Genomic DNA, 57671 nt, shown 5'->3' on the forward strand with positions numbered 1-57671 from the left:
TATTCCAAAAATGCTTAAATCTTGTATTTTGGCGGTTTTCAGTTCAGAAAATGAAGGAGTACCTAATGGGGTTTTAGAACCCATGGCTTCTACATTTTCTGTAGTAGCCACAGATATTATGGGTTGCCGAGAAGCGTTGGGAGATGATTACCCTTTTTTGGTTCAACCAAAAGATCCCATAGATTTTGCAGATAAAATCTGTCAATTGATCAGAAGTGAGGAGTTAATGAGGTCTTTAGGCAAAGCAAATCAAGAACGAATTATAAAGAACTTTTCAATAGAAAAGATGGGGGAATCCTATATTAAGTTGCTAGATGTCTAGTCCCAAGTTCAGTGTAATTATCCCTTGTTTTAATCAAGGGCATTTTTTAAAACAAACTATTAAATCTCTTTTAGATCAGAGTTTTTGGGATTGGGAGGCTATCATAGTTGATGATGGAAGTACAGATAATTCAGGCAAATTAGCAGAAGAAATAGTAGCGGGCGAAAGTCGGGCCCAAGTGATCCATCAGTTAAATAATGGACTATCAGCAGCTAGAAATACAGGGATCGGACATGCTAAGGGTGAATTTCTTGTTTTTTTAGATTCAGATGATTGGCTATATCCAGAATATTTTAAGACAGTCAATTCTTATCTCTCTGAAGATTTAGATATTTTAATCACAGGATATGCACATTGGAAAGATGGCCTTTGCCTACAATCAGTTAGCAAACCTAAGATTAGATTAAGTCTTGAGGATTTTATGTCTGGGAACTATGGCCCTGTTATGACATTTTCTGTTCGTAAGAATATTTTTGATGAAATTGGGTGTTTTGACGAGACTTTGAAAAGTGGAGAAGATTGGGATTTGTGGATTCGCGCAATGAAAGCAGGAAGAAGAGCTAAGGCAATATCAGAAATTTTGGCAGCGTATAGATTCCAAGAACAAAGTATGAGTAGAGATGCTTTGCGTATGTATAGAGAACTAGAGATAGTTTTAAACCGAGTGCCAGAAAACGATCTTAGAATTAATTCGAAGATTCAAGTTCTTCCTCAAAGATTTGATTTTTCGCAAGGGATATTAAATATATTGTTTCCAACTATTGGTGTATTAATCGTTCAGGGGAAAGTAAGTGAAGCAATCCATTTGTATGAAAAAGAACAAAGGAGGCTAGAACTAGTGCCTACAAAGGAGGATTTTGTGAAAATTAATTCTTATTTAACTTTTAGATATTGGAGTACTACTGATGAAATTCAAAGGGTCTTTTTAGAAATTAAACCTAGGGTTATCTCATTTTTAGAAGCGAACATAAAAGATGATAATTATCGAAAAATAGTTGTGAAACGTATGTTTTTTACAACCGAGCAAAAATACAATCATTTGAAATTTGGTGTTTTCTTTGGCTGCATAATTAATGCCTTTTATAAATGAATAAGGGGATATCTGTTATTATTTGTACATACAATGGGGACTCAAGGATTAACAAGGCTTTACAGTCAATTATATCACAAAATACTACTTATAACTTTGAGTTGATAGTAGTGAACAATAATTCCAATGACAGAACTGAAGATGAGGTGATGACAACTCTTGCCGAAAGTACTATTGACTGGACATTAGTTAAAGAATCCACTCCTGGTCTAAGTTTTGCTCGATGGAGAGGTATTGAAGAGGCCAAGTTTGAATTGATTTTATTCTGTGATGATGATAATATTCTTGACAAGAACTATTTGGAGATAGGTGGATCAATTCTATTTGCTGATCAAAGTATAGGTATTCTCGGAGGTAATGGAAATCCTGTTTTTCAAAACGATAAACCGGATTGGTTTGATGATTTTTCCAATAGTTATGCTGTTGGGAGTTTGGGGAAAAAATCAGGAAAACAAGTGAAAGGCTCTTATCATTATGGTGCATCTTGTTTCTTTCGCCGTAATGCCCTCCTGGAGCTGAGAAAACGTGGATTTAATTCTATTCTTTCGGATAGGACTGGGACTATATTAAGCTCAGGAGGAGATGTTGAATTGTGCTATGCGGTTCAATTATTGGGTTATAATTTAGCTTTTGACACAAGGTTGTTTTTTGATCATTTTATTGAGTCCCATCGACTTGAATGGGATTATTACCTTCGACTAAAGCGTGGAATAGCCAGCTCATTCCCACTACTTGAGGCTTATAAAGTAGATGGATTTGAAAATATAGATTCATTTAAGGATTTTCTAAATACCACTTTTATAACTCTCTTAAAGGGTTTTTTGAAGACAAATTTTATTTCTAAAAAATCTCGAAAGAATGAAGTTTCCAGAGTTGTGATCAAACAAAAAATTATTTCATACATAAAAAATTATAAGCAGACGATAATTGCCTTCACCAATAATAAACTGCTATTTGAAAACTAGTTTCTCTATTATCATTCCATGCTTTAATGCTGAAGTTACTATAGGCAGAGCAGTTACATCTATTCTGAACCAAAGCTATTCTGACTGGGAATTGATAATCATTGATGATGGTAGTTCGGATGGTACCGTAGATTTGTTGCTTCAGACTTTTAATGATTCTAGAATTAGGATTCATTCCCAAGCTAACTTAGGTGTAACCTCAGCCAGAAATAGCGGAGCGGAAGTTGCTCAAAATTCATGGATACTTTTCTTAGATGCGGATGATGAGCTAGCAATAAATAGTTTGGAATATTTCGCAAACAAAATTGAGACTTCACCAACAACTGAAGTTTGGAGAGCAGGTTTCAAACGTTTATCTTCTAATGAATTGGTATTGCCCGAAATTAATAAATTCACATCTTTCCTAGCGGGGTCTTATTCTATCAAAAAATCATTTTTTGATAGAATTGGAGGATTTGACTGTAAGCTTAAATTTTCTGAAAATACAGAGATGTTGCATCGCATTAAAATTGATGGTGCTAAAATCGGTATTCTAAAAGTTGTTACTTTAATCTATCATGATCAAGATGGGGAAGGGAGCAAAAATCTTCTCAATGTGAATGAGTCTCTTAACGTAATACTGGAGAAGCACAAGAACAGTCTAGATCCCCATGTAGTATTTCTTTATAATCAAATAATGGGCGTTAACGAACTTCGGTTTAAAAATTATAAATACGCTCGTCAAAGATTTTGGAATGCGATTTTAATAAAACCATTCAATTTGAAGGCTCACCTTCGCTTTTTAATCTCATTTTCACCCACTCTTTCTAAAAAGTTTTATCCTAAAGAATTCCAGATATGATCCGTTTCGGAGGTTTTATTATTACCTATAATCGTCCGGAAATTTTACTCCAAACTATTGACCAGATTTTTGCACAAACTTATCCACCAGAGTTGCTTTGGATAATAGATAACTCGGAGGGACTTATTACTGATCATTTGATTGCTTCTCTTTTGGATTCTAGAATAAAATTTTATCGAATGGGATACAATTCAGGGCCTGCAGGAGCTGCCGCCAAAGGTTTGGAACTTTGTGGTAAAGAAGGTTTGGATTGGATTTATTGGGGAGATGATAATGATCCTCCTTTTCGAAATGATTGTTTTGAACGCCTCTTGGCTATTAGAGAAGTAAATCCTTTTGTAGGAGTTTTAGGGACCGTCGGTCAGTTTTTTGATAGAAAAAAGGGTGTGATTAAACGTATTCAAACCAGACTTCTTGAAAAGAAGGATACTTTGAAAGTAGACTATGTAGCTGGTGGAATGTGCATGTTGGTAAGTGGACATGTTGCAAGAGAACGAATAGCTCCAAATCCTTCCTTATTTTTTGGATTTGAAGAATTAGACTTTTGCCTTAAAGTCAGTCGCAAAGGATATGTAGTATTAGTAGATTGTAAACTTTTTTTGGAAGCACGAGCAAAAGCAAATAGACTTAATTTTGAAAGACCTCTTTATGCTAAAAAGAAAAATTTGGTTCGAGAGTATTATAGTTTAAGGAATTTATTAATGATTTCTGATACCCTTACATTGAATAGCATGAGGAAGCAGTTGTATTTTAAATGGGTAGGAAAGGCGGTTTATGGATTTAAATATGGTCCAGTTTATGGCTGGAAAAATCTCAAGTTGATTTTTTTGGCTTTTTGGCACTATTGGAAAGGAATTTCTGGAAAGACCATTGATTTAAATTGAAAGTTTTTTTTACCCAAGATACCTTGATAAATGCGGGAACTGAGAAAAGTCTTCTTTTTACTATTCCCTACTTTTCCAAAGAAATTTCGTGTACGGTTATTTATTTATACTCACGTCATGATTTGAAAGAAGCATATGAAAAGGCCGGTATACCCGTAATCTTTTTAAATCTAGAAGGTAAATATGGTTTTTTGTCGGGCTACAAAAAACTTTCTAAGCTGCTTCGAGAGGAAACGCCAGATTTAGTAGTTTCTTCCTTATTTCGTGCGAATATTCTGTCTCGGTTTGTCTGTAAGAGTCTTAGTATTCCATTAATTGGCACCTTAGTTAGTGATAGTTACAGTGAAATAGTTCTTAAGAAAAAGTCATTTTTTCAATTACAAAAATTCAAATTTTTTTGGGGTTTAGATCGCTTTACCGCTGGAATCCCCAATTTATATATTGCCAATTCATCATTTATAGCGAAGTCCCATATCAAAACTTTAGGTGTTCCTATAGAGAAAACTAAAGTTGTTTATAGAGGTAGAAACATTCCTAGTCAAGTATGGAAAAAAAGTGCGGCTGACACTTTTGAGTTTTTATCCTTTGGGAGGTTATTACAGATCAAAGGATTTGAGGAATTGATTCAGGCATTTGCTAAGGTCCATTCTAAATACCCTAATTCCCGATTAGTGATTTATGGTGAGGGTCTTCATCGCCCAATTTTGGAGAGATTAATTAAGGAATTGAACCTTACTCATTCGGTTAGTTTACCTGGAGTGATTCCCAATGTGACAGAAATGTTGTATCAAGCAGATTGCTTTGTATTTCCCTCGTGGTACGAGGGGTTTTCTGGGGCATTGGTAGAGGCTATGATGGCAGGAATTCCAATTATAGCGTCAGATATCCCCATGAATCTGGAAGCGGTGAATCCTGAGGAGAATGCACTTACTTTTCCTGTAAGGGATGTGAAAGCATTGATACAGAAAATGGAATATGCTATCACGCATCAGAATGAAATGGCTGAGTTAGGTAAAAATGCTCGTAGGGAAGCTTGTAGAAGATTCGATATTCAAGTAATAGCAAAACAGTATGAAGCAGTATTAAGAGAAGCTTATCTGAAGTATGCCGCACACTAGGCTAAAACTGGGGATCTTGATCGATCATTATACCATTCCGGCTTGGGCTTGGGAAATGCTTTCCTTAATCCTGAAAGAGGATTTAGCTGAGATTGACTTAATCTTAATCAACCAGTCTCCAAAAGCTTCTGGGACAAAATCTTCCTTTTTGTATCGTGTTTATTCAAAGCTGGACCGAGCTTTTTTTAAAGTTAATCGGAATGCTTTTGATCGTAAGGATATTAGAGAACTTCCCGGCCTGAATGCGGAATTAATTCGGCTAAAACCAATTCAAAAAAAGTACTCCGATTGGTTTGAATCAAGTGAACTGACAAGAATTATAGAAAGGAAACCTGATATTTTGATCCGCTTAGGCTTTCGGATTTTAAAAGGGGATATTTTAAAAATCCCTGCACTAGGGGTTTGGTCTTTCCATCATGGAGACAACCTTGTAAATAGGGGAGGTCCCCCCTGTTTCTGGGAAGTTTTAAAAGGCTGGGAAACGACTGGTTCTGTTTTGCAAATTCTCTCAGAAAAGCTGGATGATGGAAAGGTGATTTATCGATCTTGGAGTAGAACAGATCCCTTATCTGTGCACCGAAATGCCAATAAAGTATATTGGAAGAGTTTATACTTTATTCCTAGGAATTTAGAAAGAATCAATCAGGTAGGCATAGCCCAGTGGAAAGTGGAATGCGAAAAGTGGGAGGCTAATTCCACGAATGATGTTACTCTGAAACCACCGGGAAATTTGGAGATGGTTGGGCTTGGACTTTCCCACCTAGCGAAAACGCTAAAGCGAAAAATTAAAGAAAATCTGAATAAAGAAGTCTGGCAGATTTGGCTTGGCTCAAATGCCGGAAATTCTATCGCAGATTTGAAAAGTTTAAAATTGCTTCCAAATCCCAAGGGAAGTTATCTGGCAGATCCATTTTTGGTAGAGGAACAAGGAGCTACTTACCTTTTTGTTGAGCAGTTTGATTATGCTAAAAGAAAAGGTTTTATCTCATTTGCTCGATTAACCAAAAGAAAAGCTTTTGAGTTTGAGTTAGCATTGGAGGAAGATTTTCATCTATCCTATCCTTTTTTGTTTAAAGAGGACGGAAAATGGTATATGTTGGTAGAGAGCAGTTCTTCCAAATCACTAAGGCTGTATGTGGCTAATGAGTTTCCAAGTAAATGGAAACTTGCTAAAACTTGGTTTGAGGGCAAGGAAATGTATGATCCGACAATCGTTAAGAAAGACGGACTTTTTTGGTTATTCGTCAATGAAAAGCCCCATTCCGGGGCTTCTTCTTTTGATGAATTATGTCTTTATTATTCGGAGGACTTATTAACTGGAGATTGGATCTCTCACCCATTAAATCCTATAGTTTCAGATGTTAGGTCTAGCCGTCCAGCCGGGAATCTTTTTATCGAAAATGGGACTTGGTTTAGGCCAGCTCAGGATTCTGCTAAACACTACGGACATCACATTCGAATTCAGAAAATAGTGTTTTGGGATAAGGAAAACTATAGCGAGCAAACCTTTAAAATTATTTCTGCTGATTGGAGTCCCGGCTTGATGGGGACACATACGATTAATTTCTCAAAAAACTGGTTGGTTTTGGATTCATTCAAGAGATAAATGAAAATCATTCAACTAGTTACTTCCCGTAAATTCAGGGGAGCAGAGATTTCCGCAAAATTGCTGTCAGAAAGGCTTATCTCTTATGGTCATGAGGTTTGGTTTGTGGGGCTATATCTAAATGAAAATATGGATGTTCTTTCTGTAAATGGAGGAGTGAACCTGGACTTGTCCAAGAGAAAGAAGGGAGGAATTGATTTTAATCTCCTTTTTGAGTTCAAACAGATCGTCAACAAGGTGCGGCCTGATATCATTCAAGCCAACGGATCGGATACCTTTAAATATGCTTCTTTAGGGCTATTTGGAAATAATAAACCGAAGCTTGTTTACCGGAATATTTCTATCATGAGCCATTGGATAAGGGCTAGAGTGTTGGTCAAATCATTTTATATGATATTGGCCAAAAGGGTGGATTGTTTTGTCTCTGTTGGCCAGCTAGCCAGTGATGATTTACAGGTCTTACTCCAATTACCTCCTGATAAATTTTTTGTTGTAAAACGGGGAATAGTCGCTGAATCTGTTGATAAAATAAAGTCAAGGGCAGATTTGGTAGAAAAGTATTCGATTCAATCCAATGATTTTATTCTTATCCAGCTTGGAAGTTTAAGCAAGGAAAAAAGGATAGATTTTTCTTTAGAGCTTGTTCGTAAGCTAAAAGAAGGAAATAAGGCCATAAAGCTACTTGTGGTAGGTGATGGTCCAGAAAGGAAAAGGCTCAAAAAGAAAGTAGAAAATTTAAAAATCGATCAAGAGGTTATTTTTACGAAAAGCATAAACAACCCTCAAAATTATTTGGCTGGTGCTGATTTATTGTTGATGACTTCAGAAATAGAAGGTGTTCCAGGTGTAGTGATTGAAGCGGGATTCCAAAAAACCCCATCCCTTGGAGTAAATGTAGGAGGCGTCAGGGAGGTAATTATCCAAGAAAAAACAGGGGTTTTAATGGATTCTCATTCGATCAGCTCTTTTGAAGAGTCTATTTCGGATTTAATGATCAATAAAGAAAAGCTTTTGGAACTAGGAGAAAATGCACAAAGCTTTGCAAAGCAGAATCATGATATTGACACGAATTCACGAAAATTTGAAACCCTGTATTTCAAACTTCTCAATTCGACAGACTGATTACCGCATCAACAGATTTACTTACTTGCTGATATACCAATCTTCTAATCTACCAATCCCTAATTCCTCCCGATAGCCATCGGGATCCCTAATTCCCAATCCCCTTGCCCCCCAAAATAAAAATACTCCACCTAATCAAATCACTTGGAAGAGGTGGCGCAGAAAAGCTGATTCCTGAGACGGCAAAAGTGCACGATCAAGATCGCTTTGAATTCTTTTGCCTGTATTTCTACCATCAGGAGAATAATATTGTAGATGAGTTGGAGGAAGCTGGTATTCAGGTTCAGTTGATTCCTGCGGGGAATTTGGCCTTGTTTTTTCAAGTAAAAAAGGTTCAGGCCTTTGTAGCCGAACACCAAATTGATATAATCCATGCTCACCTTCCTTGGGCCGGGATCCTTTCTCGATTGGTTGGTAAAAAACTCAATACCCCAATTGTCTATACAGAGCATAATACCTGGGACCGATACAATTCCATTTCTTATTGGGGTAATCGATTGACCTTTAAAAAGCAGGATGTGGCCATTGCAGTTTCCAATGAAGTGGCGCTTTCCATGCAGTTGAATTCCATGTTTGATCCCTACGCCAGAGGAGGAAGGCTGAAGGTGAAAGTGATACAGAATGGGGTGAATACGGGGGTGTTTAGGAGGCTCCCGTCACTGCGAGGAGGCCAAAAAGCCGACGTGGCAGTCTCCATTGGAAAGGCAGGTACCGTTTCTCCAGAAGGCGAATCAACTTATGAGGGAAACAGATTGCTTCACTCCGTTCGCAATGACGCAATCGAACTAAGGAGGTCTCTTGAAATTCCTGAGACTGCAAAGATAATCGGCAAAGTTGCTGTTTTTCGCTCGCAGAAGCGTTTATGGATTTGGGTGGATATTGCATTGAAAATCCTCGAGAAATGCCCAAACACCCATTTTTTATTGGTAGGCGACGGGGAATGGAGAGATCGAATTTTAGAGCAAATAAATAAGTCCGGAAAGCAGGCTCATTTTCATTTGGTGGGTGTACAAAAGCAGGTGATTCCCTATCTGTCGATTATGGATATCTATCTGAGCACTTCAGAATTTGAGGGTTTGCCCATTGCTATGCTGGAGGCTATGTCCTGTGAGGTACCCGTTGTAGCCACCCGGGCAGGAGGAATAGGAGAGATGGTGCAGCATGGGGTACAAGGCTATTTGACACCCATCGAGGGATATGCTGATTTAGTGGATTATTCTGTGGAATTACTCCAAAACCCAGAATTACATGCGCAATTTTCCAAAGCCGCTCGAGAAAGAGTAGTTCAGGAATTTAGTATGAAAAGAATGGTAAAGGAGTTGGAGGAGGTTTATGAGGTGGCGTTGAGGGGGATGCGCGCTTAAGCGCGTCATTATGCCTTCCTTTCGTCATTGCGAGGACGAAGAAATTCCCTATTGAATACCGTCATTGCGAGCGCAGCGAAGGAATCTGTTTCGGTTGGTGGTAACCATAAAAAGATTGCCACGGTCGTTCCTCCCTCGCAATGACATTTACGATTGCGTTGGTCGTTCCTACCTTGCAATGACGTTTAAGATTGCATCGATGGTGCATCCCTCTCCATGATGTAAGGCGCAGTAATCCTTTTCTCTTTGAACTAATGGAAAAAGAAAGCTTTGTTTACATTATTACCAATAAGAATAACACGGTCCTTTACGTTGGGGTGACCTCAAACTTGAATAGAAGAATTTATCAACACAAAGTAAAGGGTGACCCCAAATCGTTTTCTTCTAAATACAATTTAGATAAATTGGTTTATTTCGAGTCTTATAATTCCATTTTGGAGGCAATCGAAAGAGAAAAACAATTGAAAGCTGGAAGTAGAGCAAAAAAAGAAATTTTGATCAAGTCTGTAAACCCTGAATGGCTTGATCTATTTGACTCTCTTAGCTAAAGTCATTCCGAGCGCAGCGAATCAATCTGTGGTTGGTGGTAACAATAAAAAGATTGCCACGGTCGTACCTCCCTCGCAATGACATTTACGATTGCTTCTGTCATTGCGAGCGGAGCGAAGCAATCTGTTTCGGTTAGTAGTAATGACAAAAAGATTGCCGCGTTCGTACCTCCCTCGCAATGACGTTTAAGATTGCCGCGGTGGTACCTCCCTCGTAATGACAGTTACGATTGCTTCTATCATTGCGAGCGTACCGAAGCAATCTGTTTTGGTAGGTAGTAATGACAAAAAGATTGCCACGGTCGTACCTCCCTCGCAATGACGGTAAATTGGTAAGGGTGCTGACATCACTGTTTATCCCTATCGAAATAAAAAAACACAAATTCACTACCTTCCCTTAATTTTACATTATCCCATTTTAAATTTTAAACTAACACCTTGCTCGGCGCAGTCATCCTTATATTGATCCTTTTTGGCATTAGCCAGCCGGTCCTGAGTAATCTACAGCGAGAGCATAAGTGGGTGAAGGCTGGATTGCTGAATCAGCTATTTTGGTACCATATGTTCTTTGGCTTGGTATATTGGACCTATGCCCAATTTAACCGATCTGATTCAGTTAATTATTTTAATAATACCAAGTTTGGTTGGAGGAACTGGTTTGATGCTTTTGCGGAAGGGACGGACTTTGTAGAGTGGTTAGCCTTTCCTTGGGTGAGATGGTTTGGCTTTAATTATGATATGATGATGTTCCTTACGACCTGGCTGGGTTTCTGGGGCTTTGTCTATTTCTATTGTTTTTTTAAGGAAAATCTTCGCTTCAACCCCAAGTTTGAGGGTTGGGATGCGATTACACTCTTTATGTTTTTGCCCAATATGCATTTCTGGACTGCATCCTTGGGGAAAGGTGCCATTATTTTTGCAGGGATAGGATTTTTGGTGTATGGGCTTTCCTGGCCTGCCAAGCGACCCTTTCATATAGCCTTTGGTGCATTTTTGACCTATATGATTCGCCCCCATATTCTATTTGCAACCTTGATTGGTATGGGAGTAGGCTTTGTGTTGGGAAAGGAAAAAGTACCAGTTTATCAAAAATACCTAGTTGTGCTTTTTGCCATAGGGATGAGTATTTATGTTTATGAGGATTTGATTACCTATTTGGGCTATGACCCGAATAATCTTTTAGAAAGCTTTGAGGAAGAGTCTGCCTTGAATCGGCAAAGGCTACAGTCTGCAGGGTCAGCTGTGGATATGGGGTCCTATAGCTTGCCAATGAAGCTTTTTACCTTTTGGTTTAGGCCCTTATTTATAGACTCTCCGAATGCCATAGGGCTGGTGGTATCCATGGAAAATGCCCTGTATATCTATATGTTTAGCAAGATTCTGAAGAAGGATTTTATCACATATATCAAGCAGGCCCCGGCCATGGTAAAAATGTCTGGGGTGGTGTTTATTTCCATATCCATCTCCATGACCTTCGTGATGTCAAATTTGGGGATCATTATCCGGCAGAAGTCTCAGATTATGTACTTTATGCTCTTCGTGATCGTAGCCTTTATGGACTGGCAAAAAACCAATAGAATCAAAAAACGAGGGGAGATCTTTAATCGAATAGTGGAGGAGGAGAGGAGGAAGCGAGAGCTGGCGATGCAGGAGTAAGTAGGGGTGAAGCTTGTCTCGCCTTCGGCTGTTGTCCGTTGGGATTACCGTCATTGCGAGGACGACGAAGGAGTCCGTGGCAATCTGTTTACGTCTACTCCTATTTTCAAAAGATTGCCACGCTGCGCTCGCTCCCGATGGCTATCGGGAGACGCACAAATCAACAGAAAACCGACAACCGATAACTGACAACACTGCATACCTTATGAGATTGCCACGCTGCGCTCGCAATGACGCATAAATCAACGGATAAGCCACAACCGACAACCGATAACTCACAAATAAAAATGAATCCCGGTATCTTCACTATAAGCCTCGACTTCGAACTCCTCTGGGGGATATTTGATAAGGTAGGGGCTACGTATAAGCCAGAATACTTTTCGAATACTAGGGCTTTGATCCCGAAAATGCTGGAGCGATTTGCAAAAGCTGAGGTGGAAGTGACTTGGGCGACAGTTGGGATGCTTTTTGCAGAAAATGAGGAGGAATGGGAAAGCTATTCACCGGAATATCAGCCTTCCTATCGAGACCCTAGATTTTCTGCTTATCACTGGGTGAAGGAAAATGGCATTCGGCCTGAGGTACACTTTGCGCCTGAATTGATCAAGCTTATTTTGGAGATTCCTGGTCAGGAATTGGGCTCGCACTCATTTGCACATTACTACACTTTGATGCGGGGGCAAAGTGCTGAGCAGTTTCGTCAGGATCTTCGTGCCACACAGCGGATCGCAACCCATAAATTTGGAGTAACTTTAGACTCCTTGGTTTTCCCAAGAAACCATTTAAATGAGCTTTATCTTACGCTTTGTAAGGAAGAGGGATATGAGCAGGTGAGAGGAAATCCCAAAAACTGGTACTGGCAGGAGACGCAACACGAGAGTTTTAGTAAAAAGCTTTTTCGTTCGGCAGATTGCTTTTTTCCCGTAGGGGAAAGGACTTCATTTCCACTTGATGAGGTTAAGCAATATCCTGATGAGCCCATTATTTTACCTGCCTCTCGAATACTTCGGCCTTTTGCTAAGAGTAATGCCTTGATGAATTATACCCGCCTGAATCGGGTGAAAGCCGAAATGTCTCTGGCTGCAGAAAAAGGAGAAGGGTATCATCTCTGGTGGCATCCCCATAATTTTGGGATTGATCCCGAAGCCTCTTTGCGTGAGCTAGATGATATTTTGCTGCATTTTACCAGGCTAAAAGAAACGCTAGGCTTTCAATCCATGAGTATGCGATCCCTGGGAAGGTATTTGAAAGAGGAAAAGCTTATTTCTGTTGGTTGACCTAAAACAACTCCAAATCCCCTAGTGACCATTGCCAAGGAAGGCTTTTAGGGTCTAGGTGGGGCTGCAGCTTTCGAAAGGTAACTAATGGTCCCATAGCCAAGATGGGGACTGTTCCAAGGTTCAGAGCATTTTGATGAGGATATTTTAGACCTGAGGAAGAAGTAAATCTCGCCCCACTGGATTTTTGTGCTTCACGAAGTTGTTCATGGAGCATTTTTTTTTGGTTCTCGCCAAAGCTAGGGAAAGTAAAAAGATCACAGGTTCTAAGTTCGCGACCGAGGCGGCTTTCTTTGATTCTATAAAAAATAAGGAAGGAATTGTGATCTGTAAGAAAGTAATAGGGAAAAAGGGGACAGTCCAAGTATCTCCATTTGAGATATCCGGGTTTTAGGATAGCACCTGTTTCATTTTGGGAGGCTGGACTTTCAAGTTGGGCTACCAAGGGAGCGATGGAAGACCAGGGAGCGGGATCGAGTGGATGTTGATTGTTGCCTGTACCTACATGAAACTGAAGTTTGAGGGGCAGCTTTCCCCATTTTTCCCAACCCATTTTCAGATAGCCAGGCGTACTTTTTTTGTTTGGGGTATTATAGATAAAATCTATGCCTGAAGCGCCAACCTCGTCCAGCAGAGTGCTGGTGAGCTTTTTAAAAATTCCTTTCCCCTGATGGTCTGGATGAGTGGCTGTATCCACAGCTCGGCAAGCAAAGTAAATCTTTCCATCCGCTTCAAACTCCCACTTTAAGAAAGCCCTCAAGCCCACTAATGTTGATCCCTCCTCAGCCAACAAAACCGGAGATGTCCCAAAAGGATTGTCTTGATGCTTCCATTTCCATAGACTTTCTGTTTTAGGAATCAGGGAATCGCCTAGGGAAGCACTCAGCAAATCGATAATTGCCGGAATATCTGAATCTTGAGCTGGTCTAATAATCATGCTAAGGGCGAAGATAGTGAATTAGAAGGCAAGGACATTTGGAGGAGTGCAAGCTTGGAAGGTGTGGAAGTTTAAAGTTTAATAGGTTAAAGTTTAAAGTGGAGTTGGCGGTAGGTTTTTGAATTTAAAATTGAAGAATGTAAAATTTAAAATTAAACCGCATCAGCATCTTTTGCTGCGCAAATCTGCTAGTTGTTGAAGTTTAAAGTGGACTTGACGATTTATTCTAATGAGCCTTACCCCAGCGGGGTAAAATATTGGTAGAATCGCATGATAAGGTAGGTGTATGTTTTGGCCGAAAAGAGGGTGATGGAGAAAGTAGCCTCCCGCCAAAACAAGAAAAGGTTAATTCCTTAATTTTCTTTAAGCTTGAATTGCCTGTCTAAAAATTAGTATTAACAATAGTAATCGAAGTTTCTTACTCCAACCGACAATCGACAATCTCGAAGCGAGACAACAGTATTCAGTAGCAGTCGCAGTCATCAGTTCGCAGTACCCCAACAGAGAACCGACAACCGATAACACACAACCGACAACAGCGAAGCGAGACAACAGTAATCAGTAGCAGTCGCAGTCATCAGTTCACAGAACCCCAACAGACAACCCACAACCGACAACCGACAACCCCCAACCGACAAGACCTAAGAAGAAACTATTTTTTCTATATTTGAATCCTCACGAGTTTGTCTATATGAAATACATCCCGCTTCTGATTTTAATACTTGCGATTACTTCAAGTTGCATCAGTAATAAAAGGATCACCTATCTCCAAAATCTACCCGAAAACGAACCCATTGACTTAGAGGAGTTTATTCCCTATGCAGAGGTAGACTATGAGTATATTTTGCAGCCTTTTGATATTGTAGAGATCAACTTTGCTTCCTCTGATGAAGAATTTACTCAGGCCTTCTCCTTTCAGGAAAATTCCGGTGGTCAAGCCATGGGCGGCATGGGTGGAGGCGGTGGAGGTGGAGGTGGATCCGATCCGCTGTATTTCCGAGGATATTCAATAGATCAAAACGGGGAGGTAGAAATCCCTAAACTCGGTAAACTGAAAATTGCCGGTCTTACAGAAGAAGCAGCCAAAAATCTGGTTCAGGAGAAAATCAATGAGTTCTTTAAGGAAGATGTATATGTTCGTCTGCGAATGGCTGGGATTCGATACACTACTTTAGGTGAGTTTAATAGTGTTGGAATACAGATTATCTTTAAAAATAGAGCGACGATTTTTGATGCATTGGCCAATTCCGGGGAGACAACCATTTTGGGAAAGAAAAATAAAATGTTTTTGATTCGGCAGTATGATAATGGTGTGAAAATTCACCAGATTAACCTAAATGATCGCGCTTTACTCGCCAGTCCCTTTTATTTTATCCAACCCAACGATATTCTTTATCTGGAACCCATGAAAATCCGTCAAATTGGAACCGCAGATAACTTAACTGCTACCATGGCATTGTTTGCAGGTTTGTTGGCATCGACCTTGCTTATCATTAACTTGGTGTCCGGAGGGAATTAGTACTATGGAGAAGTTAGATCTCAGTCAATTAGACAATGAGGAGAAAGCCTTAGAAATACGCTATGTAGTGGCTAAGTACATTCGTTATTGGCCTTGGTATGTTCTCTTTATTTTCGTTTTTTTTGTAGCGACCTTTTTGTTTCATCGCTATACGGTCGATGAATATGAGGTGAGTGGATCTATGGTAATCAAAACCAATACTTCTCCAGAAGCCAAGATTTTTGACCGATCTAATATTTTCTCCACGGGTCTCAATCTCCAAAATGACATCTTACGGCTAAAGTCAAAGAATTTGGCTCAGGAAGCCTTGGAGAAGGTGCACTTTGATGTGGAGTATTATGCAAAGACCAATATCAAGGATATTGAGCTTTATGATAGATCACCCATTCGAATCGAGGTGGATTGGGATCATTTTCAAATCACCGATACTCCCTTTGAGGTTCAGATCCTTTCCGATGAAAACTTTAAACTAGTGCCGGAATCGGATGATATTTTTGGTTTAAGCTCAGCCAATGCTGCTGGAGATGAGTCTATTTTTGATAAGACCTATATGTTTGGAGAGGAAATCAGTACAGCCCGATCCAAATTCACAGTACATTTGGTTAATCCCGGAAGGCTAGGGGAGTCGGTGCTTGTGAAGTTTATCAATCCGCTTGAACTTGCCAGTGAATACGCAAATAAGGTTTACATCAATCTTGCCAATGAATACGGTTCGGTACTGAACTTAAGTCTCACCACAAAGGTCGTGGAGAAAGGGAGCGATTACATTAATGCCTTGATGCTCTCTTACATAGAGTATGATTTAAGGGAAAAGAATCAGATTCAAGAAAATACCCTGGCTTTTATCGAGGAGCAGTTGGGCTTTTTGGAAGATTCTTTAAAGAACAAAGAACAAGAGCTCCAAGAGTTTAAAGTTGAAAACAAATTGCTGGACGTCAGCGCTGAGTTTTCGAATATTCTTGGAAAAATGAATACACTTGATGAAAGTCGAGTGGAATTGGAATATCAGCTCAATTATTTCCTTCAGATCAAGCAATACATGGAAAGCAAGAGTAAGGATTTTTCCAATGTGATTGCGCCTTCTGTGATTGGAGTTCCAGATCCCTTGCTAAATGGATTGATTTCTACCCTTGTGAATCTTTCCCAGGAAAGAAGAGAACTGTTGGCCTCTGTAAATGAGAAGCATCCTGAAGTAATCAAGATTGACGTTCAAATGGAGGAAGTGCAGGGAGCTTTGGAAGAAAATATTCTGAATTTGATAGACAATACGCAGCAACGGATGAATTCCTTGGATAAGGATATCGCTCTGTACGATGCACAGTTTTCAACTTTACCAGAATCAGAGTCTCAGTATTCAGGAATCTTCCGTGAGTTTAAGCTCCGTGAGTCACTCTATACCTATTTATTGGAGAAACGTGCCGAAGCAGGAATTGCAATGGCCTCGAATGTTTCGGATAATTCCATTCTCGATCCTGCGAAAAAGGGAACTCTGGTTTTTCCTAAAAAGCAGCAAAACTATGGTTTAGCTATCGTTTTGGGATTTTTGATTCCATTTGGGTTTATCGTGGTGAGAGATCTTTTTGATGATACCATCAAGGACCAACGAGATCTGAAAAAGCACTTTATGATTCCTCAGTTAGGTGTTATTGGATTTAGTGAAAAAGGAACGAATAAAGTGGTATTGGATCATCCAAAGTCAGCCGTGGCAGAGTCTTTTAGATCTTTGCGATCGGCCATTACTTATTTGGCGAGTGGAAAGCAATCCAAGAAAATTCTGGTTACTTCTTCAGTTTCGGGTGAGGGGAAAACTTTTACTTCTCTAAACTTAGCCTCAGCAATGGCCTTGGGTTCTAAGCGAACTGTAGTGGTTGGTGGAGACTTGAGAAGACCAAAGCTTGCGTCCTATTTTGGGGAGGAAGAAAAGGTTGGTCTTTCTACTTATTTGATCGGAAAAGTGGACGCCAAGGAGATTATTCGTCCTACTATGCAGGATAATCTGTGGTATGTTCCTTCGGGGGTAATCCCACCCAATCCAGCCGAATTACTTCAGACCCCGAGGATGAAAACTTTCTTGGCATTTTTAGAAGATAATTTCGATATCGTAGTTTTTGATACTCCGCCAATGGGATTGGTTTCTGAGACTATTGATCTGATGCGTTTATTTGACATCAATCTGTACGTAGTTCGTCAGAGCTACACGGTGAAAGATCATCTGGTAATGATTAATGACTTGTTTAATAATAAGCAGGTGGTGAATGTCTATGGGGTTTTCAATGGGATTGTCAATTCGGGCTATCATTACGAGGGCTATAATTATGGCTACGGAAACACCTATCTTTATTCACAGAATAATAAGTACATGTACAATTATTATGGGGATGATTTGGATGCAAAACGCAAAAAGATCAAGAAGAGAGATTGGAATATTTTGGCTAAGATTAAAAAGGCATTCAAGGCCTAATACTATATGAAAGTCATTTCTCTTATCCCTGCCCGTTTGGGTTCCACGCGCCTTGCGCAAAAGTTGATTCAGGATTTGGGTGGCAAAAGTGTGATTCAGCGGACCTATCAGAGTACTGTGGCAACAGGGCTTTTTGATGAGGTCTGGGTGGTGACGGATTCAGACTTGATTGAAAGCCAAATCAAGGAGCTTGGAGGCAAGGTGTATCGCAGTAAAAAAGAGCATCAAAGCGGTTCGGATAGAATTGCCGAGGCCGCTGAGGAGATCAAAGCCGATATAATTGTCAATGTACAAGGAGATGAACCACTTCAGGATCGTAAAACTTTAGCTGATCTTATCAAAGTTTTTGGATCAAGTGAGGTTCAAATGGCTAGCTTGAAATGCAGGATTTCTGAAGAAGAAGCAAACAATCCAAACGTGGTCAAAGTTCTCACGAATTCGGAAGGGGATGCGCTGTACTTTTCCCGATCCAAAATTCCCTTTGACCGAGATGGAAAGCTCCAAGTTCAATATTGGAAGCACATAGGGGTTTATGCTTTTCGGAGGGATACCTTGCTTAGATTTGCCCATAGTCCAAAGTCGGATCTTGAACAGATTGAAAGCTTGGAGCAACTGCGGGCATTTGATTTAGGAATTAAAATCAAAATGGTGGAAACTGAATTTCAACCGATTGCTATTGATACAGAGCAGGATTTGGAAAAAGCCAGAAATAGCTTTTCGTAAATAAATGACAGAATTATTATGCATTTGGCAATAAAATTGATCCGTCTCGCTTAAAATTTATAGATTTGCCGAGTTTATATCAAAGAATTAAAGAGTGTTTATGAAGAAATTTTTACAAGTGGGTTTTCTGCCCGTGGTTTTTTTGTTCCTTTTTAGTTGTGTTTCGAATGAAAAAATCATTTATCTCCAAAACCTCGAGAATGAAGAAGCGATCCCTGAGGGTCAGCTGATCAGTTACGATATCCCGGAATACAGACTTCAGTATAATGATATCATTGATGTGAATGTACAGACCATCGATGAGTTGATTCAAGGTGGTTTCAACAATAAAAATATACCTGGAAATAACCAGCAGATGCAAGTGGCTGGGCAGTCAGGTGGTGATATTTACTACATGACGGGATATACCGTGGATGCACTTGGCAATATTCGTTTACCGATCGTAGGTGAAGTGAATGTAAAGGACAAAACGATTGATGAAGCCCGGATTGAAATTGAGGAAAAGCTTAAAGCTTACGTCAAAACAGAATTGTACGTCAAGGTAAAGCTAGGAGGGATTCGATATTCTGCTTTAGGTGAATTCCGAAGACCTGGAAAATTCGTGGTGCTACAGGATCGAATGACAATTTTCGAAGCTATAGCCAATGCCGGTGACCTTAGCCCAGTTGCCAAAAGAGATGAGGTACTTTTGATTCGTCAGTATCCCGAGGGAACCCGACTTCATAAAATTGACTTGCTGGATAGACACATGATTGAGTCGCCTTTTTACTTTATTCAGCCCAACGATCAGATCTACGCAGAACCAATGAAAGTGAGGGAGATAGGAGCAGGTGAAAACGCCGCTGAATCCATTTCATTGGTGATTTCGGCTATTACCGCCTTAGCGTTGATTCTAAATTTGATTAATCTGTAAGTATTCGTATGTACTCCAATAATTCTGCAAACCCAAATCAACCACAAAATCCTTTTTTGTCCCAAAAAGAGGATGAAATAGATCTTAAGGTTCTCCTTTTTAACTATTTGCAATATTGGCAGTGGATTGCGATTGCCATGTTTTTGGGTGTATTAGTTGCTTTTTTATTTAATCGTTATAGCACTCCTATTTATAAGGTGGAGTCAAGTGTGCTGGTGGAGGATGATGAGCCTTCCTTGGGAATGGACCTTTTTGAGTCAGGAGGATTTCCTGGAATAGGTGGGAAAAGCAATATTGAGAATGAGATAGGTATTTTGAAGTCATATACCCTTGCGGAGGAATCCGTAGCAGAATTAAACCTGAATGTTGAATATTTCAGGGAGGAATTTCTTCGTAAACCTCGTCTTTACAATAATCTGCCCATTCTGGTTACAGTGGACTGGAGTACTAGACAGGTGGTTGGAGGATTATATCGCTTGGAGGTATTGGATGATTCGTCTTTTGAACTGACCATTGAAGAAGATGGGTTTTCTGTTTTTAACCCAAAAGATCCTTACTACAAATCCCAAATTGAAGATTTCCAGCTTCCTAGATCGATATTTTCATTTGGTGAAGAAATCAAAGGAGATCAATTTGCATTTACAGTGAATCAAATCTCTTCACTTCCAGGGGATGTTTTGTTTTTTAGATTGGTCGATACTCCTTCTCTAGCTCTAAAATATCGAGATGAACTTGCTGTCGCCCCCACGAATAAGCAATCAGCCATTCTTTCGCTTAGCTTGGAAACAGCCAATAGACGACTGGGTGAAGATTACATCAATAAGTTGATGGAAATGTATTTGAATAGAGAGCTCAAAGAGAAAAACAGAGCTTCGGAAAGTACTGTTCGCTTTATCGATGAGCAACTTTCGGGTATCTCTGATTCATTACGTTTCTCCGAAAACCGACTTCAAGAGTATAGAACGCAAAATAAAATCTTCAATCTCTCTGAAGAGGGTTCGGTGGTTTTTGAGCGACTAAACGAACTAGAAAAGGAGAGAAGTACCACTGAGTTGAGCTTAAAGTATTATCAAACTCTTCGAGATTACTTGAATAGTAATCAAACAGGCGATTTGGTGGCTCCTTCGATTATTGGTGTGACTGATCCACTTCTCAATTCTTTGGTGGAAACACTTTCTGAGCTTCAGGCTGAGCAAGTACGATTGAGTACAAACTTTACCGATCAAACTCCGGCTGTTCGGGAGAATTTAACCAGAATTGATAATACTAAGCGTGCGCTCCAGGAGAATGTGAATTCTGCGATTGGCAATACTCAGAATACGCTAAGCGATCTTAATAATCAAATTAGAGCTGCTGAGGCAAATATCAACTCTCTTCCAGAAACTGAGCGAAATCTGATCGGGATTCAGCGTAAGTTTACCATCAACGAAAATATTTACATCTACCTTCTTCAAAAGAAGGCAGAAGCCGAAATTACCAAGGCGGCTAATATGCCAAAAAATAGTATTCTTGATTCTGCAAAATCAGGGCAATTGCCAATAGCACCCAAAAAGTCCTTGAATCTCCTAATTGGTATGATTTTGGGCTTTATTGTTCCTATTGGATTTATCACGGTTAAGGATTTCTTGAATACGAAAATCGAGGATCCTAAGGAATTGGAAAATCAGTTAAAAGTACCATTGATTGGTATGATAGGAAGAAATAACTCTGAAGACGCCATACCAGTACTAAATAATCCCAGATCCACAGTTACGGAATCCTTCCGATCGCTTCGAGCGGATATGTCTTATCTAAGCCCAAATCGAAATAACCTAGCTATTTTATTTACATCTTCTATTTCTGGAGAGGGAAAGACATTTGTTTCCATTAATGTGGCCTCAGTTTATGCCTTGATGGGCAAAAAGGTGATTTTACTTGGACTTGATTTGCGAAAGCCGAAGATTGCTGATGATTTCAACCTACCCAATGAAAAGGGAATGAGTACCTGCTTGAGTAGTGATTTACATTGGCGAGAAGCCGTAAAACCTACAGGCTATAAGAATTTTGATGTGTTACTGTCTGGTCCCATCCCTCCTAATCCAGCAGAGCTTTTGCTTCAAGAGAAATTCGGGAAAATTATCAATGAAATTAAGGAGGCTTACGATGTAGTTATTTTTGATTGTCCTCCTGTTGGTCTTGTGTCTGAAACGAAGGAACTTTTTTCCTTCTCAGATATTAATTTCTTTGTTTTCAGGCAGGCTTATTCAATGAAGGGCAATACCCAGATTTTGAACAATTTGGTTGAAAAGGGCGGGGTTTCTAAAATGTACGCCATTCTTAATGATGTTCACGTGGACAAAGGGTATGGATACGGGTATGGCTATGGATACGGCTATGGATATAGCAACAATAGCTATGGCTATCATGAGGAAGTGCAGTTGCCGTGGTGGAAGCGGGCATTGAGACGCAAATAAGCACTGAAAGGACTTTTATAGTCAATCAAATGCATTATTTTGTGTATAAAAATTCATAGATCATTTTGGATATTTAATGAGTACAAAAACTACTCAGTTAACTATCTTTGAATAATAATTAGTGACGTAAGTAAAGCGTCCTCTCTATTTTCCTGGGCCGAAAATGGCCAATTTTGCAGGCTAGGTCTTGTTTTTGAGTTGCTAACCCGAATTTTATTTTGGGTGAAAATTTCAAAAATGGGACTGAAAGGGCGAAGCTTTATCAAGGGAGCAGCAAGTACCTCGAGGCCATTCTAGATTAAAGTTTAATTGTTTAAAGGTTAGGCCTTTCGTAGTCAATGCTGATCGCTTAAGGTTTAACTGTTTAAAGTTTAACTCTTCTACATTTAAACCCTTAATCAATTAATAAATTAACCCTTGAAAATTGACCTTTTTTAAATTAAATCATTAGCCATTCTAATGAGCACAATTAATGTAATCCTTTCTGGTGGTGTAGGATCCAGACTTTGGCCTTTGTCTAGAAAGAGTCGTCCTAAGCAATATCTTCCGTTATTTCAAGGGAAAACACTTTTTCAAAGTACGGTCTCTAGAAATAGCGGATTCTGTGATTCAATTTTGGTAGTAGGAAACAAGGATAATTTTGAGTTATCGAGAATAGACCTCGAAAAAGAAGGCATACAAGATTTTATTGAAATTGTTGAGGCCTGCCCTAGGAACACTGCGGCTGCCATTGCATTTGCTGCTTTTGCCTCAGCACCTGAAGACATACTGTTTATTACCCCTTCAGATCACTTGATTGATGCTTCAGATCTGTATTCTAACGCTATATCAAGGGCACTGGAACTGGCGAAAAAAGGATCTATTGTCACTTTTGGCTTAAAGCCAAAAAGCCCCGAAACTGGTTTTGGATATATTGAAGCGAAAGAAGAAGAGGTACTTTCTTTTAGAGAAAAGCCAAACGTAGAGACCGCTCGTGCCTTTTTGAATGCGGGAAATTTTTATTGGAACTCAGGAATGTTCTGCTTTATGGCGGGGGTTTACCTAGGTGAGTTGCAGAAGTTTGAACCAGAAGTATTTACCAAATCAAAGGAGGCATTTCTTGCTTCAAGTGATGGTCAATTAGATTTTAATTTATCAATGGCTATTCCTTCCATTTCTGTTGATTATGCAGTTATGGAGAGGACCGATAAAATCAAAGTTGTTCCTTCTAATTTTCAATGGTCGGATATGGGATCATTTGAATCTGTCTATGAGTATTTGGTTAATGCTGGTCATGAAGCTGACGAAAATGGGAATTTGGTAATAGGCATGAACAAGCACACAGAGTTTATAGGATTAGAAAATACGATCTGGATTCATACTCCTGATGCCAATTTGATTTTGAAAAAAGAAAAGTCCCAGGAAGTAAAAGAAGTTTTTGAGCGCTTGGAGAAGAGTAATCCTGAGTTAGTTTAAAGGTTGAATAGCTTAAGGGTTAATCGATTTGTGGTGCATTACATTTATTCTTTCGAAAAACTTGATGTCTATAAGCTTGCGAGAAAATTTAGAGTTGAGATTAAAGCGTTGACTTTAAATTTTCAAAAGGATGAAAGATTTGAGTAAACCGCTCAAATAAGAAGGTCGAGCTCCAGTATAGCTACAAATCTAGCGGAGGGTTCAGGAAGGGCTAGTTTAAAAGATCAGGCCTATTTTACTAACATTTCATTTGGGTCTGCTTTGGAAACTATTGATCATTTGAGTTATTCTTTTGATATGAAATATATTGATGAAGTTCAATATAAATTGTTAAGAATCAAGCTTGATGAAATAATCAATAAACTAAATGCTCTTTATAAGTATCAAATAAATTCAACTCAAGATTTGAAGTCTAGGGTAAAAAAATGATGCTTGATTTTTATTAACCGCTTAATCATTAAACAGTTAAGCCTTTATTTGAAAAGAACGTTTTGAGAACTAAAAAAATTTATATCGCCGGACATCGTGGAATGGTGGGGTCAGCTATATGGAGGGCTTTGGAGAAAGAAGGGTACAACAATTTGATTGGGAAAACCTCATCTGAATTAGATCTTAGAGATCAGAATGCCGTCATAGAGTTTTTTGAAAAGGAGAAACCTGATGTAGTTATTGATGCAGCGGCTCGGGTAGGAGGGATTTTAGCTAACTCTAATTACCCCTACCAATTCTTAATGGAGAATATGCAGATTCAAAATAATCTCATTGATTCCTCATTAAAATTTGAAGTTCAGAAATTTATCTTCCTTGGGTCATCCTGTATTTATCCAAGACTAGCCCCTCAACCTTTGAAGGAAGACTATCTTCTTTCAGGAGCCTTGGAACCCACGAATGAATGGTATGCGATAGCGAAAATAGCGGGCGTGAAAGCATGTGAAGCGATCAGAAAGCAATTTGGAAGAGATTATATTTCCTTGATGCCGACCAACTTATATGGGCCCTTTGATAATTTTGATTTAAAAACATCGCATGTTTTGCCTGCTATGATTCGAAAATTTCATGAGGCAAAAATTGCTGGTAATCTACCAGTAAAATTATGGGGCTCTGGTACACCACTTCGAGAGTTTCTACATGTGGATGATTTGGCGGATGCAGTTGTCTTTGCTTTGGATAATACTTTTGAAGACAATCTATATAATGTGGGTACTGGAAAGGATCTTCCAATTAAGGAATTGGCCAGTTTAGTGCAAAATGTTGTCGGCCACACAGGAAAAATGGTGTGGGACACTTCCAAACCTGATGGGACTCCGAGAAAGCTTATGGATGTAAGCAAAATGGAGAAAGTCGGTTGGAGTGCCAAGATTAGCTTGGAAGAGGGGATCCAATCAACCTATCAGTGGTTTTTGGAGAATCAGCAGAACTTTAAAGAGGTTAAAATTTAGTGGCCAATCAATTGAAACTTTGAAAGCAGCAATACTTCTTACGTGCTTCAATCGATCAGAAAAGACCAAGGCATGTCTAGAAAACCTGTTTGCCCAAAAATTGCCAAATGATCTGGATCTTTCGGTATTTGTTTGTGATGATGGATCAACAGATGGTACTTCAGATATGATAAATAATGATTTTCCTTATGTATCTGTTGTGAAGGGAAATGGTTCCTTATACTGGGGGGGAGGAATGAATTTAGCATGGTCTGAGGCCAAAAAGAGTCAGGATTTTGATTTTTACATTTGGCTAAATGATGATACTTTCCTTAATGAGAATGCTTTCTTAGATTTTTTTGAAGACTACACTAGTATAAATAAGACGGTGATTTTGTCGGCTTCTTGCTCCAAGCCTAATACCGAGGAATTTTCCTACGGAGGTCTTTCTGATGTAGGGCCAATCCTTCCAAATGGCAAACCACAGAAAGTGAAATATATCAATGGAAATTTAGTCTTGATCCCAAGAGAGATTCATCAGGCAGTGGGGAAGATTTCAAAGAGTTATACACATTACTTGGGAGACTATGATTATGGTTTAAGGGCAAAGGCCGCTGGTTTTGATTGTTATACCACTTCAGAGTATATCGCAGAATGTGATGTAAATGAAATTCCATACTGGGGGGATCCTAATTTGCCCCTAGCAAAGAGATGGGAAATGGCGCATAGCGTGAAAGGACTAGCAATCAGAGAGTACTTAGCCTTTAAAAAATACCATCACGGTTCTGTTGTAGCATTTAAAACCTGGGTAGATACCTATTTGAAAATCATGTTTCCATCGGTATATACCAAACTCAGAGGAGGCCAAATCTCCAAGAGTGAATCGAAAAATTAAGAGCGCCAAGTGAAGCTATATTCTGACAGTTTTTTGCTAGTTTATTCTTCTCTTTCCTTCACTCTTATATTGTTCCAAAAGTGAAGATTGCTTTTGATAATCAGATATTTACCAAGCAGTCCTACGGTGGGATTTCTAGAATTTTTGCAAACACGGCCGTTGAACTTGAACAGTTAGGAGTGGGAGTGAGAATTATTGGTGGATTTCATATCAATAACTATTTGAAGGAGCTTCCTAAATCAATTACTTCAGGAAAATATATTGAGAGTTATCCAAAAAGGTCACTACGGGTATTTAACCAACTAAACAAAGCATGGTCTTCACTCGAAGCCAACAAGTTTAAGCCGGATATCATACATGAAACCTATTTTTCTTTTGATAGCCCAATTAAAAAAAAGAAGCCTGTAGTAGTAAGTGTGTATGATATGATCCAGGAGATTTTCCCCCAGCTCTTTCCTGAATACGAATTAACCACTCCAGAAAAAAAAGCCTCTTTGGAAAGAGCAGATCATATTATTAGTATTTCGGAACATACCAAAAATGACTTGGTCAATCTTTTTGGAATCCAACCTGATAAAATATCAGTGGTGCATTTAGCTGCAGATACGCTTTCTCAGGCTACCGCAAATGATTACAAAGAGCCTGAAAGACCTTTCTTTCTTTATGTGGGTGGTCGAAGAGGCTATAAGAATTTTAAATCCCTTTTAAGGGCCTTTGCAAGTTCAGAATTGCTTGTAAAAGATTTTGACATCATCGCATTCGGAGGAATGCCTTTTGAAAAAGAAGAAGTAGAACTTTTCCATGAGCTAGGGCTCAATGAAAATAAAGTTAGACATGAATCAGGGGCGGATTCCTATTTGGCTTTTTTGTACTCCAAGGCATTTGCATTCATCTATCCCTCACTTTATGAGGGCTTCGGAATACCTCCACTGGAGGCTATGGTCAACCATTGCCCGGTAATTAGTAGCAATACCAGTTCTATGCCTGAGGTGATTGGGGATGCAGCATTATTTTTTGATCCGAGAGAGAAAGAGGAGATGAAAAATCAAATGGAAAGGCTTGTTTTGGACTCAAAACTACGTCAAGACCTAATCAAAAAGGGTCTTTCTCGAAGTGAAAATTTTTCCTGGAAAAAAACAGCAATGGAAACGAATAAGGTTTACCAAAAAGTGCTCGCCTCCTGATGAATCAAAAAACAGCGCTTATCTGTGGGGTTTCCGGACAGGATGGTGCCTATTTGGCTCAATTTCTCTTAGATAAATCTTACCAAGTCTACGGAACATCTAGGGATGCACAAGGCTCATCCTTTCGGAATTTGAAGACACTGGGAATTAGAGATCAAGTACATTTGCTTTCCATGGATCCTGAAGATTTTCGATCAGTATTGGTGGCTATTAGAAAATCAAGACCTGATGAATTGTATTTTTTGGCTGGGCAATCATCTGTGGGCTTATCATTTGAGCAGCCTGCAGAAACGATTAAAAGCTTTACTATTGGCATTCTGAATGTATTGGAAGCGAGTAGAATGGTCGATTTCCCTATTAAAGTTTACCATGCGGGCTCTTCTGAGGCTTTTGGAGATACGAATGGAGTCGCAGCCACGGAGGAAACACCATTTAAGCCGAGAAGCCCATATGGCTTAGCCAAGGCATCTTCCACCTGGTTGGTGGATAACTATAGAGAGGCATATAAAATATTTGCTTGTACAGGAATTTTGTTCAACCATGAATCTCCTTTACGACCAGAGCGATTCGTTACTCAAAAGATCATCCAAACAGCAAAAAGAATTGCGAAGGGAAGTGATGAGAAGTTGGTTTTAGGGCGTATGGATATTTCCAGAGATTGGGGCTGGGCACCTGAGTACGTGAAAGCCATGTGGCTGATGCTTCAGCAGGATAAAGCAGAAGATTATATCATTGCTACAGGGCATACTCATAGCCTAAACGATTTTGTAGAGTTGACTTTTGATTCTTTAGGCCTCCAGGCAAGAGATCATGTGAAGCAAAGTAAGGAGTTAATGCGCCCCACAGATTTATTAATAAGCAAAGCTGATCCATCGAAGTCTCGGAAAAAACTGGGGTGGGCGGCTAATTATGCTTTGAAAGAAGTAGTTCAAGAGATGCTAAAGGATGCCGCGAAAGATTAGAGAGATTGAGCAGGTGTTTTGAATTGTAAAATTTGCAATAGTCATCATTCGGTTACCTTCCAAGCAAAGATTCTTGGGAAGTATGACATAACTTACTTCCATTGTCAGAATTGTGATTTTGTGCAGACAGAAGACCCCTACTGGTTGAAGGAAGCGTATGAGAAGTCGATAAATAATTCGGATACTGGGTACATGTTCAGAAATAATCTGTTTGCCAAGAAATTAACCATTCTACTGTATTTGCAATTTGGAGACTCTGGTAAGTTTTTGGATTATGCTGGTGGTTATGGAGTCTTCGTCAGGTTAATGAGAGACATCGGTTTTGATTTTTATTGGGCAGACAAATACACCGATAATTTATTTGCCCAGGGCTTTGAATATGATTCTTCCCAAAAATATGATGCCGTTACCTCATTTGAAGTTTTTGAACACTTTGAAGACCCTGTTCAGGAGATCAGGAATTTATTCGATTTATCCGATACGATTATTTTTTCAACAGAGCTGCACCCAAATCCTTTACCTAAACCTGAGGACTGGTGGTACTATGGGGTAGAACATGGTCAGCATATTGCTTTGTATTCAAAAAAAACCTTGCAACATATAGCACAAATGGTCAAGTGCAGGTTCTATAGCGTAGCGGGATTACACATTTTAAGTAAAACCCCTATTTCACTCAAACATTTGAAGTCAACCAAATATTCTAGGTTCGGTTATCATAAGTGGATAGGGAAAAAATTACACTCAAAAACTTGGTCAGATCATCAATTTATGGTGTCCAAAGCCAATGATGGTATAACCAAGGATATTTTGGAGGCTGTGTCCAAACATAAAAATTAAACTTAAATCAAATTAGAATGCGGATTTAGTATTCTAAGGTTAAAATTATAGAATGAAAAAAGCATTAATCACTGGTGTAACAGGCCAGGACGGTTCATATTTGGCAGAACTTTTATTAGAAAAAGGATATGAAGTACATGGCATTAAGCGCCGAGCCTCCTCCTTCAACACCCAGCGAATCGATCACCTATATCAAGATCAGCATGAAAATCATGTAAGTTTTTTCTTACACTATGGTGATTTGACGGATTCCACCAATATTATTCGAATTATTCAGGAAGTTCAACCGGATGAGATCTATAACCTAGGAGCAATGAGCCATGTAAAGGTTTCCTTTGATTCTCCAGAGTATGTTGCTAATGTAGATGGTATCGGTACCCTAAGAGTCCTTGAAGCTGTCCGTATTTTGGGGCTAGAGAAAAAAACTAGAATTTATCAGGCTTCCACTTCCGAACTATATGGCGGAATGCCTGAGAATAAGAATGAAAAGGGTTTTTATGATGAAAATTCACCTTTCTACCCTAGATCTCCCTACGGTGCTGCAAAAATTTATGGATTCTGGATTACCAAAAACTATAGAGAAGCATACAATATGTTTGCGTGTAATGGGATTCTCTTCAATCATGAGTCGCCTAGAAGGGGAGAGACCTTTGTAACACGAAAGATCACCATGGCAGCTGCAGCAATTGCTTTAGGTAGGCAGGATTGTCTGTACTTAGGAAACTTAGATGCAATACGGGATTGGGGACATGCAAAAGACTATGTGAAAGCCATGTGGCTGATTTTGCAGCAAGAGAAACCAGAAGATTACGTGATTGCAACAGGTAAAACATCAAGAGTAAGAGATTTCGTAGAAATGGCCTTTGGGCATGTAGGCTTCAAAATCCGATGGGAAGGTGAAGGAGTCAATGAAGTTGGAATCTTAGATTCTATCGACGAGGAGAAATACCTCGCGGCGACAGGGAGGAAGTTGAATGTTAAAGGTTCAACGTTAAGTGTTCAAGAAGTAGATATAAATACTGAATCAGATAGCCACAGTGTAACCCTTAACCAATTAACCATTAACCTGAACGACGTAGTCGTTCGTGTGGACCCCGAATATTTTCGCCCCACCGAAGTCGATCTTCTTATAGGTGACCCAACAAAATCCAAAACTCAATTAGGCTGGGAGCCCGAATACGATTTAGAAGGATTAGTTGAAGATATGATGAAAGGGGATTTAACCGTTATGAGCAAAATTATTTAGACAATCATTGATTCGCGTTATTAAAAGTAGCTTAGCCAAACTAGATATTCATACTTTAGAGGTATTAAAAAAATCATCATCTTCGCTATTGGTGAAGATCTTAGGAATGGTGGCAGCTTTCGTGGTGAGTATTATCTTAGGGCGTACCATTGGACCAGATGGTTTGGGGATTATAACCTTGGCCAATCAAATTGTATCAATAGTCTTAATATTTGGTATGTTAGGAATGGATAATGTGATTTTGAAAGAAATTTCTATTTCATACGAAAACAAAGATTGGCAACACATAACCAATACCATTTATACAGCCCTTCGAATAAATATCCCCCTTGCCTTAAGTATTACTGTAATATTTATTTATTTGGCCCCTTGGCTAACTATAAATATATTTAATGAACCAGCATTAAATGCTCCTTTAATCATTGCCTTGTTGGTCGTTTTACCCCAAATAGTTTCGCGTATTTTTGCTTCGGGAATAAATGGATTTAGGAAAATTTGGCAAAGCAATTTGGTAAATGATACCTTGAGTGTTGGTGTAGTGGCAATTGGACTTATAATTTTGTTATTTTTTAAAATCCAAATAACAATAATAAACGTAGCCATTCTATATGCATTGGGAAGAGTGGTTGTAATGATTGCCGTGACTACTTATTGGAATCATTTGTTTAAATTTTCAGCTAAACGAAACTCTGTAAGTCGTAAGATGCTAAAAGTGGCTTTACCACTATTGGCAGTATCTGCAACCAATATGATTTCCAGTAATGCGGATACAGTAATGCTTGGTTGGTTGAGTAATACTCGTGAAGTAGGGTTTTATAGTGTGGCCGCAAGATTGGCATTGTTAACGAGTTTTTTTCACATTGTAACAACCTCTAGCCTTACTCCCAAAATCGCATCACTTTATGGGCAGAATAAGACAGTAGAATTACAAAAAATGGTGCAACAGGTTACCAAAGGATTAGGTTTAATAGGTTTTGCGGGAGTGATTGTGTTTGTTTTTGCGGGTAAGTTTATTCTAAGTTTGTGGGGAAATGAATTTACAATAGCATATTTTCCATTGATCATAATAGCTATTGGCCAGTTTTTCAACATTGCCACTGGTGCGACCGGTATAATCCTTATTATGTCAGGTAATGAAAAGCTTGTTGGTTATGTTTCAATATTTGCTGTGATTCTAAATTTATTATTAAACTATATTTTTATACCTAAATATGGTGCTGTTGGTGCAGCTTTTACTACAGCGATTACAATTTCATTTTCTAATTTAATTAAACTTTTATTAGTGAAATGGAGACTAAAAATTTGGACAATCCCTTTTATTAATAATTAATTGAGCGTTTTATGAGAAAAAAAATATTTGTAGTAGGAACTGGAAGATCAGGAACTCATTGGTTAGGTTATATACTTAAATCTTCCAATGAGCTAAAAGTAGATATTGAAAAATGGCCAATTTTTCCTTTGGTGACACAAGCTGCGGTTAATTATAAGAAGCGTTATTTTTATCTTCCATTAATAATTCTATATTACAATTTGAAAAGTTTTTTTTCTCAAAAGATTCTTGTTGATAAGAGTCACCCGAATTTATGGATAGCAAATTATTTGATTAAGTATGTTCCGAACAGTTTTTTAGTGGGAATTTTACGAAGTCCACATGCGACTGTCTCAAGTATGCTTAGACATCAAGGTGTTATGAATTGGATTTATAATTGGAAAAAATACCCAGTACCGAATGAGTTTTTGGGAATTACGAACGATAACTATCAATTTTATGATAATCTTTCATTGGAGGAAAAATGTACAATGAGATGGGTTGCCCATAAAATCAAAATGCAGCAAATAGCCAATATTTATCCAGATAGATTTTTTATGATTGACTATGAAATGTTATTTGATAATCATGAAGTTATTTTGAATCAACTATCTATATTTTTGAATTTAAAAGAGAAATTTGAAAGCCCAAAAATAAACTATGAATCTAGATTCAAATGGAGAGATAATCTAAACAAAAAACAGGTTGACAATATTAATAGTATCTTAAAGAGGTATAAATTTGAGGAATTTATTGAATGTTTATAAATCTTTAATCCACACATACAAATTAATCATTTTTATATTATGAAGGAAAAATTTATATTTCTTTTTTGGAGTAAATCAAAGAACAATAATAATTTTGGTGATGAATTATCTTATTATATTGTAAATAAACTAACCTCTGTTAAAGTCTATTCTATCTACCCTACATGTTCAAATCCGAGTTCAAATTTTTTAAAAAAATCTATTTCTTTTATGAGGATTTGTTTAAAAAATGGGATCAAGGATACTATTAAATTTTTATATCGACGAAATAAGGATCATATTCTTGGATTGGGAAGTATCATTAATAGAAGTAATGAATATTCAATTGTTTGGGGATCGGGCATCATTTCAAGAAATGACAAAATTTGCCCAAAATCTAGATTCTTAGTTGTTCGAGGGAAATATACCCAAAATAGATTGAGAGATTTGGGGATCAGTTCTCCAGAATACATAGGTGATCCTGGGATTCTTATTTCTAAGATTTATAATACGAAAAAGACTAATAATTTTATGGTTGGAATCATTCCCCATAAGATTGAATTTGATCTTTTTAATAATTTGATGTTAAATGATAAGTTGAAAGTAATTAATTTAAACTCAGCTGAAGTGGAAGAAACCATAAATGACATTTGTTCTTGTGAATATGTGATTTCAAGCTCATTGCATGGAATCATTACAGCACATAGTTATGGTATTCCAGCGTTGTGGGTATCATTTGGTAGGAAGCTTAGTGGTGATAATATTAAATTTTTAGACTATTTTTCATCTGTAAATTTAGACATAAGTTCACCTTTATTAATTGAGCCTTCAAGTTATTCTTCTAAATTTTTTATGGAATTAGTTAATAATGGTAATTTTGTTTGTCCGAAAAAGGAAGTGATGGATTCCATAGCCCATGACCTTATTCAAAATTTCCCATATCAAAAAGCAATCAGGAAAGAATATTTTTTAATATAATATTATTTGGTCTTTTTTATGAGAGATTACTTTTTAAATATTTTAGTAGTATTGATTCTGATATTGGGTGAATTTGGATATTTATTTTCATTTTTAATTTATGGTAAGTATTTGTCCTTGCTGATTTTTTTTGTATTAATTTTTCAATCAAGATTTAAAATTAGGAAGGGAGTGATTGGTATTAATTCTTTAATTTTCCCATTTGTTATTATTGTTTTTCTGAATTTTGTCCAGTTTTTTAATTTTTCAATTTATCCTGTGATTGAGTCTATTATTATTTTGTCCGCAGTATTGCCATTTATCTCTACCACTAACTTTAACTTTTATCCGAGGTTTGTTTTTCTCTGTTTACTTGTTTCTTTTTTTATAAAAACTGGATTTGATTTTAACTTATCGTTGTCTGTTGATTCATTTTTGAAATCAGAGACATCATCAAATGAGACAAATCTTTTTTCATTTATTTTTGGTTTCTTTGCGATTTACTTTTTTTACGTGAAAAATAAAACCTATTTTGTTTTAAGTGTCATTGTAGTTATTTTAACTTTTAAAAGAATTGTTTTCATTAGTCTTTTTATAACCATTTTATTTTCTATTTTGAGATTGGATAAATTGAAAAATATGTCATTGTTGGTTATTCTTTCTAATTTATTTTGGGTTTTAATTAGTTATGTCATTACTACTGACTGGTTTTTTGATTTTTCTGTAGAATTTTTTAATCTTAGTCCTGGGTTTCTTACTAAGGGGAGGTCTACTGTATATGGTTTGCTGTTTGATAATTATGAGGGTTTAAATATAATTCCAATTCTTTTTGGTTTTGGTGCTGCTGAGGCTCGGATTAGTTTATTATCTTACGATATTGGGATTTCATTAATTCATAATGATGTTCTTAAATTGTTTTATGAATATGGTGTATTTGTCTTTATCTCTTTTTTTGTTTTCCTTTATAGGAATAATTCAAAAGCTATTTTATTCTCTGTCTATTTGAATTGTTTATTTTTTACCGATAATGTTTTCATCTATGCTCCTGTTATTTTTTTATTTTTTCTTCTTTCGATGGAATATACTAGAGTGTTGAATATGAAGAAGTGTTTGTATCTAGTTTGATATAGATTAATTTGCTATGAATTCCAAATTGCTATTATTACATCCTTCATTAGCTCCTTATAGGGTTGATTTCTTTAATTTTATAAATTCTACTTTTGATAGTAAATTCTATTTTTATTATAATAATGTTCTTGATCAGAATTTTGATCAGCAATATTTGACAAGTCAGATTTCTTTTCGACAATATTTTCTTAATAATGGATTTAGAATTTTCAATAGAACTATTCGATTTGGGGTTTTTCCGGTTATTTCTGATTACAGACCCAATATAATCATATGTAGTGAGTTTGGTCAAGTTACTTTATTGGCATATATATATTATTGGATTAGTAACAAAAAGTTTAAACTTTACACTATTTGTGATGATAGTTTAGCGAATGCCGTGGAAAGGAAAGGACTCAGATTGTTTGTTCGCAACTTTCTCTTAAAACGTATCGATGGGGTTATTTTTGCAAGTCAAGAAGTTTGTGAATGGCACAGATTAAACTTCGTTAGTAATATGAAAATGTTGAACTTTCCTATTATTCATGAGGACCAAGCTTTTAGAAGTAAAATTCGAAGTAGTTTGGATGTAGCGAATACCTATTTGACGAAATATAATTTGTTTGGAAAAAAAATTATTCTTTTTACTGGTCGTTTGGTTGAAGTAAAGAATATTTTTTTTCTTGTAAAGGCCTTTTCAAAAAGTAATAATGATAATTCTGTTTTGATAATTGTCGGTGATGGTCCTCTAAAACAAGATTTAGTAACATTAGTTGATGATCTTAAATTAGTGGATAAAGTGTTGTTCATGGGACGGCTAGAGGGAAAGCCGCTTTATGCCTGGTACTCTATAGCTCATTTGTTCATCTTACCAAGTACCTTTGAAAGATTTGGTGCAGTAGTTAACGAGGCGTTATTGGGTGGATGCTCTGTATTATGTTCAAACAAGGCTGGTGCAATAACATTGCTGAATGGATTGAATGGTGCCGATTTTGATCCTTATAATGAGATTGAATTAATAAGTTTGATCAATATGTTTATTATAAATGATTTTTATGATCTTCATTCTACTATTCAACTAAGACCTAGTTTAATGCCTTTTACTTTTAAAGAGAAGATTATAAAGTTACTTAAGGATTTATGAAAAAAAAAATAATTTTTCTTTTGCATCTTCCACCGCCTGTTCATGGAGCTTCAACCGTAGGTCTTATAATTAAGTTTAATTTTGATCGTAAAAATGATTTTTTAAAATTTTATTATTCAATTGGTACTACGAAGTATTTTTCCGAGAGGCGAAAAATTAGTCTTATTAAAATTTTAAGGTTTTTTTTTCAATTCTGTAAAAATTGTTATAACATTATTCGTTTGAAGCCAAACCTAGTTTATTTTACCTGTTCTACACATGGTATGGGTTTCATTAAAGATTCTTTGTATATTTTAATTCTTAAATTATTGAAGGTGAATTTTATTCTTCACTTTCATAATAAGGGTTTTCATAAAAAGTCTTTATCGCAATTTGGTATTTGGTATCATAATCTAATTTTGAATAATTCTAAAGTTATTTTGCTTAGTCATAGTTTGCTTAAATATTATATTCCTTTAGTAAAGAAAAAAAACTGTTTCTTTCTCCCGAATGGAATTAAAGATTATTCCCGTCAATTTACTATGGAAAATAAACCAAATTTTCGAATTCTATTTGTTTCAAATCTTGTTGAATCAAAAGGAGTGTTTGATTTATTAGAGATTTGTTATAATCTGAAGAAAGTTGGTATAGACTTCTTTTTAGATATAGTTGGTGATGAGGCGGAAATAAGTAAGGGAAAACTTTATGAATGGATTAATTCTTTTGGACTTTCTGAGCGAGTTACTTATTATGGTGCCTTATATGGTTCAGATAAGTGGGGTGTCTTTTCTAGGGCGTCTTTGTTTTTGTATCCTAGTAGGGAGGACTGTTTTCCTTTAGTTTTATTAGAGGCTTTTAGCTTTGGTTTACCTATTGTTTGTTCAAATGAAGGTGCTTTAGAGGATATAGTAAATCATGGGAATGATGGATTTATTATTCCGGAATATAATCCTAGTCACTATGTTGATAAGATTAGTTTTTTATTCTCAGATAAATACATTTTACAAAGGTTTTCTCAAGAGGCAAGAAAGAGTTTCGAGTTGAAGTTTAGGGAAGAAATCTTTATTAATAATTTTGCCAAAATTGTTGAAACTGTTATATGATTAGAATTAGGCTAAGAAGATTTGCTTCACAATATTTTGGTTGGCTGGTTAGGTTTTTTTATATCTGTTTTATTGATTTTCAGCTTAAAATTTCTGACAAACCTATTATTCTTATACTTACACCAGGGAAAGTTGGTAGTTCATCTCTATACTTTAATTTAAAGAAAAATCTTAAAAATCCGATATACCATGTCCATCGGATATCTAAATTAGGAATTGGACAATCCAAAGAGGAACATTTAAAGTCAGACAGAAAATCACTACCCTTACATTTGATTATTTCTGAAATACTTCATGAAAAAATAATTAGGAATCGGACTAACTTGATTGTTATTACGGTTATCAGAGAACCAATTTCTAGATTTGTATCATCTTATTTCCAGAATATTGAATTTTATAAAAACCGGGTGGAGAGTTCCAATTTGAAAATAAACATTGATGCTTCTCTAGAAATTTTAAAGGAGAATTGCACTGCAAATATTTGTTACGAGCTTGAAAATTGGTTTGCCACTGAGATTAAACAATTTTTTGACATTGATGTATTTGGACTTGAATTAAATTCTCCGTGTGTTATTTTAAAGGAACTTCCTTTTATTTTTTTAAGACTTGAAGATTTGCAACAGGCTTGGCCTTTGGTAGCCAATGAATTATCTCTTTCGAAGGATAACGCAAATCTTAAAGACTTTAATGTTGGAGATAATAAATACTATTCCTCCGCCTATTCACAAATTAGAGAACAATTTAAGTTGGAAGAAGATATTTTTGAAGAAATTATTGAAACGAAATTCTATAAAAAATTTTATTCAGATCGGATTAAATTGGTTAGGAAAAAATGGGTGAAAACAAGTTAATTAATTTTTTTGATTTCCGAATATCAACTTCTCTGGAAATAGATTCTACTAGATCAGGATTAGTTTATAACACTATTAATCCTCATTCATTTATTATTTCAAAAAAAGATGAACTTTTTAAAAAGGCTTTAATATCCTGTGATTTTCTTGTTCCTGACGGTGTGGGAATTGTTTGGGGAATTAAAGTTTTGAATGGTAAGTCAATAGATAAAATTTCAGGATTTGATTTGTTTGTGAAAATGATGAGTGAAGCAAACCAAGAAGGGAAAAAGTGTTTTTTCCTTGGTTCTTCGCAAGAAGTTTTAGAAAAAATCAAAATTAAATGTAGCCTTGAATTTCCTAATATTTCATTTGGTTGTATGTCTCCTCCCTTTAGACCTGCTTTCACAAATGAAGATAATTGTGAGATGAGGAATGCAATAAATAATTTTAGGCCTGATTTTTTATTTATTGGAATGACTGCTCCAAAGCAAGAAAAATGGTTATTTGAAAACCGAAATAAATTGATTTTCGGTGCTGCAGCTTCAATTGGTGCTGTATTTGATTTTTATGCAGGAACGGTTAAAAGGCCTAGTCAATTTTGGATTAATTTGGGACTTGAGTGGTTGCCGAGGTTCATGAAAGAACCTAAAAGATTATGGAAGCGAAATTTAGTATCAACTCCGTTGTATGTTTGGGATATTTTTAAAGAAAAGCTTAAGTCTATTTAGCCTTCTATTAATTGGTAACTTTTGCCTTTCGCAAGAGATTTACGGGGATCGTCTGTTTTCTGTTGTGACTCTTTCACTTAGTGATTCGCTTATTTATTCCAATAAAATGTTGTTCGATTACAAAGACTTAGAGGTTGACTTATTACCTCTTCATTCTTTGTTAAGGGTTAATTCAGGTAGGCCGTATGGCTGGAATGATTATGGGCTAAACCCAAATGTAGGTTTTCAACAATATATTTCTTCAGGAGTTAAAACAAAGTGGAAATTTGTGACTGTCAAATTTCAACCTGAAATTTACTTTTCCACCAATGGTCGATTTGATGGGTTTCCGGGGGATTACTCAGATCAGGAAAATCTTGATAGGTTCCATACGTTGAATAGGGGAGATTACCCTGAATATTTTGGACCTGGGGCTACAGCGAAATTATGGTGGGGTCAAAGTAAAGTTGCCTTTAACTACGGTGCATTCGAACTAAAAATTTCTACTGAAAATTTCTGGTGGGGTCCAGGACAATGGAATGCACTTACGTTTTCTAATAGCGCCCAAGGTTTTCCACATATTTCTATTAATACAATGAAACCTGCTAAAACTTTTCTGGGAGAGTTCGAAGCACATTTACTTATAGGGAGCTTAAAAGATTCAGGTTTATCACCTCTTATTAGTCAAGAGTTGAATGATATTTATTTCAAAGCATTTAATGGAGATTTCAAGTATTTAAATGCCTTTATGTTATCCTATAAACCCAAATGGATTTCAGGTCTTACGGTGGGTTTTACAAGAACTTTCCAAGTGTATAATGGATTGAGAGGCAATACATTTTTTGATTGGCTTCCTGTTTTTGAAGGATTTCAGAAAAAGAATTTTTTTGAAGACGGTAATACTGTTGATTTTGATTCAAATGGTCGGGATCAACAAGTTACATTTTTTGGAAAGTACGTTTCAAAAAAGGCACTAGCAGAGGTTTATTTTGAATATGGCAAGAGGGACCATAATTTTTCATGGCGAGAATTTGTCTTAAACCCTGAACATGCGAGAGCATTCATTTTTGGGTTTAACAAACTTTTCAGGATCTCTTCTTCTGATGAATTTATTCAGGTAAGGTCAGAAATAACTCATCAACAAGAATCAGTAAATAGATACATAAGATATCGAGGTTTAAAGGGAAATAATTCTTGGCATACTCATTTTTCAGCCCGGGGTTTCACCAATAATGGTCAAGCTCTAGGTGTGGGTACAGGTTTAGGTTCAAACGTTCAAACTATCGAAGTTTCAAAAATTCAAGGTTATAACAAATTGGGTGTTCTTTTTGAAAGGCTGGATCATGACCCAGATTTTTATTATAAAGCTCTTTTCCAATTCACTGAGCGTAAACCCTGGGTCGATCTCTCTCTCGGCTTTCTCTACGATAAGAAATTCGATAATCTTTTGCTTAGCTCCAAGCTCCAAATCATCCATGCGAGAAACTACCAATGGCAGTTGGATCCGGCGAGTACACCTGAGTTCCCTAAAGGGGAGAATTTAACAAGTGTCATGGCGCAGGCTAGCCTGATTTATTTCTGGAATAAGAGGGATTGATTTTACCACCAAGAGCGCGAGGGGCACTAAGTTTCTTTACCACCAAGAGCACTAAGGGTCTCCACAATGGAAAAAGAGACTGAGCGCTAAGGGATTATAGTTCGAGAGATGAAGGAATAAGGTGAGATTAGCTTGGGTGCTTGGAGAGCTTAGTGGTTTACTTTTGTGGCAAAAGAATACTCTTTAAAATTAATTTATGACTTTTAGTATCTTAGCTACAGGATTGATTATCCTTGCTCTAATTTTTTCCTTGTTCAGGAATTGGATTAGGCCATCTTTGACATTTTTAGCTGCTGTATTTTGCTTTGTTGGGCTTCAGATAATAAAAGTTGAAGACCTTTTACAAGGACTCGCTAATAAGCAGATTATTCTAATTTTCCTTCTAATTGTGCTTACAGGAGGGATTCAGCGTAATCTTGGTAAAGGCTTCTTTTTTGCTCTATTCCAGAAATCACTCTCTCCTTTTCAATTCCGGCTACGAATGATGTTGACAGTTTCAGGCCTGTCTAGCGTTTTGAATAACACGCCTGTTGTTGCCTTTATGATCCCTTTTGTGAAAAACTGGGCAGAGCATAAAAACCTATCACCCTCCAAATTTTTGATCCCACTGTCCTTTGCTACGATTTTAGGCGGGATGATTACTATAATCGGTACATCTACCAATTTGGTTTTAAATGGATTGGTGATTCAGTCTGGCTTACCCTCCCTCGTTTACTCAGATTTTCTGTTTTTAGGCTTAATCATCTCATTTTTGGGTTTACTTTATCTCACTTTTTTCTCTGATAAATTTCTCCCAAAGTATGGCGGGAGGAAAGAAAAAGTTCTAGAAGATTTGAATGAGTATTTGGTGGAAACCATAGTATCTCCAGATTCTCCGATTATAGGAAAAACTATAGAAGAAGCTGGTTTGAGGCATTTGAAAGACTTGTTCTTGGTAGAAATAATGCGTGGAGAGCGTGTGATACCTGCTGTATCCTCTGATCGTCTGATCCAAGCAAATGACCTATTGTTCTTTGCCGGAAATACTCAATCGATTTTAGAATTAATCAATCTGGATAATGGTCTACAACTCCCAGAAGAGAGTCATATTCATCACAACGGATTTTCTTCTCTAACGGAGGCGGTCATTCCCTCAGGGAGTCGTTTGGTTGGATCATCTTTGAAGGAATTGGGCTTTCGGGATAGATATAAAGCTTCTGTGATTTCAGTGTACAGACAAGGAGAAAAGGTTAAAGAAAATCTTGGGGCTACTAAATTGAGGGAGGGAGATTTGTTGCTTTTGCTCTGTGCAAATGATTTTAATACCCACGTTTCAAATAGAGATTTGATTTCTTTATCTAAATCAGGTGAGATAGAAAGTTCATTTTCTTTGAAACGTAATTTCCCGAGTCTACTGGCAGTTCTAATCTTGCTACTGGGAATATTTGGATTAATTGATTTGTTCGTGGCTGCATTGATAGGTATCGTTGGAATGTTAATTTTTAAGATACTAGATATAAATCAAATTAAGGATTCAATCGATTTGGACTTACTAACTATTCTGGTATGTGCGTTGGCAGTAGGGGTGGCCATACAAAAATCAGGGGCATCTGAATACTTAGTAGGTAGTTTAAATTTCTTTCTTGAGGATAAGACCCCAATGATCGGTATAGGTATTCTTTTTCTAGTCACACTGGCTTTGACCTCCTTAATTACCAATGCAGCCGCTGTTTCAATTATGTTTCCAATTGCCCTTGAGTTGGGAGGGCAATCAGGCTTACCCTTGACCCCATATTTTGTTGCCATAGCCTTTGCGGCAAGTGCGGATTTTATGACACCCATTGGCTACCAAACCAATTTGATGGTGATGGGACCTGGAGGCTATAAATTTTCAGATTATACTAGAATTGGGTTACCTTTAACCTTTATTTATTCGATCACAGTACTTCTTTTTATCAATTATTATTACTTCTAAAATGGGAGAACATATTCACCCAAGCGTTTTTAAAGTTTCTAAGGAGCTAAGAACAAAACGTTTAAACCAAACCCCGAAACTTATTTGGTTCACGGGATTATCTGGCTCAGGTAAATCAACCATAGCGAATGCTGTAGAAGCTGGTCTTTTTGAGCAAGGGTTTCATACCTATTTATTGGATGGAGATAATGTTCGTGTTGGCTTGAATAAGGATTTGGGATTTACAGATGTAGATAGAATTGAAAATATTCGAAGAATATCAGAAGTGGCAAAGCTGATGATGGATGCTGGGCTATTGGTTATTTCCGCATTTATTTCTCCATTTCGGGCTGAAAGGCAAATGATCGCAGATTTGGTTGGCACTGATAATTTTTTAGAAATATTTGTGGATTGTCCATTGGAGGTTTGTGAGTTACGTGATGTAAAAGGTCTCTACCAAAAAGCCAGGAAGGGAATCATCAAAAATTTTACAGGCATTGATTCGCCTTACGAAAAGCCTGAAAATCCTTTTGTCCATATTCATTCTGATCAAGAAGAGCTTTCTCATTCTGTGAATCGAGTGATGTCTGTGATCAAAAAGGAAATATCTATTTAAACCTATTTATTATAGTTAAACCCAGAAAATTAAATTATGGGACAATATTATTTATCGCACCTCAAAGAACTTGAAGCGGAAGCGATCTTCATTATTAGGGAGGTAGTATCTCAGTTTGAAAGACCTGCTTTACTTTTTTCTGGAGGTAAGGACAGTATACTCCTTGCGCATCTTGCGAAAAAGGCTTTCTATCCCTCTAAAATTCCATTTCCATTAGTTCATATTGATACAGGGCATAACTTCCCTGAGACTATTGAATTCCGAGATAATTTGGTGAAAGAATTAGGTGTACAATTAGTGGTCGGCTCTGTTCAAGAGAGTATCGATAAGGGGCGCGTAAGAGAGGAAACTGGAGTAAATGCTAGTAGAAATGCGCTCCAAACAGTGACTTTATTGGATACTCTGGAAGAATTGAAAACGGATGCTGCCATGGGAGGAGCGAGGAGAGATGAGGAAAAGGCTCGAGCAAAAGAACGCTTTTTCTCCCATCGAGATGAATTTGGACAGTGGGATCCAAAAAATCAGCGACCTGAACTTTGGAATCTCTTCAATGGAAGGAAACATCACGGGGAGCATTTTCGGGTTTTTCCTATTTCAAATTGGACGGAAATGGATGTTTGGCAGTATATCAAGGAAGAAAATATTGCATTACCATCCCTTTATTTCTCACATGAGAGAGAATGCGTGATTCGCGATGAGGTGATATTAGCGAAATCAGAATTTCTCCCCTTAAAACCGGGAGAGGAAATTCATACGCTCACCGTAAGATATAGAACCTGTGGCGATATGCCGATTACAGGCGCTATCAAATCTGAAGCTAACACCTTAGAATTAATCATTGAAGAAGTGGCCACTACCCGGACAACAGAGCGAGGGACGAGAGCAGATGATAAACGAGGAGAAACAGCGATGGAGGATAGAAAAAAGGCTGGGTATTTTTAGAGAAATTTGAAAACTATTCTAAGGTCATTTCGACCGAAGGGAGAAATCCCATTTGCAATAAGAGAAGCTAAATAAATGGAGAGATTTCTCCTCGTTCCGGGTCGAAATGACTTCGATATCCAATTAGTTCTAAGAAGAAATTACAAAAGAATGTCAATACAAGAAAATAATCAATTACTTCGCTTTACAACTGCAGGATCAGTAGATGATGGAAAAAGTACACTGATCGGACGTTTGCTTTATGATTCTAAATCGATTTTTGAGGATCAAATTGAAGCGGTAAAAACCTCCTCAGAAAAGAAGGGTTTCGACTATGTTGATTTATCACTATTAACGGACGGCTTAAAGTCCGAACGAGAGCAGGGAATAACCATTGATGTAGCTTATCGCTACTTCGCTACCCCAAAAAGAAAATTCATAATCGCTGATACTCCTGGTCATACCCAATATACTAGAAATATGGTGACAGGAGCTTCCACCGCCAACCTTGCCATCATTTTGGTAGATGCTCGAAAAGGATTGTTAGAACAAACTTACCGACATTCCTTTATTGCATCCTTATTGAAAATCCCTCACGTGGTCGTCTGTGTGAATAAAATGGACCTTGTTGATTATTCTGAGGAAGTTTACAATAAGATCGTTTCAGACTATGAGGCTTTTTCAAGTAAACTTGACATTAAGGACGTGCAGTTTGTGCCTATTTCCGCATTGAAGGGAGATAATGTGGTGGATCGATCCAAGAATATGCCTTGGTATGAAGGTTCAACACTTTTGTATCATTTGGAACATGTCCATATCGCATCTGATTTTAACCATATTGATTGCAGATTCCCAGTTCAAATGGTCATTCGTCCGCATACCTTGGAATATCAGGATTTTAGAGGATATGCTGGCAGAATTGATGGGGGGATTTTTAAGCCAGGAGATGAAGTGAAAGTCTTGCCTTCTGGTTTCACGAGTAAAATCAAAACTATCGAATTAAACGGTGAAGAGATTAAAGAGGCATATGCTCCCATGTCGGTGACGATGACTTTGGAAGATGAAATTGATATTTCAAGAGGGGATATGATCGTCCGTCCCAATAACCAGCCTCATGTAGAGCAGGATCTCGAAGTAATGGTTTGCTGGATGAACCAAAAAACCTTACAGAATAGGAATAAAATGATCTTGAAGCATACTACAAAGGAATGCCAGGCAATGATCAAAGAAATCCAATACAAGGTGGATGTGAATACGCTTCATAGAATTGAGAATATTTCAGAAATCGGAATGAACGAGATTGCGCGGGTTTCTATCCGTACTGCTCAACCCGTTTTCTTTGATTCGTACAGAAAAAACAGAATGACAGGTTCTCTTATTTTAATTGATCCTAATACCAACGAGACAGTAGGTGCGGGAATGATTATCTAAGTTTAACCACGAAGCTCACTAAGGGCACAAAGATTGATTGATTTTGATTGATAAGACAGAAGAAATTTTTAAAAAAGTTTTAGATGCCTGTTTCAAAGTTCACAAGACTCTAGGCCCTGGGCTATTAGAAAATGCTTATGAAATTTGTCTTGCTCATGAATTGCAAAAAATGGGGTTGAGGGTGAGATCCCAAGTGGCACTGCCAGTTATTTATGATGGTATTAAGCTGGATGCTGGTTATCGAATTGATTTATTGGTAGAGGAATCAATAATTGTGGAATTGAAGGCAGTAGATGAATTACATCCCATTCATTTAGCGCAAGTTTTGACATATTTAAAATTATCAAAAAAGAAATTGGGACTATTAATCAATTTCAATGTCAAACTTTTAAAAAATGGAATAAAAAGGGTGATCCTCTAAAAATTCTTAACTCTCTTTTTGTAAATGTGACTAAAAAAAATCTGGAGTTATTTTGCTTGAAAATTAGAACAAAAATAAAGCTTGGTGTTCTTCGTGCACTTTGTGGTAATACAACATGATTAATTTAAAAGAATTAACCTCCCTAGCTAAAAAGGCTTCAATTGAAGCCGGAAAAGCTATTCTTGAAATTTATGAAACGGCTGATTTTGGTGTTCAGACCAAAGGAGACAACTCACCTTTAACAAAAGCGGATCAGGCGGCACATCAAGTCATTTTGGGCTTTTTGAATGAAACTGGTTTGCCCATTTTATCGGAGGAAGGTAAGGATATTGAGTTCCGAGAAAGAAAGAACTGGGAATATTTCTGGATGGTGGACCCACTTGATGGGACCAAAGAGTTTATCAAGAAAAATGGAGAGTTTACGGTAAATATTGCCTTGATCCATGATGGTAATCCCATTATGGGTGTGGTTTATGCACCTGTCTTGGACTGGTTATATTGGGGTAATCATGAAGAGGGAGCTTGGAAGAAGGAACAAAATAACGATCCAATCCAATTATTGAATCAGTTAGAAAGCAATGTGAAAACCATTGTGGCAAGCAGGTCCCACCTTAGTCCTGAGACCCAAGAATTTATTGATCAGTATCCTCAAGCCGAAGTGATTTCCATGGGGTCTTCCTTGAAATTTTTGTTAGTTGCAGAGGGAAAGGCTCAAGTTTATCCTCGTTTTGCTCCAACTATGGAATGGGATACGGCTGCAGCACATGGAGTTGTTCTTGCCTGTGGTGGAGAAATTCTCAAATGGCCTGAGAATACTCCATTGTGTTACAACAAAGAGAATTTACTAAATCCTTGGTTCATTTGCTCAGGAGTAAAAAAGCCATAATTTTGCATGAGTAATTTGATACTATAAAAAATATTTTACATCACTATATTTTTGTATTTTATCACTATTAATTTCCGATTTGATAATAAATAGTCATTTTTTCTATAAAAAATTTAATTTTTCATCGAAGAAGTACGATTTTTGAAGTTTAGTCCTTAAAACTAACAGAATATGAACTTTTTCTACGCATCCCTAATCGCATTTGCGGTTACTTTTTTGACCATGCCGGTACTAATCAAAGTACTGAAGCGAAAAAAGCTTGGAGACGCACCAGGCGGTCGCAAAATCCACAAACAGTTTATTCCCTCCATGGGGGGAATTGCCATATTTGCTGCTGTTGCGGTGTCTCTGGCCATCTGGGCATGGCAGTTCCCACTCCCTGATATTCGATACTTGCTTGGCGCTATTGCCCTGATGTTCTTTGTTGGATTTCGGGATGATATGGTGGAGCTTAAAGCTTCCCATAAGCTTCTGGGACAGCTCGTGGCTGTATTACTTGTCGTAGTGGTTTCGGATATTCGGATTAAGGATCTCCATGGATTTCTTGGAATAGGGGAACTGCACTTCATTATTAGCTATACTTTTTCGGCATTTGTGATTCTCGCATTGACCAATGCCTTTAATCTTATTGATGGCTTGGATGGATTAGCTGGAACTATCGCCTCTATTATATTTTCTTGTCTGGGAACATGGTTTGTATTCCAAGGTCTGGAAAGCTACGCTTTGATTTCATTCACCTTCCTGGGCGGAATCATAGCATTTCTGTTTTTCAATTGGCATCCTGCAAAAATCTTTATGGGAGACACAGGTTCTTTGACGCTCGGTTTTACTATGGGAGCCTTGGTTATTGCCTTTATGGAAAATAATGCAGCACTTCCAGATGGGGCCTTCCTTAAATTTGAACCGACATTTACTGCAGGGATAGCTTTGATGCTTTTCCCACTATACGATATGGCAAGAGTCTTTACTCGGCGGATCAGAAGAGGTCAAGGCCCGATGACTCCAGACAAGAGCCATGTGCACCATTTCTTGATGCGTATGGGGCTTAAGCATGATCGAGTTGCCGTTCTTTTAGGCGCTTTGCAACTTGCTTTTATTGGGCTTGTGTTGCTGATGAAGGATGTATCAGATCATATAGCCCTTCCTGTAATCAGTGTACTTGTTTTGGCTTTGGGATTTAGATTAGATCAAATCTCTGTTAAGTACGTCAAGAAAAAGGTACACAAAGAACCAAGAGTTCTTTCCCAAAGAAAAAAGAAAAGCTCCAAAAAGAAAATTGAAGTGGATAGAGAGGGGCTGAAAGAAAGCCGTATAAACTTGAATTAGATTTTTTGTTTTTCCCATTATTTCATCAGAACCCAAGACTGCTTTTTCGCTACTTGAATCTCTGCACAGATCGAACTCCAATCTGTGAAATTAGATACTTTCAAATCGTCTTGTAATCGAAGATGAAGCCCATTTTAAGAAGGAGAAGCTTCGTTATAAGGGAAAGGCCTTGATTTGATCCTTGTCCCTTACTGACCTTTTTTAACGCCCTCGATTCTTTTCTCTATTGATACTTTTGAAGACCAAAAGTATCCAAAAGTCTTGGCCTCGTTCTTTTCTTTCCGCTGGTCTCTTTTGAAGTCTCCTTAAAAATTAGTGTACAGCGGAATTTTGTCTTGCTTTGCCACCCTAAAAATGACTGGATCTCCCTCGATCCCTCGGAAGCCAATTCATTTTCTTTACAGGTTTGCAAAGCACTCCAAAACCGAAAATCCCGCAGGGCCAGGATCACCGAAAAATTTTAATTATATTCAAAAAATTGACTCAGGTGCAGGGTAGTTCACAGCTTTTCATGGTACTTATTTCAAGGAGCTTTTCATTAAAGGGGTGATAGAACCATTTAATTATATGTCAAGATTGAATTTTTCGCTATTTGAATCTCTGTACAGATCGTGCCCCAATCTATGAAATTAGATACTTTCCAATCGTCTTGTTTTATAAGGTGAAGCCGATTTTAAGAAGGAGAAGCTTCGTTAAAAGGGAAAGGCCTTGATTTGATCCTTGTCCCTTACTGACCTTTTTTAACGCCCTCGATTCTTTTCTCCATTGATACTTTTGAAGACCAAAAGTATCCAAAAGTCTTGGCCTCGTTCTTTTCTTCCCGCTGGTCTCTTTTGAAGTCTCCTTAAAATTAGTGTACAGCGGAATTTTGTCTTGCTTTGCCACCCTAAAAATGACTGGGTCTCCCTCGATCCCTCGGAAGCCAAGTCATTTTCTTTACGGGTTTGCAAATCACTCCAAAACCGAAAATCCCGCAGGGCCAGGATCACCGAACGATTCCAGTCTAATTCAAATCCTTGTATTCGCCGAACAATTCATTGTTGATCTTGGTGGAGCTCATTTTTAAAACATTTTCATTAAAGCCCAAGTAGTATGAATTTTTTGCAGCATTTCGAATGACCTATTTTATAGGTCATTTTTTGTTTATTGACATTTGTGGTTTGGTTTTTGATCCATTAAGAATTAGCTTTAAAAGACTTATTTGCACCTCTTTGAATAAGAATGTCGTTTAATCTTCCACTTTCGTTTCCCGTATTTGATGGAAATGAAAAAAAATACTCGAGTCAAGCCATAGAAGCAGGTCACCTTGCTACTTATGGAGAGTTTATTGGGAAATTTGAAGACAAACTGTCCAGAAAAGTTAAATCACATCAAAGCGTTGCCCTGAATTCTGGCACTTCTGCCTTACACCTTTCACTTGTTTTATTAGGGGTAGAATCTGGGGATGAAGTGATCTGTCAGTCATTTACTTTTTGTGCTTCAGCTAATCCAATCGTTTACCTTGGTGCCACACCTATATTTGTGGACAGTGAAAGGGACAGTTGGAATATTTGTCCTGAGATCTTAGAGGATACGATTTTGAGCCGAATTGCCAATGGAAAAAAGCCAAAAGCAATTGTCGTAGTTCATCTTTTCGGTATGCCTGCTAGGATGAAAGAAATTTTGGAGATTTCTCAAAAGTATGATATACCCATCATCGAAGATGCAGCTGAATCTGTTGGTTCTCAGATAAATGGTCAGTTTTGCGGGACTTTTGGCGATCTTGGTATTTTCTCCTTTAATGGAAATAAAATTATTACCACAGGGGGAGGAGGAGCTCTTATTTCAAGAGATACTCAACTGCTTCAGCGGGCAAGATACCTTTCTGCTCAGGCAAGAGAGGACTTGCCATATTACCAGCATTTAGAGATTGGGTATAATTACCGAATGAATAATATGGCCGCTGCAATTGGTTTAGCCCAACTGGAGCAACTTGATAGTTTTGTGGAGAAGCGAAGGAAGATCAATAGGATTTATCGTATGCTTCTGGCTGATGTGGATGGCATTTCTTTCCAAAATGAAGCCCCTGCTTCGTATTCTAATTTTTGGCTTACCTCCATACTTATTGATCCTAAAAAGGCAGGAACGACAAATGACAAGCTCAGAGTACGTCTTTTAAAAGAAGATATTGAAACAAGGTTTCTTTGGAAGCCTCTCCACCTCCAACCCGTTTTTCAGAATATGCCTTACTTTGGTGGTACAATTTCAGAAGATCTATTTTACAATGGTCTCTGTCTGCCTAGTTCAGTGAGCCTTACCCTAGATGACCAGGAAAGAATTGTTAATTTGATCAAGTCAACTCTTGTGAAATCAATTTATAAGTGATTTATCAGAAAGTTTTTAAAAGACCGCTCGATATTTTTGTTGCTTCGATCCTCTTTTTGATCCTTAGCCCTGTTTTTATTCTTCTCTCTATAGCTCTTTTTGTTCACCATTCAGGTCATCCTTTTTTTTACCAATGGAGACCGGGTTTGAATGGGAAGTGCTTTAAGATTATCAAGTTTAAGACCATGTCTGATGAGGTGGATGAAGACGGAATTTTACTGTCGGATGACAAGCGCTTGGGTACTTTTGGAAAAATGATTCGAAAAGCCTCATTAGATGAAATTCCGCAATTAATCAATGTAATTCGCGGAGATATGAGTTTGGTAGGCCCTAGGCCTTTACTCCGTGAGTATTTAGGACTTTACAGCCCCACTCAAGCAAAAAGGCATAGAGTTAGGCCAGGAGTTACAGGTTGGGCTCAGGTAAATGGAAGGAATGCAATTACTTGGGAAAAGAAATTTGATTTTGATGTGTGGTATGTGGAAAACCTAACTTTTCTCCTTGATTTTCAGATTCTTGTCAAGACATTTTTTAATGTGATCACTGGAAAAGGGGTGACTCAACATGGTCATGTCAGCGTTGGAAAGTTTCAAGGACAAGGGAGCAATACTAGGAAGCTCGAGGTCAGGTTAAAGTCTTAAGATGAAATTCCAATTGGCGAAATAATCCTAGGATTCCTTGTTAAAATTTTATCTAAAGAATCATTTCTTGCTAAATTTTCAAAAGATAGTTATTTTGCCGAACATTTGTGAATGATGGCTTTCAATTAAAAAGCCGTATCTTAATCAAATAAAGAAGCGAATTCTATGAATTTTTTAACCCGGCTCAAGATTCTTCCAAGATGGATCATCGCCACTTTTGATGCCTTAGTTCTTTTTTATTGCGCCATCTTTGGATACTTGGTTCGATTCAATTTTGAACTTGCCATAGTAGAGGAAAATGATGCCTTCGTAGGTAGCCTAACGTTTATGCTTGGAGGTCTTCTAGTAATGCAGAATACTCGCAGCTATGAGGGTATTGTAAGGCATACTGGTTTTCGTGATGGTGCCAACATCTTTAAAACGGTTGTAATCAATTTTTTATTATTCCTATTCTTAAATTTCTTCTCGGGAAACTTTCTAAACGATAGATTTTTACTTCCAACATCTGTACTAATTATATCTAGTCTTTCTTCACTTTTTGTGTTGATTTTCTATCGATTGCTCGTGAAGGAATTGTTTCAATATGTGAAGAGTGGAGTGCTGGAGCAAGAAGTTAAAAATGGAGTGATTTTTGGTGCTGGTGAAGCGGGTATTATTGCCCAAGAAGCCATTAAGAGGGATAGAGATACGGTTTTTAATACCATTGCATTTTTGGATGATGACCCCAAAAAAGAGGGTAAGAATATTGATGGTAAACGCATCTACTTTGGACTCGAGCAGCTGGAAAAGCTTGTGAAAGAACAGGGAGTTACGGAATTGATTATTGCCATTCGTGACCTTTCAGTATCCAGAAAAAACCAGATCACTGACGAGTGCCTTCGCCTTAATGTTTCGGTTTCTATCATTCCTCCTGTAAATCAATGGATCAATGGTGGCCTAACCGCAGGTGCGATTCGAGAAGTGAAAATTGAGGACCTTTTGAGTCGTGAACAAATCGTTCTGGAAAATCCTAGAATCCAAGAGGACATACAAGGAAGAGTGGTTTTGGTGTCAGGAGCTGCAGGTTCTATTGGAAGTGAGCTTTGCCGTCAGATCTGTCACTATAAGCCCAAACTTCTGATTTTATTGGATATTGCTGAGTCGGCACTATACGATATCGAACAAGAATTTAAGGAGAAGAGGTGTTCAGTACCGATTCAAATTGTCTTAGGTGACATTCGAAATAAGAAAAAAATCAAAGAGGTTTTTAGAAGATTCAAACCTCAAATTGTTTTCCATGCGGCGGCCTACAAGCATGTGCCGATGATGGAGAATTATCCTGAAGAAGCGATTCACTCTAACGTATTGGGAACAAAAGTTCTCGCGGATATTGCGGTATTATCTCAGGTCGACAAATTCGTATTTGTATCCACTGATAAAGCTGTAAATCCTACCAATGTGATGGGGGCGAGTAAGCGGGCAGCTGAAATGTATGTGCAGGCTTTAAATGAGTATCTCGAAACCAATCACAAAAAATACCATACCAAGTTTATCACTACTCGGTTCGGAAATGTTTTGGGCTCGAATGGTTCGGTGATTCCACTTTTCAAAAAGCAAATCTTGAATGGTGGACCTATTTCTGTTACTCATCCTGAGATAACCCGTTACTTTATGACTATCCCAGAGGCTTGCCAATTGGTACTAGAAGCTGGAGTCATGGGAGAGGGTGGAGAGATTTATATCTTCGATATGGGAGAGCCGGTGAAGATTCTTGATTTGGCTAAAAAAATGATTAAACTCTCGGGCAAGGTCGTGGATGAAGATATCAAAATTGTGTTTACAGGACTCAGAGAAGGAGAGAAGCTCTTCGAAGAGCTCTTAAATGACTTTGAAACGGTCAAAATCACGCATCATCCAAAAATTAAAATAGCGCAGGTTCTTCCTTCTGCCTATCATAAAATTGATGGGCAAATAGAAATGTTTACGGATTTGATTAATCAAAATTCTGAAAATCAGTTAGTGTCCCATCTCAAGGCCATTGTTCCAGAGTTTATTTCGAATTCATCTAGATTTGAAGTCTTGGATCGTTTGAATTAAAATCACGAACAAAAGAATTGGAGCTGCTCATCTTTCATGGGCAGCTTTTTTTATTCCAGACCAATTAAATCCTGTAAATTTGCGCATCCTTTAGGGCTTTTTTAACCCATGAAAAAAACACTTTCCCTTCAACTTTCACCTCAAGAGGCATTTGACCAGGATACCTTTCGTCGGGTTTCTTTAAAAAAAGCCGGAATCCAAAACGATCCTCAGGTTTTTGTTAGACAAACTAGGCGTTCTATTGATGCAAGAGGAAGACAGATAAAAGTGAATGTGGATGCAGAGGTTTTTGTAAATGAAAACCCTGGATCTCTTGCGCCAAAGCATAGAGATTATCAGAATGTAGCCAATTCCGAGAATGTGTTGATTGTAGGTGCTGGGCCAGCCGGTTTATTTGCGGCACTTCGAGTGATTGAGTTGGGATACAAGCCCATAGTTTTTGAGCGGGGTAAAGATGTAAGAGCACGCAGGAGAGATCTGGCTAAAATCAACAAAGAACATATTGTAAATCCAGAGTCTAATTATTGCTTTGGAGAAGGAGGGGCAGGGACCTATTCTGATGGAAAGCTTTATACTCGCTCCAAAAAACGAGGCAATATTCGTCGCATCATGGAGATTTTGGTGGCTCATGGGGCCACAGAGGAGATCTTGGTAGATGCTCATCCACATATCGGTACAAACAAACTTCCTCAACTCGTTGCGCAATTGAGAGAGTCCATTTTGCAGGCAGGTGGCGAAATTCATTTTGAAACAAGAATCGATGATCTGATCATAGCAGATGGAGAGCTCAAGGGAGTAGTCACTCAGTCTGGAGAAAAGGTAAAGGGTCTTGGGGTAATATTGGCGACGGGTCACTCATCGCGAGATATTTTTCATCTTCTTCAAAATCGTAAGGTATTAATCGAGGCTAAGCCCTTTGCTTTAGGAGTGCGAATAGAGCATAGTCAAACTCTTATCGATCAGATTCAATATCACTGCTCCACAGATCGCGGACCTTATTTGCCACCTTCCGCTTATTCCCTAGTGCATCAGACGCATTATAAGGGTGTTCAGCGTGGAGTTTTTAGTTTTTGCATGTGTCCGGGTGGTTTTATAGTTCCGGCTGCCACGGCGCCCGGAGAGCTTGTGGTGAATGGGATGAGTCCAAGTCGACGAGATGGGAAATATGCCAATTCAGGAATTGTAGCGTCCGTAGAGCTTGAGGATATACCAAGTTATCATAAGTATGGGGCTTTGGCTGCTTTGTATTTTCAGGCTGACGTTGAAAAGAAAGCCTGGCAGGCTGGAGGAGAAACGCAAGTTGCCCCAGCACAGCGAATGGTAGATTTCGTAGAAAAAAGGGAAAGTTCGACCTTACTTCCCACTTCCTATCAACCCGGCCTGAAGGCTGTCAATATGATGGAAGTTCTTCCTGATTTTATTGGACACAGACTTGCTGATGCCTTTCAGGCCTTCGGCCAAAAGAAAAAAGGATACTACACGAATGAATCACAACTTATTGGATTAGAAAGCCGAACTTCTTCCCCTGTCCGAATCCCAAGAGATCGGGAAAGCTTTGAGCATTTGGAATTGAAGAGACTATATCCATGTGGTGAGGGTGCTGGATATGCCGGAGGAATAGTATCAGCAGCCATGGATGGAGAGCGCTGCGCGGAGTATCTTTTGCTGAAGTACGGTAATGTGGCAGCTGAAGAGGCCAATTGAGACAATAGCTGTCAGCTAAGCCGGTAAACCCTTAGGTTTTCTTAGCTTTGATTATGGAATTTGCCATCGTGGATATTGAGACGACTGGAGGTTCTCCCGCGGCGGGAGGGATCACTGAGATTGCTGTGGTGATCCACAACGGACAGGAGATTACTGAGAGCTTTGAAAGCTTAGTCAATCCCGAAATGGGGATTCCGACATACATCACCGGTCTTACAGGTATTGACAATGCTATGGTGCGGAATGCCCCGACTTTTGCTGAGATAGCCGATGACCTCTGGGAATTGCTTGATGGAAAGGTTTTCGTGGCACATCAGGTTAATTTTGATTACAGTTTTATCCGTGAGGCCTTTTTGCGTTTGGGAAAAACTTACTTACCTCAAAAACTCTGTACGGTTCGACTTAGTAGAAAGGTTTATCCAAAAATGCGATCATACAGCTTGGGGAGACTTTGTGAATCAAGAGGTATTCCCATTTTGGCAAGACATAGAGCCATGGGAGATGCCAAAGCTACTGCGATTCTTTTTGACCAAATGATTCAAGAGTCTCCAGATGTTATTTTTCAGGGCTTAAAGAAAAATTCGGGCTACAGTTTTTTGCCTCCAAACTTCCCGAAATCTAGATTCGATCAAATACCAAAATCCTGCGGCGTGTATTACATGCTCAACGAAAAAGGGAAAATCATTTATGTAGGTAAAGCGATTAACATCAAGGAACGATTCAAAAATCATTTTTCTGGAAACTCTTTGCCCAGTCTGAAAAATGCCTTGAAAGCAGAGGTTGTTGATCTGAAGTGGGAATTGACAGGATCTGAGTTTTTCGCATTGCTTTTTGAAACCATTGAAATTAAAAGGCTTTGGCCAAAGTATAATTCAGCCTTAAAGCGACCCAAAACGCTTTGGGGCCTATTTCAATTTGAGGATGGGAATGGTTTTTTGAGATTCCAGATCGCTAAAGTGGGCAAGGGGCTTTATCCTCTGGAAACATTTTTTTCACGAGAGGAGGCAGTCGCCTTTTTGAAAATTGGTATCCAAAATCATGAGCTTTGCGAAAAACTTTGCGGACTCAAAAAAGTGTCATGTAATCCCAAGGAAACTAATTCATGTCAAGGAGCATGTCATGACTCGGAAAAAGCTGAAGACTACAATCAGCGCATGACAGACTTTGTCACCAAGATCAAAGACACGCAAAAAGAACTTTTGATCGAATTGCCTGGAAGATCGGAATTGGAATTACTTCAATTGGTTTTTGATCGGGGGATTTTGAGCAAATATGCTTTTTATGAGAGAAAGAACACATCGGATTTAGATGAGGAAAGCTTTCAATTTGTTCCACAAATTCCAGAGACATTTTATATTTTTAGGCAATTTATTCATACCATCGAGCCGAGTGCCATTCGAGTTTTGGCCTCCTGATTATCGAATTTTGAGCCAATCTTCTTCTAGAAAACTGTAGTAAATCGTATTCCTACGTCTCCCATGATGAAGTAAAGTGTGACTTCTGAGAACCCCTTCTTCTATGGCTCCAAGCTTAATTAAAGCCTTTCTTGCTGGAAGATTTAATACGTCTGTTTTGAATTCTACCCGTTTCAAATTTAAAGTTTCAAATGCATAAGCGAGCATTAATTTTTTAACGGAAGGATTCAAGCCCGTCCCATGAAAATCCTTTCCTATCCAGGTCCAACCAATTTCCACGCGTTGATCCCTTTGCGAGTAGTTCCCAAATCCTGAAGATCCGGCTAATTGATCAGTTTTCTTGTCCCAGATCACAAATTGAAGCCTTTTTCCTTCAAAATGATCTAAGGCCCAAGGTTTGAAAGCTTCAAATTTGGATAGATCATGAGTAAAGTATTCCCATAACTCTGGCTCTTGAGTAAGTGGCGAAAGCAAAGAAAAATCCTGCTCTGTCAAGGGACGAAGCAGGATAGTTTCATTTTCTAGGATGAGGTCTTTCGGGAAATCGGTCATCCTTGCATCACTTCTTTGAATGCCTGATTGTAAAGAGCCATTTCTTCTATAGTACCCGTGGATATTCGGCACCAGTCATTCAACGGAGGGAAAGGCCTTCCGATCTGAACGCCTTTTGCTAGCATGGCCTCACCCAATTCTTTGATATCTCTTCCTGAGTGGAAAAAGACGAAATTTGCATGAGAAGGCAAATACTCAAGTTTCAGTTCATCTAGCGTATCGGTGATCATTTTCTTTGCCTCTACGGTCTTTTGAAGAGAGAAATTGTAAAAATCCTGATCCATCAGGGCAGCTTTTCCAGCCTCAATTGCCATGATATTTGTATTGGCCACCACTCGTTCGGAAAGCTTCTTGGCGATTTCTGGCTTTGCAATCAAATAGCCTAAACGGATCCCTGCAAGACCATAAACCTTGGAGAAAGTTCTTGAGACAATCACATCCCGACCCTCTTTTACCAATTCCACCATGGAAGGGTAGCCTGGCTCTGTGATATAGTCGTAGTATGCTTCGTCACTAAATACAATAGTTTTTTCACTCACAGTCTTGCAAAAATCTACCACCCGATCTGCAGGAAGTAGTTTACCAGTGGGGTTATTGGGATTACAAAGGAAAACAAGGTTGGTTTCAAAGCTTACGCGCTTTTCAATTTCATCTAAATCAAAATCTAAGTCCTTATTTAGCGGTACCCAGTTGATATCCGTACCCCAAAGCTCAGCGTAGTTCATCATAGCCAAAAAAGTAGGGGAGCAGCTGATGATTTCACCACCCTGACCAAAAGTAAGGCCAGCGACTTTAAGTCCTTCTGTAGATCCAGCCACCATGACGATATGATCTGGAGTCACGCCTTCTTTCTTTGCGATCATTTCTACAAGGTCTGCATTATAGGACCAAGGATACCTACACCCAAGGTCAAAATGTCCTTCCATAGCTTTACGCATGGCGGCCGATGGACCGAAAGGATTTTCATTAGAACTTAGTCTAATGGTATCGGCTAAAGGTCTTGGATTGTACTTCGCTCGCTCCTCTGCGGATAGGCTTGGAATCACTCCACTTACCCCCAGTGCAGCCATTCCACCTCCAAGTGAAGCCTTTTTTAGCCATGATCGTCTTGACAAACCTCTCATAATTCTTTCTTTTTTTTGTTAAAATAGTAAATGCCCTGTCTTAAAATTAAAAATTTTACATGATTGGCATGAGTTCATTGAATATAATTAAATTTTGACAATTTGAAGTATTGAAATAAAATAATCTAATTTTTGCTAAAATAACCCAATAATATTTTTAAATTATATCAATCACTTTACTTAAATCCCAGTAATATGAAAAGAACATTTGCATTAATCCTGAGTGTTTTCCTTTGGGCGAGCACTTTACAGGCCCAAGAAGCGCAATACATGGTATTCGAATTTATCAATGTAAAAAATGATCAGCTTTTTGACTACATCGAATATAAAGATTTGATGGAAAAAGTTTATCGTCAAGCTCTAAATGATGGAAGAATTACTGGTTGGGATTTTTGGTCCCTTCAGTCCGGAGGACATGACAGCGAATTCCAACACATTATGGTGACTTATTACGACGACCCGGTGAACATGATGAACGGAATGGAAGAGGATAAATTGATCGAATATACGCGAATCGCTTATCCCCATCTTACTGAGGTACAAATAGCCTCAATGTTTCAGGATGCTCTGAATATGCGCGATATGCCGATGAGGCTTTACATGAAAGAAATCGTTTGTACCAATGATGACTTTGTGATGAAACCTGGCGTGCTAGCTTCATTTGATTTGATGAAAGCCGTGGAAGGAAGATTTGATGACTATGAGAAAGCCGAAATGAATGTGTTTCGACCCATCCATCAAAATAGAATTGAACAAGGTTTAATGGGGCATTGGAGCTTTTTACGGACAGCTTTACCTCTAGGCTCAGAAGCTAAATCCACACACTTGACCATGAATATGTACAAAGACTACATGCAGTTTTTTAATGGGCAGGCCTATGAGGACATGAATCAAGATGAGGCTCAGAGAAACGCTGTGAATGAAGGTTTGAACTCTCGTGACCAAAAATGGGTTTACTTAGCGACTTTAGAAAACGTAGTAAG

50 protein-coding genes (2 of these 50 cut by a window edge) are annotated in these 57671 nt (G+C 38.0%); 47 read left to right on the forward strand and 3 right to left on the reverse strand.

Annotation, left to right across the window (positions count from 1 at the left end; all coding sequences use genetic code 11):
- From ACFOSV_RS12050 to ACFOSV_RS12105, 12 genes are all read left to right on the forward strand, one after another.
- Positions 1-322 carry the end of a glycosyltransferase family 4 protein gene (locus tag ACFOSV_RS12050; RefSeq protein ID WP_377906266.1) on the forward strand. The gene continues 773 nt to the left of window position 1, outside the view, so the window shows 322 of its 1095 coding nt (coding positions 774-1095); its start codon lies off the left edge, out of view; the stop codon is at positions 320-322.
- Positions 315-1412 (forward strand): glycosyltransferase family 2 protein, encoded by a 1098-nt coding sequence (locus tag ACFOSV_RS12055; RefSeq protein WP_377906267.1) that lies wholly within the window; start codon positions 315-317, stop codon positions 1410-1412. The genes ACFOSV_RS12050 and ACFOSV_RS12055 overlap by 8 nt, the downstream gene beginning before the upstream one ends.
- Positions 1409-2377, forward strand: a complete 969-nt coding sequence (locus ACFOSV_RS12060; protein ID WP_377906268.1) for a glycosyltransferase — start codon at positions 1409-1411, stop codon at positions 2375-2377. The genes ACFOSV_RS12055 and ACFOSV_RS12060 overlap by 4 nt, the downstream gene beginning before the upstream one ends.
- Positions 2367-3218 carry a glycosyltransferase family 2 protein gene (locus ACFOSV_RS12065; RefSeq protein WP_377906269.1) on the forward strand — a complete coding sequence of 284 codons (852 nt, stop codon included), beginning with the start codon at positions 2367-2369 and terminating at the stop codon, positions 3216-3218. Before ACFOSV_RS12060 ends, ACFOSV_RS12065 begins: the two co-directional genes overlap by 11 nt.
- Positions 3215-4102 (forward strand): glycosyltransferase, encoded by an 888-nt coding sequence (locus ACFOSV_RS12070; protein WP_377906270.1) that lies wholly within the window; start codon positions 3215-3217, stop codon positions 4100-4102. The genes ACFOSV_RS12065 and ACFOSV_RS12070 overlap by 4 nt, the downstream gene beginning before the upstream one ends.
- Positions 4103-4125: 23 nt before the next feature.
- A complete protein-coding gene (locus ACFOSV_RS12075) occupies positions 4126-5220 on the forward strand; it encodes a glycosyltransferase family 4 protein (protein WP_377907302.1) in 1095 nt (364 codons plus the stop codon).
- The gene (locus ACFOSV_RS12080; protein ID WP_377906271.1) at positions 5207-6826 is read left to right on the forward strand and encodes a glucosamine inositolphosphorylceramide transferase family protein; all 1620 of its coding nucleotides are present in this window, start codon (positions 5207-5209) and stop codon (positions 6824-6826) included. The genes ACFOSV_RS12075 and ACFOSV_RS12080 overlap by 14 nt, the downstream gene beginning before the upstream one ends.
- Positions 6827-7948: a glycosyltransferase gene (locus ACFOSV_RS12085; protein WP_377906272.1), complete on the forward strand. Its 1122-nt coding sequence runs from the start codon at positions 6827-6829 to the stop codon at positions 7946-7948. It abuts the gene before it with no gap.
- Between the two features lie 104 nt (positions 7949-8052).
- Positions 8053-9312 (forward strand): glycosyltransferase, encoded by a 1260-nt coding sequence (locus ACFOSV_RS12090; protein WP_377906273.1) that lies wholly within the window; start codon positions 8053-8055, stop codon positions 9310-9312.
- A 254-nt stretch (positions 9313-9566) separates the two neighbouring features.
- Entirely contained in the window at positions 9567-9860 is a 294-nt protein-coding gene (locus tag ACFOSV_RS12095; protein ID WP_377906274.1) for a GIY-YIG nuclease family protein, read from the forward strand.
- A gap of 438 nt (positions 9861-10298) precedes the next feature.
- Positions 10299-11516: a hypothetical protein gene (locus ACFOSV_RS12100; RefSeq protein ID WP_377906275.1), complete on the forward strand. Its 1218-nt coding sequence runs from the start codon at positions 10299-10301 to the stop codon at positions 11514-11516.
- A gap of 287 nt (positions 11517-11803) precedes the next feature.
- The gene (locus ACFOSV_RS12105) at positions 11804-12793 is read left to right on the forward strand and encodes a polysaccharide deacetylase family protein (protein ID WP_377906276.1); all 990 of its coding nucleotides are present in this window, start codon (positions 11804-11806) and stop codon (positions 12791-12793) included.
- 1 nt (position 12794) lies between these two features.
- Here the strand turns inward: ACFOSV_RS12105 and ACFOSV_RS12110 are convergent, their stop codons facing one another.
- Positions 12795-13730 carry a GNAT family N-acetyltransferase gene (locus ACFOSV_RS12110; RefSeq protein ID WP_377906277.1) on the reverse strand — a complete coding sequence of 312 codons (936 nt, stop codon included), beginning with the start codon at positions 13728-13730 and terminating at the stop codon, positions 12795-12797.
- A gap of 691 nt (positions 13731-14421) precedes the next feature.
- On the opposite strand from ACFOSV_RS12110, the gene ACFOSV_RS12115 reads away from it, so the two are divergent.
- From ACFOSV_RS12115 to ACFOSV_RS12280, 34 genes are all read left to right on the forward strand, one after another.
- Positions 14422-15249 (forward strand): polysaccharide biosynthesis/export family protein, encoded by an 828-nt coding sequence (locus ACFOSV_RS12115; RefSeq protein WP_377906278.1) that lies wholly within the window; start codon positions 14422-14424, stop codon positions 15247-15249.
- Positions 15250-15253: 4 nt separating this feature from the next.
- Entirely contained in the window at positions 15254-17710 is a 2457-nt protein-coding gene (locus ACFOSV_RS12120; RefSeq protein ID WP_377906279.1) for a GumC family protein, read from the forward strand.
- A gap of 6 nt (positions 17711-17716) precedes the next feature.
- The gene (gene kdsB, locus ACFOSV_RS12125; protein ID WP_377906280.1) at positions 17717-18433 is read left to right on the forward strand and encodes a 3-deoxy-manno-octulosonate cytidylyltransferase; all 717 of its coding nucleotides are present in this window, start codon (positions 17717-17719) and stop codon (positions 18431-18433) included.
- A gap of 100 nt (positions 18434-18533) precedes the next feature.
- Positions 18534-19346: a polysaccharide biosynthesis/export family protein gene (locus ACFOSV_RS12130; RefSeq protein WP_377906281.1), complete on the forward strand. Its 813-nt coding sequence runs from the start codon at positions 18534-18536 to the stop codon at positions 19344-19346.
- 8 nt (positions 19347-19354) lie between these two features.
- Positions 19355-21799 carry a GumC family protein gene (locus ACFOSV_RS12135; protein ID WP_377906282.1) on the forward strand — a complete coding sequence of 815 codons (2445 nt, stop codon included), beginning with the start codon at positions 19355-19357 and terminating at the stop codon, positions 21797-21799.
- Between the two features lie 459 nt (positions 21800-22258).
- Positions 22259-23254, forward strand: coding sequence for a mannose-1-phosphate guanylyltransferase (locus ACFOSV_RS12140; protein WP_377906283.1), 996 nt, complete (start codon positions 22259-22261; stop codon positions 23252-23254).
- A 156-nt stretch (positions 23255-23410) separates the two neighbouring features.
- Positions 23411-23683: a four helix bundle protein gene (locus tag ACFOSV_RS12145; RefSeq protein WP_377907303.1), complete on the forward strand. Its 273-nt coding sequence runs from the start codon at positions 23411-23413 to the stop codon at positions 23681-23683.
- Between the two features lie 62 nt (positions 23684-23745).
- Entirely contained in the window at positions 23746-24693 is a 948-nt protein-coding gene (locus ACFOSV_RS12150; RefSeq protein WP_377906284.1) for a GDP-L-fucose synthase family protein, read from the forward strand.
- A 19-nt stretch (positions 24694-24712) separates the two neighbouring features.
- Positions 24713-25567, forward strand: a complete 855-nt coding sequence (locus ACFOSV_RS12155) for a glycosyltransferase family 2 protein (protein ID WP_377906285.1) — start codon at positions 24713-24715, stop codon at positions 25565-25567.
- Positions 25568-25647: 80 nt separating this feature from the next.
- Entirely contained in the window at positions 25648-26751 is a 1104-nt protein-coding gene (locus ACFOSV_RS12160; RefSeq protein WP_377906286.1) for a glycosyltransferase family 4 protein, read from the forward strand.
- Positions 26751-27713 (forward strand): GDP-mannose 4,6-dehydratase, encoded by a 963-nt coding sequence (locus tag ACFOSV_RS12165; RefSeq protein WP_377906287.1) that lies wholly within the window; start codon positions 26751-26753, stop codon positions 27711-27713. Before ACFOSV_RS12160 ends, ACFOSV_RS12165 begins: the two co-directional genes overlap by 1 nt.
- 120 nt (positions 27714-27833) lie before the next feature.
- Complete coding sequence (locus ACFOSV_RS12170) at positions 27834-28550, forward strand: class I SAM-dependent methyltransferase (RefSeq protein ID WP_377906288.1); 717 nt, start codon at positions 27834-27836, stop codon at positions 28548-28550.
- A 52-nt stretch (positions 28551-28602) separates the two neighbouring features.
- Positions 28603-29796 carry a GDP-mannose 4,6-dehydratase gene (gene gmd / locus ACFOSV_RS12175; RefSeq protein WP_377906289.1) on the forward strand — a complete coding sequence of 398 codons (1194 nt, stop codon included), beginning with the start codon at positions 28603-28605 and terminating at the stop codon, positions 29794-29796.
- Positions 29797-29803: 7 nt separating this feature from the next.
- The gene (locus ACFOSV_RS12180; protein WP_377906290.1) at positions 29804-31126 is read left to right on the forward strand and encodes a flippase; all 1323 of its coding nucleotides are present in this window, start codon (positions 29804-29806) and stop codon (positions 31124-31126) included.
- 11 nt (positions 31127-31137) lie between these two features.
- Entirely contained in the window at positions 31138-31872 is a 735-nt protein-coding gene (locus tag ACFOSV_RS12185; RefSeq protein ID WP_377906291.1) for a sulfotransferase, read from the forward strand.
- Positions 31873-31911: 39 nt separating this feature from the next.
- The gene (locus ACFOSV_RS12190) at positions 31912-32829 is read left to right on the forward strand and encodes a polysaccharide pyruvyl transferase family protein (RefSeq protein WP_377906292.1); all 918 of its coding nucleotides are present in this window, start codon (positions 31912-31914) and stop codon (positions 32827-32829) included.
- Between the two features lie 18 nt (positions 32830-32847).
- Entirely contained in the window at positions 32848-33933 is a 1086-nt protein-coding gene (locus ACFOSV_RS12195; RefSeq protein ID WP_377906293.1) for a hypothetical protein, read from the forward strand.
- 16 nt (positions 33934-33949) lie between these two features.
- Entirely contained in the window at positions 33950-35059 is a 1110-nt protein-coding gene (locus ACFOSV_RS12200; protein WP_377906294.1) for a glycosyltransferase, read from the forward strand.
- A complete protein-coding gene (locus ACFOSV_RS12205) occupies positions 35056-36141 on the forward strand; it encodes a glycosyltransferase family 4 protein (RefSeq protein ID WP_377906295.1) in 1086 nt (361 codons plus the stop codon). Before ACFOSV_RS12200 ends, ACFOSV_RS12205 begins: the two co-directional genes overlap by 4 nt.
- A complete protein-coding gene (locus ACFOSV_RS12210; protein WP_377906296.1) occupies positions 36138-36992 on the forward strand; it encodes a putative capsular polysaccharide synthesis family protein in 855 nt (284 codons plus the stop codon). Before ACFOSV_RS12205 ends, ACFOSV_RS12210 begins: the two co-directional genes overlap by 4 nt.
- Positions 36974-37702, forward strand: coding sequence for a WecB/TagA/CpsF family glycosyltransferase (locus ACFOSV_RS12215; RefSeq protein ID WP_377906297.1), 729 nt, complete (start codon positions 36974-36976; stop codon positions 37700-37702). Before ACFOSV_RS12210 ends, ACFOSV_RS12215 begins: the two co-directional genes overlap by 19 nt.
- Positions 37703-37808: 106 nt before the next feature.
- A complete protein-coding gene (locus ACFOSV_RS12220) occupies positions 37809-39278 on the forward strand; it encodes a capsule assembly Wzi family protein (RefSeq protein ID WP_377906298.1) in 1470 nt (489 codons plus the stop codon).
- Between the two features lie 196 nt (positions 39279-39474).
- Entirely contained in the window at positions 39475-41232 is a 1758-nt protein-coding gene (locus ACFOSV_RS12225; RefSeq protein ID WP_377906299.1) for an SLC13 family permease, read from the forward strand.
- Between the two features lies 1 nt (position 41233).
- The gene (gene cysC / locus ACFOSV_RS12230) at positions 41234-41827 is read left to right on the forward strand and encodes an adenylyl-sulfate kinase (RefSeq protein WP_377906300.1); all 594 of its coding nucleotides are present in this window, start codon (positions 41234-41236) and stop codon (positions 41825-41827) included.
- Positions 41828-41863: 36 nt separating this feature from the next.
- Positions 41864-42769, forward strand: coding sequence for a sulfate adenylyltransferase subunit CysD (cysD, locus tag ACFOSV_RS12235; RefSeq protein ID WP_377906301.1), 906 nt, complete (start codon positions 41864-41866; stop codon positions 42767-42769).
- Between the two features lie 150 nt (positions 42770-42919).
- Positions 42920-44179, forward strand: coding sequence for a sulfate adenylyltransferase subunit CysN (gene cysN, locus ACFOSV_RS12240; protein ID WP_377906302.1), 1260 nt, complete (start codon positions 42920-42922; stop codon positions 44177-44179).
- Positions 44180-44219: 40 nt separating this feature from the next.
- The gene (locus ACFOSV_RS12245; protein WP_377907304.1) at positions 44220-44600 is read left to right on the forward strand and encodes a GxxExxY protein; all 381 of its coding nucleotides are present in this window, start codon (positions 44220-44222) and stop codon (positions 44598-44600) included.
- Positions 44601-44715: 115 nt separating this feature from the next.
- Positions 44716-45486, forward strand: a complete 771-nt coding sequence (gene cysQ / locus ACFOSV_RS12250) for a 3'(2'),5'-bisphosphate nucleotidase CysQ (RefSeq protein WP_377906303.1) — start codon at positions 44716-44718, stop codon at positions 45484-45486.
- A gap of 171 nt (positions 45487-45657) precedes the next feature.
- Positions 45658-46812, forward strand: coding sequence for a glycosyltransferase family 4 protein (locus ACFOSV_RS12255; RefSeq protein ID WP_377906304.1), 1155 nt, complete (start codon positions 45658-45660; stop codon positions 46810-46812).
- Between the two features lie 1221 nt (positions 46813-48033).
- A complete protein-coding gene (locus ACFOSV_RS12260; protein ID WP_377906305.1) occupies positions 48034-49176 on the forward strand; it encodes a DegT/DnrJ/EryC1/StrS family aminotransferase in 1143 nt (380 codons plus the stop codon).
- Positions 49173-49817, forward strand: coding sequence for a sugar transferase (locus ACFOSV_RS12265; protein WP_377906306.1), 645 nt, complete (start codon positions 49173-49175; stop codon positions 49815-49817). Before ACFOSV_RS12260 ends, ACFOSV_RS12265 begins: the two co-directional genes overlap by 4 nt.
- Positions 49818-49982: 165 nt before the next feature.
- Positions 49983-51893: a polysaccharide biosynthesis protein gene (locus ACFOSV_RS12270; RefSeq protein ID WP_377906307.1), complete on the forward strand. Its 1911-nt coding sequence runs from the start codon at positions 49983-49985 to the stop codon at positions 51891-51893.
- 108 nt (positions 51894-52001) lie between these two features.
- Positions 52002-53597, forward strand: coding sequence for an NAD(P)/FAD-dependent oxidoreductase (locus ACFOSV_RS12275; RefSeq protein WP_377906308.1), 1596 nt, complete (start codon positions 52002-52004; stop codon positions 53595-53597).
- A 53-nt stretch (positions 53598-53650) separates the two neighbouring features.
- Positions 53651-55012 (forward strand): exonuclease domain-containing protein, encoded by a 1362-nt coding sequence (locus ACFOSV_RS12280; RefSeq protein ID WP_377906309.1) that lies wholly within the window; start codon positions 53651-53653, stop codon positions 55010-55012.
- Here ACFOSV_RS12280 and ACFOSV_RS12285 read toward each other — a convergent pair whose 3' ends face one another.
- A complete protein-coding gene (locus ACFOSV_RS12285) occupies positions 55013-55564 on the reverse strand; it encodes a GNAT family N-acetyltransferase (protein WP_377906310.1) in 552 nt (183 codons plus the stop codon).
- Positions 55561-56688 carry a pyridoxal phosphate-dependent aminotransferase gene (locus ACFOSV_RS12290; RefSeq protein WP_377906311.1) on the reverse strand — a complete coding sequence of 376 codons (1128 nt, stop codon included), beginning with the start codon at positions 56686-56688 and terminating at the stop codon, positions 55561-55563. The genes ACFOSV_RS12285 and ACFOSV_RS12290 overlap by 4 nt, the downstream gene beginning before the upstream one ends.
- 195 nt (positions 56689-56883) lie before the next feature.
- On the opposite strand from ACFOSV_RS12290, the gene ACFOSV_RS12295 reads away from it, so the two are divergent.
- Positions 56884-57671: the 5' portion of a hypothetical protein gene (locus ACFOSV_RS12295; protein ID WP_377906312.1), read on the forward strand. The gene runs 4 nt beyond the window's last position; 788 of the gene's 792 nt are visible here — the first part of the coding sequence; its start codon is at positions 56884-56886; its stop codon lies off the right edge, out of view.

It is taken from the genome of Algoriphagus namhaensis (assembly GCF_042649705.1).
Taxonomy (GTDB): Bacteria; Bacteroidota; Bacteroidia; order Cytophagales; family Cyclobacteriaceae; genus Algoriphagus; species Algoriphagus namhaensis.

Bases quoted from the DNA above. Each gene is read 5' to 3' on its own strand.
- ACFOSV_RS12280 (WP_377906309.1), top strand. From the start codon at position 53,651: ATGGAATTTGCCATCGTGGATATTGAGACGACTGGAGGTTCTCCCGCG.
- ACFOSV_RS12190 (WP_377906292.1), top strand. From the start codon at position 31,912: ATGAAGGAAAAATTTATATTTCTTTTTTGGAGTAAATCAAAGAACAAT.
- ACFOSV_RS12195 (WP_377906293.1), top strand. From the start codon at position 32,848: ATGAGAGATTACTTTTTAAATATTTTAGTAGTATTGATTCTGATATTG.
- ACFOSV_RS12055 (WP_377906267.1), top strand. From the start codon at position 315: ATGTCTAGTCCCAAGTTCAGTGTAATTATCCCTTGTTTTAATCAAGGG.
- cysN (WP_377906302.1), top strand. From the start codon at position 42,920: ATGTCAATACAAGAAAATAATCAATTACTTCGCTTTACAACTGCAGGA.
- ACFOSV_RS12185 (WP_377906291.1), top strand. From the start codon at position 31,138: ATGAGAAAAAAAATATTTGTAGTAGGAACTGGAAGATCAGGAACTCAT.
- ACFOSV_RS12140 (WP_377906283.1), top strand. From the start codon at position 22,259: ATGAGCACAATTAATGTAATCCTTTCTGGTGGTGTAGGATCCAGACTT.
- ACFOSV_RS12270 (WP_377906307.1), top strand. From the start codon at position 49,983: ATGAATTTTTTAACCCGGCTCAAGATTCTTCCAAGATGGATCATCGCC.
- ACFOSV_RS12260 (WP_377906305.1), top strand. From the start codon at position 48,034: ATGTCGTTTAATCTTCCACTTTCGTTTCCCGTATTTGATGGAAATGAA.
- cysC (WP_377906300.1), top strand. From the start codon at position 41,234: ATGGGAGAACATATTCACCCAAGCGTTTTTAAAGTTTCTAAGGAGCTA.
- ACFOSV_RS12070 (WP_377906270.1), top strand. From the start codon at position 3,215: ATGATCCGTTTCGGAGGTTTTATTATTACCTATAATCGTCCGGAAATT.
- ACFOSV_RS12135 (WP_377906282.1), top strand. From the start codon at position 19,355: ATGTACTCCAATAATTCTGCAAACCCAAATCAACCACAAAATCCTTTT.
- ACFOSV_RS12120 (WP_377906279.1), top strand. From the start codon at position 15,254: ATGGAGAAGTTAGATCTCAGTCAATTAGACAATGAGGAGAAAGCCTTA.
- cysQ (WP_377906303.1), top strand. From the start codon at position 44,716: ATGATTAATTTAAAAGAATTAACCTCCCTAGCTAAAAAGGCTTCAATT.
- ACFOSV_RS12080 (WP_377906271.1), top strand. From the start codon at position 5,207: ATGCCGCACACTAGGCTAAAACTGGGGATCTTGATCGATCATTATACC.
- ACFOSV_RS12110 (WP_377906277.1), bottom strand. From the start codon at position 13,730: ATGATTATTAGACCAGCTCAAGATTCAGATATTCCGGCAATTATCGAT.
- ACFOSV_RS12210 (WP_377906296.1), top strand. From the start codon at position 36,138: ATGATTAGAATTAGGCTAAGAAGATTTGCTTCACAATATTTTGGTTGG.
- ACFOSV_RS12165 (WP_377906287.1), top strand. From the start codon at position 26,751: ATGAATCAAAAAACAGCGCTTATCTGTGGGGTTTCCGGACAGGATGGT.
- ACFOSV_RS12285 (WP_377906310.1), bottom strand. From the start codon at position 55,564: ATGACCGATTTCCCGAAAGACCTCATCCTAGAAAATGAAACTATCCTG.
- ACFOSV_RS12095 (WP_377906274.1), top strand. From the start codon at position 9,567: ATGGAAAAAGAAAGCTTTGTTTACATTATTACCAATAAGAATAACACG.
- ACFOSV_RS12200 (WP_377906294.1), top strand. From the start codon at position 33,950: ATGAATTCCAAATTGCTATTATTACATCCTTCATTAGCTCCTTATAGG.
- ACFOSV_RS12085 (WP_377906272.1), top strand. From the start codon at position 6,827: ATGAAAATCATTCAACTAGTTACTTCCCGTAAATTCAGGGGAGCAGAG.
- kdsB (WP_377906280.1), top strand. From the start codon at position 17,717: ATGAAAGTCATTTCTCTTATCCCTGCCCGTTTGGGTTCCACGCGCCTT.
- ACFOSV_RS12220 (WP_377906298.1), top strand. From the start codon at position 37,809: ATGTTGTTCGATTACAAAGACTTAGAGGTTGACTTATTACCTCTTCAT.
- ACFOSV_RS12255 (WP_377906304.1), top strand. From the start codon at position 45,658: ATGAACTTTTTCTACGCATCCCTAATCGCATTTGCGGTTACTTTTTTG.
- ACFOSV_RS12225 (WP_377906299.1), top strand. From the start codon at position 39,475: ATGACTTTTAGTATCTTAGCTACAGGATTGATTATCCTTGCTCTAATT.
- gmd (WP_377906289.1), top strand. From the start codon at position 28,603: ATGAAAAAAGCATTAATCACTGGTGTAACAGGCCAGGACGGTTCATAT.
- ACFOSV_RS12205 (WP_377906295.1), top strand. From the start codon at position 35,056: ATGAAAAAAAAAATAATTTTTCTTTTGCATCTTCCACCGCCTGTTCAT.
- ACFOSV_RS12215 (WP_377906297.1), top strand. From the start codon at position 36,974: ATGGGTGAAAACAAGTTAATTAATTTTTTTGATTTCCGAATATCAACT.
- ACFOSV_RS12275 (WP_377906308.1), top strand. From the start codon at position 52,002: ATGAAAAAAACACTTTCCCTTCAACTTTCACCTCAAGAGGCATTTGAC.
- ACFOSV_RS12290 (WP_377906311.1), bottom strand. From the start codon at position 56,688: ATGAGAGGTTTGTCAAGACGATCATGGCTAAAAAAGGCTTCACTTGGA.
- ACFOSV_RS12130 (WP_377906281.1), top strand. From the start codon at position 18,534: ATGAAGAAATTTTTACAAGTGGGTTTTCTGCCCGTGGTTTTTTTGTTC.
- ACFOSV_RS12115 (WP_377906278.1), top strand. From the start codon at position 14,422: ATGAAATACATCCCGCTTCTGATTTTAATACTTGCGATTACTTCAAGT.
- ACFOSV_RS12060 (WP_377906268.1), top strand. From the start codon at position 1,409: ATGAATAAGGGGATATCTGTTATTATTTGTACATACAATGGGGACTCA.
- cysD (WP_377906301.1), top strand. From the start codon at position 41,864: ATGGGACAATATTATTTATCGCACCTCAAAGAACTTGAAGCGGAAGCG.
- ACFOSV_RS12105 (WP_377906276.1), top strand. From the start codon at position 11,804: ATGAATCCCGGTATCTTCACTATAAGCCTCGACTTCGAACTCCTCTGG.